This window comes from Streptomyces sp. NPDC050211, from assembly GCF_040656035.1.
GTDB lineage: Bacteria > Actinomycetota > Actinomycetes > Streptomycetales > Streptomycetaceae > Streptomyces.
In genome coordinates this window covers 1-57404 of record NZ_JBFALC010000044.1, presented here as the reverse complement: position 1 = coordinate 57404, position 57404 = coordinate 1, and the positions used below count along the sequence as shown (strand labels likewise).

The window sequence follows — 57404 nt, the reverse complement described above, 5'->3', positions numbered from 1 at the left end:
ACCCGGAAGGCATACCTCCGTGACTGGCACCCCGCTGCCTGAATTCCACTCCACCCTCAAGGACGACCTGCGTTTCCCGCTCGCCTGGGGCACCTCGCCGATCCGGGACTTCGAGGAGTGGCGGCGGGCGGCGCGGGCCAAGGTCGAGGAACTGCTCGTCGTCGGGCGGCAGGACGGGGTTCCGTACGCGCCCGAGGTCACGGACGCCGTACAAGACGACGTCTGCACACGGGAGTTGGTCACCCTCTCCCTCACCCGCTACGAACGCGTCCGCGGTGTCCTGCTCACCCCGCACGGCCCCGGGCCCTTCCCCGCCGTACTGCTGCTGCACGACCACGGAGCCAGGTTCGACATCGGGAAGGAGAAGCTGGTCCGGCCCTGGTACGACGACACTCGGCTCGCTTCAGCGCGGGCCTGGGCGGACCGGCACTTCAGCGGCAGGTTCATCGGCGACGAGCTCGCCCGGCGCGGGTATGTCGTCCTCTGCCTGGACGCGCCCGGCTGGGGCGACCGAGGGCCCCTCGCCTATGACCAGCAGCAGGCCCTGGCCAGCACCTTCTACCACCTCGGCTCCTCGCTCGCCGGACTCATGGCCCGTGAGGACGCCCGCGCGGCCGACTTCCTGGCCGGCCTGCACCGCGTGCGCGGTGTCGCCACTCTCGGCTTCTCCATGGGCGCCTATCGCGCCTGGCAGACCGCCGCGCTGACCGACTCCATCGCGGCCACCGCGGCCGTCTGCTGGATGACCGGCCTGAAGGAAATGATGGTGCCCGGCAACAACACGCTGCGCGGGCAGTCGTCGTACTACATGCTCCACCCCGGGCTTCCCCGGTTCCTCGACTTCCCCGACGTGGCGGGCATCGCCGCACCCAGGCCGATGCTCTTCATCAGCGGCGCCTTGGACCCCCTCTTCCCCGCCGACGGCGTACGGGTGGCCCACGACAAGCTGACCGCCGTCTGGCGCTCGCGCCACGCCGAGGAGCGGTTGCGGCTGAAGACATGGCCCGACCTCAGCCATGTCTTCAACGACCGCATGCAGGACGAGGTGTTCGCCTGGCTCGACACCGTCCTGCGAGTGAGCTAAGCGGGCCCGGCGAAGTCCGCTGCGGTTCGGCAGCGCCCCGAAGGGGCGCGGGGAACTGCGCGACCAGCCACGACGGTGCCGCAGTCGACCGACGGCATAGCGCGGCACTTCCAGCGGAGCGCTTAGCGCCGTACCGGCCTGATCGACTCCAGCGTCGGCACCACCGGCTTGATCGTGCCGTCGGCCGCGAACTCCATGCGGTCGATGGTGGTCTCGCGGTGGGTGCCGTCGCCGCCCGCCGTGCCGGGGCCGTTGAGCGCGAACCGGTGGTAGACCATGTACCAGTCGTCGGTGCCGGGGGTGTTGACCACCGAGTGGTGGCCCGTGCCCTTGATGCCGTACTCCGGGCGCTTGGAGAGGATCGTGCCCTGCTTGGTCCACGGGCCGAGCGGGGACGGTCCCGTCGCGTAGGCGACGTGGTAGTTCTCGCTGCGGGTGTCGTCCTCGGACCACATGAAGTAGTAGGTGCCCTTGCGCTTGACGACGAAGGAGCCCTCACGGAAGTTGTCCGGGGTGATGTCCCGCACCTTCGACGGGTCGTACGAGGTCATGTCGTCGTTGAGCGGAACGACGTAGCCACGCCCGTTGCCCCAGTAGAGATACGACGTCCCGTCGTCGTCCGTGAAGACGGACGGGTCGATCATCTGGCCGCTGAGGGAGCCGCCCTTGGCGACGAGGGGCTTGCCGAGGGCGTCCTTGAAGGGGCCTGCGGGGGAGTCCGCGACGGCCACGCCTATCTGCTGCTCGGCGCAGAAGTAGAAGTAGTACTTGCCGTCCTTCTCGGCGATCGCGGGAGCCCACGCGTTCTTGTCGGCCCAGGAGACATCAGGCCCCAGGTCGAGGATCACGCCGTGGTCCTTCCAGTGGACCAGGTCCTTCGACGAGAACGCCTTGAACTGTGTACCGCTCCAGCCGGGGAAGCCGTCCGTGGTCGGGTAGATCCAGTAACGGCCGTCCATGTAGCGGATGTCGGGGTCGGCGTACAGCCCCGGCAGGACCGGGCTGCGGGTCGGCACCGCCTCGACCGTCCAGGTTCTGGTCGTTCCGTCAGCCGCCGTCACCTTGTACGTCTGCGGTTTGCGGAAGTCGCGGCGCGTGCCGCTGGGCGGGGTCACCTTCGCGCCCGCACCGACGGCGAACCGGGGCGCCAAGTGCCGTAGATCCGCAGCGGGTTGCATCGGCAGCACGACCTTGCTCGTCGCCTCGGTGACGATCGCGTACCCCTTCTGGCCCTTCGCCGTCGCGTCCACGACCGACGTCGGGGTGACCGGGTAGGCCGCCAGCAGCCGGTCGTACTCGGCCTGCGTCACCGGAATCACCGTGCCGTGGCGGGGACTTGCGGGGAGCTGGTAGTTCGTGGACATCGTCCACTTGCCCGAGTCGAGGTCGGTGGTCTCGAAGGGGACGTAGCCCCGGCCGCCGTACTCGTCGATGAACAGGTACCACTTCTCCTCGGTGTTGGACTTGAACACCGTCGGGCCCTCACCGCGGTCGATCGAGCCGCTGCCGATGCAGTCCGAGACGAAGTCGTACGAGGTGTCCGTCAGCGACGTCGACTTCTCGGCGGTGATGAACTTCGAGCAGGGGCTGGAGGAGGTGGGGTCACGCTCGTCCTTGGTGTAGCGGTAGTAGGTGTCCTTGTGCTTCACGACGGTCGAGTCGATGACCGAGTAGCCGGGGTCGTCCCAGACCTTGGGCTCGCTGAAGGTGCGGAAGTCCTTGGTCGTCGCGTACAGCATCTTGTTGTACGTCGAGCCGGTGTGGTCGGGGTCGTCGTCGGCGTACAGCTTGGAAGCCCAGAAGACGACGTACGCGTCCAGCGTGTCGTCCCAGTAGGCCTCCGGCGCCCAGGTGTTGCCCGCGCTGTCCGGGGACACCTTCACCAGGCGCTGGTCGGTCCAGTTGACCAGGTCGGTGGACTCCCAGACCATGATGGACTTGCTGCCGTGCCGCTGGACGTGGTCCCAACTGCCGCTGGAGTTCCGGTACATCTTCAGGTCGGTCGCGATCATGTAGAACTTGTCGCCCTTGGGGGAGCGGATCACGAACGGGTCGCGCAGGCCTTTCTCGCCGATGGTGGAGGTGAGGACCGGCTTGCCCGCGTTCAGCTCGCGCCAGCGCAGCGGGTCGTTGCCGCGGCTGAGGGCGTAGCGGATCTGCTCGCCGTCGGCGGTGCCCTCGCCGGTGAAGTAGGCGAAGAGATAGCCGGCGTACTTGGACTTGCTCACAGGCGGCGCTCCTGATTGCGCGGTGCCGGTTGGGGCGGTGACAAGGGTGAGGAGGAGGGCGAGACAGGCGACGAGCACGGCTCTGGGGCGCATGGGCAGTCCTGTAGGAGTGTGGGCGTTTCTGTTGGATGGTGCGGCGCCTTCGGAGTGTTACCAGTGGGAAACAGCACGTCAATCGGTAGGCGTGAGATGGAGGGCGGCGAAAGTTTCGGTCGCTTTCGCCAGGGACACGGCAACCTCTTCCGGTCGTGGCGGCGACTGCATCGCGTCCCCATTCCCCAGGAAAGGAGCGCCCAGTGCGGCTCAGCACCGGACGCCACCGCAGGACGCGCACGCTCTCGATCGCGGCGGCGGTGGCCGTCTCCGCCGGCGCCGGCGGCGTCTACCTCGGACTGTCGAACGGCGGTGCCCAGGCAGCCGCGACGACCGTCACCGTCTCCACCACCGCCCAGCTGGAGTCGGCCGTCGCCCGCGCCGCCGCGGGCACCGTCATCCAGGTGCGCGCCGGCACGTACTACCCGACGGCCACCCTCAAGTCCACGGCCAACGGCACCGGTTCGAACCGCATCACGCTTCAGGCGTACGGCAGCGAGAAGGTGAAGATCGACGGCTCCAAGCTGCCCGACGGCTCCTGGCTGGCCGGGATCTACGGCGACCACTGGACCGTGCAGAACCTCACCTTCCAGAACTCCCCGGCCCAGGGCTTCGTCGCCACGTCGTCCGTGGGCGGCGTCTTCAAGAACCTGGTCACCGCGAACAACGGCGACTCCGGGTTCACGCTGCGCGGCGACGGCACGAGCAACAACCTCGTGCAGAACCTGGACAGTCACGGCAACTACGACCCGGCCGGGCACGGTCAGAACGCCGACGGGATCGCGGTGAAGTTCGGCTCCGGTACGGGCAACAGGATCACGGGCGCTCGGCTCTACAACAACTCGGATGACGGGCTCGACCTGTGGCAGTTCTCCTCACCGGTCACCATCGACCACGCGTGGGCCTTCGGCAACGGCAAGAACCGGTGGGGCGACTCCGCGTTTGAGGGCAACGGCAACGGGTTCAAGCTGGGCGGCGGGGGCGCCGTGGTCGCGCATGTCGTCAACAACAACGCGGCCTGGGGCAACACGCTGCACGGCTTCACCGAGAACTCCAACACCGGCGCGATGGCGCTGCACCGCAACACCGCGTACGCCAATGCCGAGGCCGGGTTCTACTTCGCCACGAGCAAGGCGCGGCTGGCGCGGAATCTGGCGGTGGGCAACAAGGGCGGGTTGTCGAAGGTGGGTTCCGGCACGGTGTGCGCCGCGAACAACTGGGACAAGGGGGTGCCCACGCCGGGCTTCAAGTCGACGGATGCGGCTACGGCGTACGGGGCGCGTAAGGCGGACGGCTCGCTGCCCGCGACGGCCTTCCTGACGACGGGTTCTACGACCATTGGGTCGACGATGAACTGACCGGGCACACCGAAAGGCCCCGCCGGTCGTCACCGGCGGGGCCTTTCTTTGCCGGCCGAGGGGGGCTCAGGCCGGCGCTGCTGATCGAGGGGGGCTCAGATCAGCAGGTCTATGCAGTCGAACGACGTGCCCGGGCCGAGGTAGGCCGAGCCGGTCGAACCACTGACGATGTTGAGCTTCAGGACGTTGTACTGACTCACGTCCGTCTTCCACGCACTACTAGGGACGTTGAACGTGAACGTGTGGTTGTTCCCCCGGTACGAACCCGTGGTGAGAGAGCGCGTAGATGGCTGAGTGGGAGCGGTGGGGATGGCCGAAACCCAGTCGTTCACGGTCACCCGTGGCCGGCCGTTGATGTAGGCCGTGGTGACGCCGACGCGCAGGGTGTGCGCGGCGGCGGCCTGCTCCTTGGTCAGCTTGAAGTAGACGAGGATGCCGTCGTTGACGTCCTTCCACATGTACGCCGGGAAGGACGCGGCCTCGCTGCCGCTGCCGATCGTGACGTTGCCCGTCCACTTCGCCGCGCGGGCGTCGGACGGATGCGCGTACGTCATCAGCTCGGCGTTCTTGAACTCGCCGGGCGTGCCGTCCCAGTCGCCGAGCCGCCAGACGGTCTGCGCGGCGGACGGGTCGCCGGTGAGGGTGAGGGTGTTCAGCGCCGTGGAGCCGCCCGCCGTCACCTTCACTTCCCGGGTGTGGACGGCGAGTTCGCCCTTGTAGACGGTCATCGTGTACGTCCCCGGCAGCATCCCCTTGCAGGAGAAGGCACCGGTGCCGGCCGCGGCCTTCGTCCAGTACTGGGCGTCCTTGTTGGCGAAGCCCACCGTGTAGGCGTACTTGGCGTCCATGCCCTTCAGGCCGACGCCCGCCACCTTGCCGCGGCCCGCCTTGCCGACCCAGCCGGTGATGCCGAGGCCGTCGGCCCAGGAGGTGTCGAGGTTCGCGGGGAACAGCGAGGACGCGGGGGTGCCGCCGTCCGTGAAGGACAGGACGTAGGGGCCCTGGAGACCGAAGCGCTGGGCCTCCGTCTGCGACTGGTTGTAGTGCAGGATCTCGTAGAGGCCGACGCCGAGGTCGTTCGAGTGGCGCAGCAGTGAGCGGTAGAACGGGCCGCCGGACGCCTTCTCGTGGTTGGAGCGGACCAGCCAGAGGCCGACGGAGCCGGTGGTGAAGCCGACGTAGTCGTAGTCGATGACCCGCTTGCCCGAGTAGTGCTTGGAGTGGGTCGAACCGTCCGCGCGCTTCCAGACGTCTCCCGCCTCGATGACCTTGTCCGAGGCCTCGATCCAGGTGTCCGAGCCCTCGTTCGGGAAGATCCCGGGCTTGAGCCGGACGATGTAGCGGGTCGCCGTGAAGGAGGCGTCCGCCTTGTCGGTCCACAGGTAGACGTTGTTCTGGCCGCTGCGGGCCGCGTACCACTGGGTGATCGCGCCGTGCACGGCCTTCACGAGGATCGTCGACCCGGTCTGCCGGATCGTGACGGTCGACGCGCCGAGGCCGGACTCGACGTGCGAGTGCCTGCCGCCGTACCCCTCGTACTCCTTGCCCTTGTGCACCAGGGACGTGATGTCGCCGGTCGACTTCGAGACCTTGAAGACCAGCGAGGCGCCCGTGTCGATCACGTAGTTCGAGCCGTCGTCCTTGTAGCCGAACGTCGCGGCGGACGCGGACGACAGGAGGCCGGTGCCGCCTGCGACGGCGGCGCCGGTGGCGGCGACACCGATCGCGGAGGCCCCGAGCACGCGTCTGCGTGTGGGGTGCTTCTTGTGCGTGCTCAAGGGGTCGGGCCCTTCGTGCTGGGATCCTTACGTCTCCCGGTCGCCACGCGTGCGGGAAAGGTTGCCGCGGCCTCGGAACTTTTTTACGAGTCGCCCTCGGACGCCGACTCGTCGCCCTCGTGCGGGGCGAAGTCACCCGCCACGGACAGCTGCTGGTCCCCTGCGGTGGCCGTCGCCGCGTAGCCGTCGTCCCCCGCGTCGCGCCCGCCGCGCTCATGGTTGTACTGCCCGGCGAACACCCACTCGCCCTTCGGGACCGTACGGCCCTCCTTGAGGACCCAGGTGTAGAGGAGGAAGCCGTCCTGCTCGCCAACGGTGAGGGTGAAGTCCTGCTCGGGCAGCGCGCGCCAGGCGCCGGTGGAGCTCACCCCGCCGGTCTGCTTGACCTTCAACTGGACGGTCAGCGCGGTGAGTTGCTCGTCCGTCCGGACGGTCACATTGCTCTGCGCCCAGAAGTCGTTGCTGTGCGGGTCGACCGAGCCGTCCGACCAGAGCGGGCCGTCCGTCTCGCCGTTCGCGGGCGCCAGGGTGGTGGCGGGCGCGGACGGGGACGGCGACTCGGGGCTGCTCGGTTCCCCGGACTTCGGCGGCGCGCTCTGCGTCGGGTCCACCGGCGGGACGGGGGCGCGGCTCGTCGCGTCCGGCGACGGGGTGGGCGTCGGCGAGACGGCGACCGTCTGCTGCGGGGAGGGTTCGTCCTTCACGGCGGAGGCGACCGCGTACCCGCCGACGGCCAGCACGCTCGCGACCGCCGCGGTGGCGCTGACGACCCGCACCCAGCCGAAGACCGGCGGGCGGGTGGCCCGGTGGTCGGGCCGGGTCTGCTCGGTCATGCCACGTTCGACGCGGGCCAGGATGCGCGCGCGGTCGGGTTCGTGCTGTCCGGCCGCCTCGTGCAGCCGGGCGCGCAGTTCGTCGTGCACGTCCCGCCGCATGGTCATCGGTTCCTCCCTCCGGCGTCACTGGTGCGTGCCATCGCCGCGTGCATCCTGGGCGGAGCACCCGGCGTGCCGAGCAGCCTTTGCAGCTCGGCCATTCCCTTCGAGGTCTGGCTCTTCACCGTACCCACCGAGATCCCCAGGGCGAGCGCCGTGTCCTTCTCCGAGAGGTCGAAAGCATGCCGCAGCACCACACAGGCCCGTTTGCGGAACGGAAGTCTACGCAACGCCTCCTGGACATCGACCACGCCCGCGACATCCGGGTTCTCGGTCTTCTCCTCGCGCTGCGACCAGAACAGGGCCACCCGCCGCCGCTCGCGGACCGCGCTGCGGATCCGGGTACGGGCGAGATTGGCGACGACTCCGCGGGCGTAGGCCACCGGATGATCGGCGGCGCGCACCCGGTCCCAGCGGTGCCACAGCGCCAGCAGCGCGTCCGCCGCCAGATCGTCGGCGGCGTCCGACTCACCCGTCAACAGGTGGGCGAGACGGGACAGTTCGGCGTAGTGACGCTCGAAGAAGGCATGGAACTCCACGGAGGCTGCGTCGTCGACGACTGTGCCCACGGGCGACCTCTCCTGGCTCTGCGTGGCATGTGGAAGACGTGTGATCGTCCGGAGATCATCCGGTCGAGATGCGGAAGCCTAGCAGTGATCGAACACCTGATTCGTACGAGGCTTCGAACACCGTGTGGCAGGTCGCACGGTGAGCAGCTCCGATTCCGTAACACGGGGAAAACCTGAAACGGGTTCGGCAGGGGAACAATCCAGCCAGCATCCGCACACTGATCAATCAGGCAGCAAGGAGTACGCGTCCATGTCCGATTCGCAGAAGGTGGCCGACCGGCCAAGTCCCGCGCCCTCCGGGGTGAGCAGCCTCGACCGGTTCTTCAAGATCTCCGAACGGGGCTCCACCTTCGGCCGTGAGATACGCGGCGGCTTCGCCACGTTCTTCACGATGGCCTACATCCTTGTCCTGAATCCGATCATCCTCGGCAGCGCGAAGGACAAGTTCGGCGACCAGCTCGACCCCGTCCAACTCACCACCGCCACCGCCCTGGTGGCCGCGGTGATGACGATCATCATGGGCATCGGCGGCAATCTGCCTCTCGCCCTCGCCGCCGGCCTCGGTCTCAACGCGGTCGTCGCCTTCCAGATCGCCCCGCTGATGAGCTGGGACGACGCGATGGGCCTCATCGTCCTCGAAGGCCTGCTGATCTGCGTGTTGGTGCTGACCGGCCTGCGCGAGGCCGTCATGCACGCCATTCCGCAGGCACTGAAGCAGGCGATCAGCGTCGGTATCGGCCTGTTCATCGCGTTCATCGGCTTCGTCGACGCCGGCTTCGTCACGCGTATCCCCGACGCAGCCAACACCACCGTGCCGGTTCAGCTCGGCGGCACCGGCTCGCTCACCGGGTGGCCGATCCTCGTCTTCTGCCTCGGAGTTCTGCTCACCATCGCGCTGCTCGCCCGGAAGGTGAAGGGCGCGATCCTGATCAGCATCGTCGCCATGACGATCGTCGCGCTCATCATCAACTCGATCGCCGACGTCAAGGCGTGGGGGCTGACCACGCCGGAGTGGCCCGACAAGATCGTCGACACCCCGGACTTCGGACTCATCGGCCAGTTCAGCCTGTTCGGCGCGTTCAGTGCGACCGACGTGGGTGTCATCACCGTCATCCTGCTGATCTTCACGCTGATCCTGTCGGACTTCTTCGACACCATGGGCACGGTCGTCGGCATCAGCGCGGAGGCGGGCCTCCTCGACGAGCAGGGCAAGGTCCCGAACCTCGGCCGTGTCCTCCTCATCGACGGTGCGGCCGCGGTCGCCGGCGGTGCGGCGTCCTCGTCCTCCGCGACGTCGTACATCGAGTCGGCGGCGGGCGTCGGGGAGGGGTCGCGCACGGGCTTCTCGAACCTCGTCACCGGTGGGCTCTTCGCGCTCGCCCTGTTCCTCACGCCGCTGCTGACCATCGTTCCGCTCCAGGCGGCGGCGCCCGCGCTGGTCGCCGTGGGGTTCCTGATGATGACCCAGGTCAAGCACATCGACTGGGACAAGTACGAGATCGCGATTCCGGCGTTTCTCACCATCGCCGTGATGCCCTTCACGTACTCGATCACCAATGGCATCGGGGCGGGGTTCCTGGCGTATGTGGTGATCAAGTCGGTGCTCGGGAAGGCGAAGGAGGTTCACTGGTTGCTGTGGGGTGCGGCGGCGTTGTTCCTGGTGTACTTCGCTATTGACCCCATTGAGCAGGTTCTCGGGGTGTAGCCCCTGACGGGGCGTTACTCAACCGCCGCTTGCATCATCGCCTTGGCTACGGGGGCCGCCAGGCCGTTGCCGCTTACTTCGGAGCGGGCCGCGTCCGACTGCTCGACCATCACCGCCACTGCTACCTCCTTGTCCCCGGACTTGGCGTAGGACGTGAACCAGGCGTACGGGGTCTTGCTGTTGTTCTCGCCGTGCTGGGCCGTGCCGGTCTTGCCGCCTACCGTGGCGCCCGATATCTGGGCGTTGGTGCCGGTGCCCTTGGAGACGACCGTTTCCATCGCGGACTGCAATTGTTCTGCGGTGTCGGAGCTGACGATGCGGGTGGTGTTGGTGTTGTCGTCGTAGTTCTCCAGGGCGTCGCCGCCGCTGTCGGTGATCTCGGAGACCATGTGCGGGGTGACCAGCTCGCCGCCGTTGGCTATGGCGGCGGACACCATGGCCATCTGCAACGGCGTGGCCGTGACGTCGAACTGGCCGATGCCCGTCAGTGCGGTCTGCGCCTTGTCCATCCCGGACGGGTAGACGCTGGGATAGGCCCGCACCGGTACGTCCTGGGTCTCGTCGTTGAAGCCGAACTTCTCGGCCATGGACTTCAGCTTGTCCTGGCCGAGGTCGACGGCCATCTTGCCGAAGACGTTGTTGCAGGAGTACTGCAGCGCGGTGCGGATGGTGGCGTTCTCGCAGGGGGCGGACGCGTTCTCGTTGTCCAGGGTCCTTGTCGTGCCCGGCAGGGGGTACGGGTTGGGGCTGTCCGTCTTCTCGTCGACCGACGAGTACAGCCCGTCCTCCAGCGCGGCAGCCGCGACGACCAGCTTGAAGGTAGAGCCCGGCGGCAGCGGCTGGCGCAGGGCGCGGTTCGTGAGCGGCTTGTCGGAGTCCGCGTTGAGCTGCTTCCAGGCCGTCCCGGCGGTGTCCGCGTCGGTCAGCGACGTCGGGTCGTACGAGGGGGTCGACACGACTCCCAGGATCTTGCCGGTCTTCGGGTCGATCGCGACGGCCGCGCCCTTCTTGTCGCCGAGAGCTTCGTACGCCGCCTTCTGCACGTCCGGCTCGATCGTCGTGACCACGTTGCCCGGATCGGCCCGCTTGTCGGTGACCGTGTCCATCAGGGTCTTCAGCCGGGTGTCCGTGCCGTTGAGCAGGTCCTGGTAGATGCCCTCCAACTGCGTGGGCGCGTAGCTCTGCGAGGCGTAGCCCGTCACCGCGGCGTACAGCTCGCCGTCGGTGTACGTGCGTTTGTACGCGAGGTCGCTGCCCTTCGTCCGTGCCGAGCCGGTGATCGCGTCACCGGCCACGATGATGTTCCCGAGCGGCGACGAGTACGTCTCGATCGCATTCCGCCGGTTCTTGCTGTCGTCCGCGAGTGCCTGGCCGTCGTAGAACTGCACCCAGGTCGCCCTGACCAGCAGAGCGAACACCAGCAGCAGCGTGAAGACCGATACGCGCCTGATCGTCTTGTTCATCCCGCCAAGAAGACGACCGGGGCATTGCGGAGGGTTCCGTTCCGCCCACTTTTCTCATCGGGTGTTCATGAAGCCGGCCGGGGTGACTTCAGGAAGCCCGCCTCGTACGCGGCGATCACCGCCTGCGTACGGTCCCGCGTGCCGGTCTTCGCCAGGACCGCCGCCACGTGCGTCTTCACGGTGGCCGGGCCGACCTCCATGTGCCGCGCGATCTCCGCGTTGGTCAGCCCGGCCGCCATGAGCCGCAGCACCTCGCTCTCCCGTCCGGTGAGCTTCGCCACCCAGGCGGGCGGAGCGGTGTGCACGCGCGCGTGCTCGGTCGCCAGGGTCCGTACGGCGGACGGGAACAGCAGGCTGTCGGTGCGCGCGACCAGCCGTACCGCCTGCACGAGCGTGTCGGCGTCCGCCCGCTTGAGCAGGAACCCGGCGGCTCCGGCGCGCAGGGCTTCGTACACATAGGAGTCGTTCTCGAAGGTGGTGACGACGACTATGCGGGGCGGTGCGTCGAGCGTCGCGAGGATCTGTTCGGTGGCCCGAATGCCGTTGGCCTCCGGCATGCGGACGTCCATGAGGACTACGTCGGGTTGGAGGTTCCGTACGACCGATACCGCCTCCGCGCCGGTGGCCGCCTCGCCTATGACCTCCATGTCCGGTTCGGCGGAGAGGATCGCGCGTAGGGCGGTGCGGACCATGCGCTCGTCGTCGGCCAGGACGACGCGGATTGGTGGGGTGGTCATGTGGGGCCTTTTCTTGGCAGGCGTACGTGTAGGCGCCAGGTGTTATCGACGGGGCCTGCTTGGGCGGTGCCGCCGAGTAGGTGGGCGCGGTCGGTGATACCGCGCAGTCCATGACGGCCGTCGGCATGTCGATCGTCTGCGGGTTCGTTGTGGCTGGTCGCGCAGTTCCCCGCGCCCCTATAGGGCGCTGCAGCAGAGCTAGTCAGTCGGTTCTCCAGGGTTATGTCCAGGTCCTCGCCTGCGGGCTTGATGTGGAGGGTCACTTGCTTGTCGACGGCGTGCTTCAGGGCGTTGTTGAGGCCCTCCTGCACGATGCGGTACGCCTCTCGGGAGACGACCGGCGGGAGGGTCTCGGGGGCGACCTCGATGGTGGCCGTGATGCTTAGTCCGGTCGCGCGGGTGCGGTGCAGGAGGTCGTCGAGGTCGGTGGCGAGGGTGGGGGCGGGGGCGGTGGGGGAGTCGCCGTTGCGCAAGACGCCCAGGACGGCGTCCAGTTCGGTCACTGTGCGGCGGGTGGTGTCTTCGATCGCGGCTAGGGCCTCGCGGACGAAGTCCGGGTCGGTGTCGAGGACGCGGCGGGCCGCGCTGGCCTGGAGGGTGACGGCGCTCAGGGCGTGGCCGACGGAGTCGTGGAGTTCGCGGGCGAGCCGGTTGCGTACGGCGAGGTCGGCGGCGCGTGCCTCGGCGGCTGCGAGCCGGTCCTCGGGGGTGGGGCCGAGCAGGGCGGGTGCCCAGTGGGCGAGCAGTGCCCCGGACGCGGCCGCGCAGGCGGCGAGCGCGACGAGTATCGCCGCTCCCGCGGCCGGTGCGAGCGCCAACGCCCAGGTGTGGTCGAGTGCTTCGGGTAGCCCGAGCGGGGAGTCGCGCAGCCCGGCGATGACCGGCAGCACGATCAGTACGACGGCGAACGGCGGCACCGCGAGCGACATCCCGGCGATGATCCCGCCGAACCCGAGGTGCAGCGTGAACCAGGCCGCCGTCCGCCCCTTCGCGGACCGGCTCCGTGCGGGGCCGTCGGCGAGCCGGTCCCCGTCCACACCGCACAGCGACCGCACGGCGGCGACCTCGAGCGGCCGGGTCAGCGGGAACAGGGAGGTGAGGGCAGCCAGGGGCAACCCCAGGGCGAACGAGGCGAGTTGGAGGGTGAAGGAGTCGAACACGCTCGTGGCGCCCGTCGCCGGGCCGACGACCACCGAGCCGACGAGGACGTACGGCATCGCGAGCGCGCCGCCGAGGATCAGATGGATCCAGCGGCGGCGGGCCCGACGGCCGAACAGGAACCGGGCGAACGTGCTCACGCCGGTTGCTTCGCCGCGGCGGAAGAGGCGTCCCTCGTCCCGGCGGACCGCTCCGCGAGGAAGTGGGCGCCGAGGGTCGCCACCAGGATGCCGACGATCATCTGGCCAGCGTAGGCGAGGTGCATCACCGGCGTCGGGCGGTCGGAGATGTCGTCCACCCCCGTCAGGGACGCGAGCGCCAGCCAGCCGCCCCAGCAGGCCGTGGCACCCGAACCGACCCAGGCGAGGGCGAGCGGCGTCTGCACGGGCAGCGCCGGGGCGCTCCGGAAGGCGAGCAGCCAGGCGCCGGCCACGGCGGCGACGAGGAAGAGGGCCGTCATGGCTTCCAGGACGTAGAAGTCGGAGGTTCGGTCACCGGCCCGTCCCGCGCTGAGCCCGGCCGTACCGCCGAAGGCCCACAGCAGGTGCAGGGTGAGCGGCAGCAGGGCGAGTACGGCGGCGGCGCCCGCGGTGACGCGCTGGGCGGCGCCGACCGTACTCAGCGGCAGCTCCCACACGCGTCCGCGCCAAAGATGGCCCCAGCGGTCGCGGGCGTACAGCACGAACAGTCCGCCGAGGGCCAGTCCCTGCACGATGAACCCGGTGTACACGACCCCGAACACCCACTCGTCGAGGAAGGGCTTCCGCCCGGTGTCGGCGGCCGTGGACACGCTCCCGCCAAGCGCCCTCACGAGGAGCTGCAACGGAAACCCGGTCATGATCGGCGCGAGCAGCCCGGTCGCGACCCACACCGGAAACGCCAGCAGCCACGCGGGCACCCGCAGCCCCCACGGCCGGGTCAGCACCAGCGCCAGCACGATGACGGCGCTGTCCAGCACCATGGAGACGCTGTTGGCGACGGCCATCGACGTCCGGTGCTCCAGCAGCGAACTGCCGTCCGGAATCCCCACCCGGCTCCCGGCGACCCAGGCGACCTTGAGGGCGAGATACGGCACGCAGGAGACGACGGCGACGGCGCGGAGGAGCCGGCGGGGCTTGGTGGCGACGAGTGACGTGGTCATACGTCCACGCTCCCGTGCGGAGCCCGACCGGCACGTCCTGCGCCACGACGATCCGCCTCCGCCGCACGGGGGAGGAGCCCCAGCCCCAGCATCAGCCCGAGCTTGGCCCAGCCTCAGCCCTCCAGCGTCAGCACGACCTCGTCGATCTCCTCGCCCCGCGCGTTCGCGAAGCCCCTTTCCCGGCCCGTCAGCCGGAAGCCGCACCGCGCCAGCACGCGCACCGACCCCGCGTTGTCCGCCGCGGCCCGTGCGTACAGCGGACGTTCAGGGGCCTGAGTCAGCAGCACCCGAAGGGCCGCCGTGGCGATACCCCGCCCCCAGTACGCCCGGTCGATCCAGTACGTCACCTCACGCTCGCCCGGTTCCCCGAACACCGCCACGTGCCCCACCACGTCACCGTCCGCCAGGACCGTGCGCTGGACGACGCCGGCCAAGGACCGGATCCGCTTCCAGTGGGCGTCGAAGGCGTCCCGGTCGGCCGGGTCCTTAGCGGTGAAGGCCGCCATCCACACGGCCTCCGGGTCCATCATCTGCCGGTAGAAGACGGGCAGGTCGCTGTCGTGAATCTCGCGGAGTTCCACATCCATGGCGTCAGAGCCTACGGGTGGCCAGTGTCAGCCGGTCCCGCGCGTCGAACAGCGCGTCCTTCACCATCTGCTCATGGGCCGGGGTCAGCCGCGCCACCGGTACCGAGCAGCTGATCGCGTCGCGGGCCGGGGTGCGGTACGGGATCGCGACGCCGAAGCAGCGCAGCCCCAGCGTATTCTCCTCGCGGTCGACGGCGAAGCCCTGCTCCCGGACCTGGTGCAGCTCCTCGATGAGCTTCTCGCGGTCCGTGATCGTGTTCTCGGTGAGGGCGGGCAGCGTCTCCGGGAGCATCTTGCGGACCTGTTCGTCCGAGTACGTGCTCAGCAGCGCCTTGCCGAGGGACGTGGAGTGGGCCGGGAGGCGGCGGCCGACCCTAGTGAAGGGGCGGAGGTAGTGCTGGGACTGGCGGGTGGCCAGGTAGACGACGTTCGTGCCGTCCAGGCGGGCCAAGTGGATGGTTTCCGTCGTGTCGTCCGACAGGCGGTCCAGCGTCGGACGGGCCGCCGCGACCACCTCGTCCCCGTCGATGTACGAGGTGCCGACGAGCAGCGCCCGTACCCCGATCCCGTACCGCGTGCCCGTCGCGTCCGTCTCCACCCAGCCCAGCTCGACCAGTGTGCGCAGCAGCATGTAGAGGCTGGACTTGGGGTACCCGACGGCCTCCTGGACCGCCGCGAGGGAGTGCATTCCGGGGCGTCCGGCGAAATACTCGAGCAGTTCAACAGTCCTCACCGCGGACTTGACCTGCGCTCCGCCCCCCGTCTCGCCAGCCGACATCGCCCTTGACCCCTTCGTTCGACGGGAAATAGTCTCCAACAGCATATTCACCATCAGAGACAGCGTTCAGTATATCGAACGACCCTGGTGAATGACCCAGTACTGCGGCATTACATGTGTGGAGGGACCCGCGGTGGCAGCAGCACCAGTCTGGAGTGTCGACCCCCGAACCGGGAAGCAGCGGGAACAGGTTGCGGTGGAGGCCACAGCCCAGGAGGTGGACGCCGCCGTCCGTGCCGCGCACGACGCGCGCGGGGCCCTGGCCGACCGCACGGTCCGCTCGGCCTTCCTGCGGACCGCCGCCGACCGGCTCGAGGCGGCCAAGGACCAGCTCGTCGAGGCCGCCGACGCGGAGACCGCGCTCGGCCCGGTCCGGCTGACCGGGGAACTCGCTCGCACCTGCTACCAGCTGCGTGCCTTCGCCGACATCGTCGACGAGGGCGCCTTCCTCGACGTCGTCATCAACCACCCCGACGCCACCGCGACCCCGCCGATCCCGGACCTGCGCCGCTACAAGGTGCCCCTCGGCGTCGTCGCCGTCTACTCGGCGTCCAACTTCCCCTTCGCCTTCTCGGTCGCCGGCGGCGACACCGCGAGCGCGCTGGGCGCGGGCTGCCCGGTGGTCGTCAAGGCCCACCCCGACCACCCGGGCCTGTCCGAGCTGGTCGCGGCCGTACTGCGGGCCGCCGCCGCGGCGCACGGCATCCCCGCGGGCGTCGTCGGCCTCGTCCACGGCTTCGAGGCGGGCATCGAGCTGATCAAGCATCCGCAGGTCGCTGCGGCCGGGTTCACCGGTTCGGTACGAGGCGGGCGTGCCCTCTTCGACGCGGCTGCCGCGCGGCCGGTCCCGATCCCCTTCCACGGCGAGCTGGGTTCGCTGAACCCCGTGCTCATCACCGAGGCCGCCGCCGCCGAGCGTGCGGAGGCCATCGGCACGGGGCTGGCCGGTTCGATGACGCTGGGCGTCGGACAGTTCTGTGTGAAGCCCGGGCTCGTGCTGGCGCCGCAGGGCGCTGCGGGCGACCGGCTGCTCAAGTCGCTGACGGAGGCGGTCAGCGACACGGAGGCGGGCGTTCTGCTCGATCACCGGATGCGCGACAACTTCGTGGCCGGGATCGCCGAGCGGACCGAACTGCCCGACGTGGACTCGCCGGTGACGCCGGGCGCGGGCGGGGAGCACACCGTCAGCGCGGGGTTCCTCACGGTGCCTGCCGAGAAGCTGACCAGTGAGGGGGCGTACGACCTGCTGCTGGAGGAGTGCTTCGGGCCGGTCACCGTGGTGGCCCGCTACGAGGACGAGGCCGAGGCGAAGGGCGTGCTGTCCCGGCTGCCGGGGAATCTGACGGCGACGGTTCATGTGTCGTCGGAGGAGGCGGCGGGAGAGGGGCGGGGGCCCGAACTGCTTGCGGAGCTGACGCCGCTGGCTGGGCGTGTGCTGGTCAATGGGTGGCCGACGGGGGTCGCGGTGGCGCCCGCGCAGCATCATGGAGGGCCCTACCCGGCTACGACGTCGACCTCTACTTCGGTGGGCGGTACGGCTATTGAGCGGTGGCTGCGGCCGGTTGCTTATCAGGGGGCGCCTGAGGCGCTGCTTCCTGCGGAGCTTCGGGACGAGAATCCGCTGGGGTTGCCTCGACGGTTCAACGGGCGTCTGGAGCGGTAGCGCCGTTGGGGTGCGGGTTGTTCGCGGGCTGCGGGCTGGCTGTGGCTGGTCGCGCAGTTCCCCGCGCCCCTGAGTAGCTCCACTTGGCCTGAGACACTGGAGCGATGGACGTGGAAATTCCCGAACTGCCTTTCCCTCTCCGTACTTACGGACCCGACGGGCACTGGGCCTACGAGGACGGGATCCTCAGTGGGTGGGCCGGGGCCCGGCAGGATCGGTTTGTGCCGCCCACCGGTGAGGCCCTGGACCCGGCGTCCGATGCGCCGCGGCTGTTGGGGGCGCCTGTGGGGGACTTTCAGCTGATTGCTCGGGTCACCGTCGGGTTTGCCGCGGCCTTTGACGCGGGGGTGTTGTACGTCCATGTCGGGGAGCGGGCCTGGGCGAAGTTGTGTCTGGAGTACTCCCCGGATGTGCCGACCGTGTGCACGGTGGTCACCCGGGGGCATTCCGATGACGCCAACTCCTTCACTGTGGAGGGCAGTTCGGTCTGGCTCCGGGTGAGCCGGACCGGGCGTTCCTTCGCCTTCCATGCCTCCCGTGACGGTGAACGCTGGACCTTCGTGCGGCTGTTCACGCTGGGCGACGCGGAGGAGACGGGCGCTGCTCTGGTCGGCTTCATGTCGCAGTCGCCGATGGGGGAGGGGTGCGTGGTGACGTACGACCACATCGAGTTCAGGCCGGACTGGCCGAAGGATCTGCGGGACGGCAGCTGAGCAGGAGCGTCACCGTCAGCAGGGTCGCGCTGATCCCGAGGCTCAACCGCATGCCGGCCACGAAACCGTCGGAGATCAGCGTCCCGAACGCGGCGATCCCCAGGGCTCCGGCCATCTGCCGTGCCGAGTTGAGCACTCCGGCAGCAAGTCCCGCCCGCTCGGCGGGCACGGCGTCCATCATCGCCGCGGTGAGCGGCGGCACCGTCAGGGCGCAGCCCAGTGCCATGGGGACGAGGAGCAGGGCCACCAGGGCGGGAGGCGTGCCGGCGTCGACGTACAGCAGGACGAGCAGTCCTACGACGGCCAGTGCCTGTCCCACCACCATGGGCAGGCGTGTGCCGTGGCGGCTCGCGAGCTTGCCCGCCAGCACGTTCGTCACGGCGATCAGCCCGGTCATCGGCAGGAACATCAGTCCGGCGGCCAGCGCCGAGCGGCCCTGAACCTGCTGGAAGAAGAGCGAGAAGACGAACACCATGCTGTAGAAGGCCACGCTGACCGCCGCTCCCGTGGCGACCGTCACCGCGACGGTCCGGTTGCGGAACAGGCCGAGGGGGACGACCGGGTGGGGCCGGCGTGCCTCGATCCAGAAGAACGCGACAGCGGCGACCACTGCCACGGCCAGCGCCGCCCATCCCGCCGTGCCGCCCTCGATCACCGCGAACGTCAGTGCCGTGAGCGCCACCACCGCCGTCAGCTGGCCGGGCAGGTCGAGCGGTGCCGGACGGCGCTGTGAGCGCGGGGCCCGGACCAGCAGCACGAGGATCAGGGCACCGACCGGCAGGTTGACGAAGAAGATCCCGCGCCAGTCCCAGGCCGTCGTCAGCGCACCGCCCGCCACCGGACCCAGCGCCACCGCCACCGAACCGCCCGCAGCCCACACGGCCACCGCGCGGGCCCGCCGCGCCGGATCGGCGTACGCCTGCCGCACCAGCGCGAGCGAGGCCGGCAGGACCACGGCCGCCGCCACGCCCTGCACCACACGCGCGCCGATCAGGGTGGCCAGATTCGGCGCCAGGCCACAGGCCGCCGAGGCGAGCGTGAAGACGGCGGCCCCGAGCGCGTACGCCCGGCTCGCCCCCGCTCGGTCCGAGAACGCCCCGGTGGACAGCATCAGCGAGGCGAAGGCCAGCGTGTAGGCGTTGACCACCCACTGGAGGCCGGACATTCCGCCGCCGAGAGAGGAACCGATCGCGGGCAGGGCCACGTTCACGATGGACGCGTCGAGGCAGACCAGCGCGAAGCCGAGGAGGCCGGCGGTGAGGGTCAGGGCGGAGGAGGGCTTCTTGGGTCCCAACTCGTCAGGGGTGACGGCGAGTTCGTCGTCCTGCACAGGGCGGTTCGTTGACATGCCCTCCATGCTGCGGATCCGGGCCGCCGTACAGTAGTGGCCGGAATGCCAAGCACCCGGAGGTTCTGGTCATGCCCCAGCCGCGGACCCCGCGCAGGATCGCCGTCGTCGCGCCCTCGCCCGTGTCGATGTTCAACCTCGCCATTCCGGAGATGCTGTTCGGCAAGGTGGAGGTGGACGGTGAGCCGGGCTACGAAGTGGTCATCTGTGCGGCGGAGCCGGGTCCGGTGCCCACCAGCGGCGGACTCGACCTGTATGTACGGCGTGGACTCGACGCCGTGCGGGAGGCGGACACGGTGCTCGTCGCGGGGACCGGGGAACCCTTCGAGCCGGAGTCGCGGATCGTCACCGCCGTACGCGAGGCCGCCGCCGACGGCAAGCGGATCGCGTCCCTGTGCACCGGCGCCTTCCAGCTCGCCGAGGCCGGTCTGCTGCACGGGCGCAGGGCCACGACGTACTGGGCGCACGCCGAGGAACTGCGCCGCCGGTATCCGCAGGTCGACCTGCGCGGAGACGTGCTGTACGTCCAGGACGGGCCGTATCTGACCTCCTCCGGCTACGCCGCCGGCATCGACCTGTGCCTGCACATCATCCGCACCGACTACGGCGCCGCCGTCGCCAACGAGGTCGCCCGGCGGGCCCTCGTCGCGCCCGTACGGCCGGGTGGCCAGACCCAGTTCACCCAGACCCCGCTGCCGCCGGAGCGCGGCAATGCCTGCGCCGACACCCGCGGCTGGGCCATGCGCAACCTCGACAAGCCGCTCACCCTCACCGAGCTGGCCCGGCACGCGGGCGTGAGCGTGCGCACCCTGACCCGCCGGTTCCACGCCGAGAGCGGGGTCAGCCCCCTGCAGTGGCTGCTGCATCAGCGCATCGAGCGCGCGAAGGAACTCCTGGAGACCACTTCCCTGCCCATGGACCAGGTGGCCCGCTCCTGCGGCCTGGGCACCGCCGACTCCCTCCGCGCCCACGTGGTCCGCCGCACCGGCCTCACCCCGAGCGCTTATCGGGCCCAGTTCAGCCGTCTCGGAACCGGAGCGGGGCCTCTCACGTCCCAGGTGGCATGATCAGGGAGCCGCTGACCGGAAACCGCGTGATCCGTACCGTCCTGCCCGCCGAGGCGGATACCGTCGCAGCGCTGCATGCGCGGGCCCGGGCGACGTACTACCCGGGCGGGGTCCCGGACGACGGCACCGACTGGATCGCCGCCTGGCGGGGCGTGATCCGGCGGCCGGACGCTCATGTGCTGTGTGCCGTCGAGTGCGGCCGTATCGCCGGCGTCGCGTCCTTCCGCACTCCCGAGGGCGCCCCCGCGGAATCGGTCACGCTGTTCCAGTTCCATGTCGACCCCGACCACTGGGGTTCCGGCGTCGGCACGGCCCTGCACACGGCCTGTGTCGAGCAGTGGCGGGTCGATGGCAAGCGCACCGCCGTACTCGATGTGCATGTCGACAACCAGCGGGCCCGGGCCTTCTACGGGCGCCGGGGCTGGGTCGCGGAGCCGTTCGACGGGAGTCGTCATCTGCGGCTGCACCTCATGATCGGCGGGGAATGAAAACGGCCGCTTGAACGTTCACACACTCCGGCGGAGGGAGCCTCCGATCCCGTACGACCTGGAGAGAGAGCCGAGACATGCGCGTCGAGATCTGGAGTGACATCGCCTGCCCCTGGTGCTACGTCGGCAAGGCCCGCTTCGAGAAGGCGCTCGCGGCCTTCCCGCACCGGGACCAGGTCGAGGTGGTGCACCGGTCCTTCGAGCTGGACCCCGGCCGGGCCAAGGGCGACACCCAGCCCGTGATCACGATGCTCACCAAGAAGTACGGCATGAGCGAGGCCCAGGCGCAGGCCGGTGAGGAGAACCTCGGTGCGCAGGCCGCCGCCGAAGGACTCGACTACCGCACCCGCGGCCGGGACCACGGCAACACCTTCGATCTGCACCGGCTGCTCCACTTCGCCAAGGAGCAAGGCCGGCAGGACGAACTGATCCAGGTCTTCTACCGGGCCAACTTCGCCGAGGAGCGCTCCCTCTTCTCCGAGGGCGACGAACGGCTGGTGGAGCTGGCCGTGGAGGCCGGGCTCCTCGCGGCCGATGTCCGTAAGATCCTCGCCGACCCGGAGGCGTACGCCGACGACGTCCGCGCCGACGAGCGCGAGGCCGCCGAACTGGGCGCGAACGGCGTGCCCTTCTTCGTCCTCGACCGCAAGTACGGCGTCTCCGGCGCCCAGCCCTCCGAGGCCTTCGCCCAGGCTCTGACGCAGGCATGGGGCGAGCGGTCCCCGCTCAAGCTCGGCGGCGGGGGAGACGAGGCAGAGGCCTGCGGTCCGGACGGCTGCGCGGTGCCGCAACACTGACATCAGCCCTGAACTCGCAGGTCAGGGGTGATGTATAAGCGTTCCTTCGCGGTACCACGTAAAGATACGCAATGGACTACGACTTCATCGGGGCCCAGAGTGGACCCATGGAGACCTTCGAGAGCCTGGTCCGTTCCGAGTTCGCCCCGAAGAGCATCTACCTCAACACCGCGAGCACCGGGCTGATGCCGGCCCGGACGGTGGCCGCCATGAGCGCCGCCGTGGAGGCCTCGGCGGCCGGGCGGCCGACCGACATGTTCGCCGACGTCGAGGCCGCCCGCGCCTCCTTCGCGCGTCTGACCCGGGTGCCCGACCGCCGGGTGGCGGCGGGCGCCTCGGTCGCCGTCTACACCGGCCTGATCGCCGCCTCCCTGCCCGCGGGCGCCGAAGTCCTCACCGCCGACGCCGACTTCAGCTCCACGGTGACCCCGTTCCACATCCGCGGCGACCTCAAGGTGCGCACGGTGCCGCTGGAGCGGATCGCCGACTCCGTGCGGCCCGGCACCGCGCTGGTCGCGGTGAGCGCCACGCAGTCGGCCGACGGCCGGATCGCCGACCTGCCCGCGATCCGGGCCGCCGCGCACGAGCACGGGGCGCGTACCTACATCGACGCGTCCCAGGCCACCGGCTGGCTGGACCTCGACGCGGACGACTACGACTACGTCTCCTCCGTCGCCTTCAAGTGGCTCGTCTGCCCGCGCGGCGTCGCCTTCCTGGTCGTCCCGGAGGACCTCGGCGGTCTCCCCCCGGTCTTCGCCGGCTGGGTCGCGGGGGAGGAGCCCTGGGACAGCTGCTACGGCCCGGTCGAGGAACTCGCCCACTCCGCACGGCGGTTCGACGAGAGCCCGGCACTCTTCGCCTACGCCGGCGCCCGCCACTCCCTCGCCCTGCTGGAGGAGATCGGTGTGGACGCCGTGCGCGCCCACGACCTTGCCCTCGCCGACCGCTTCCGCACCGGTCTTGCCACCCTCGGCCACGAACCCGTGCCCGCCCCCGGCTCGGCGATCGTCTCCGTGCCCGGTCTCGGCCACCGCCAGCCCGAGCTGAGCAGCGCCGGAATCGAGGTCTCCGACCGCGCCGGCAACCTGCGCGCGGCCTTCCATCTGTACAACACGACGACCGACGTCGACCGGCTGCTGGACGCCCTGTCTGCCTGAACCACTGGCGCGGGCCCGCCGAGGACGCTAGGAAGGGGCATCGGGGGTGGTGGTGCCGTGGAGTCCACGGGCAATACGTCCGTCGAGCTGCCCGCAGACGCGGAGCTGCACCGGCGGCTGGTCTACGGGGACGAGTCCGCGCTGGCCGAGGCGTACACGGCGTACGGCGGCCTGGTGCGGCGCGTAGCCATGCGGGTCACCCGCAGCCCGGCCGCCGCCGAGGACGTGGCGCAGGAGGTCTTCGCCCAGCTGTGGAGCAGGCCGTACGCCTTCGACGCACGCCGCGGCTCGCTGCGCACCTGGCTGTCCATGCTGTCCCACCGGCGGGCCGTGGACTGGGTGCGCAGCGAGGCCCGGCACCGCAAGGACGCCCGCGCCGACGACTCCGCGCTGCACGCCATCCCCGACACCGGACCCGGCCCCGACGAGACGGTCGTCGACCGGGAGCGCTCCCTGCTGCTGCACTCCGCCCTCGCCGAACTACCGCAGCCGCAACGCGAGGTCGTCCACCTCGCCTACTTCGCCGGCCGCACCTACCGGCAGGCCGCGGTGGAACTGGGGATACCGGAGGGCACGGCCAAGACCCGGCTGCGCACCGCACTGCGCACCTTGGCGGAAACTTTGGCCGACCCACCCGACCCGGGTCTCGAAAGGGGCGCATGATGGCGGGAGGGGTACTCGCACCGAAGAGGCACAACGAACAGGCAGGGGAGGAGGCGCGCGATGACCGACGATCATGAGGTGGTACGTGACCTGCTCGTCGCCTGGGGCTTCGGCGTCCTCGACCCGGCCGACGAGCGGACGGTCCGGACGCACCTGGCCGGGTGCGAGAGCTGCGCGGCGGAGGCGGCACGGCTGCGGGAGACCGTACGACTCCTGGACGGGCCGCCGCTGAACGCTCCCGCACAGCCGGCCGAGGGCGCGCTCTCCCTCGCCCTGCGGACCCGCCCGGCCGCCTTCCGGGCCGCCGCGCACGCCGCCCCCTACGCCGCCACCGTCGCCGGGCTCAAGGCTCTGCTGCCCGAACTGGAGGGCCGGTGGGCCACACCGGTCGTGCACGACTGGGACGCGCATGCCACCGTCGCCCACCTCCTCGCCGCCGACGAGCACCTGGCGGGCCTGCTGGGCGTCGAGGCGCGCGTGCCGCGCTCGCGGATCGAGGAGGGCACGCCCTGGGAGGACGCCTGGAACCGCCGTACCGCCGAGGTCATCGCCCACGAGCACGGCCGTACGCCCCAGGAGACCGTGGCCGACTGGGCCGCGCAGGCGGACGCGCTGCTCGGCACGCCCGAGGCCCGCGACGCCGAACTCGCCGCACGCGCCATGACGTTGATGGGGATGCGGCTGCCCGTCGCCGATCACTTCCTGGTGCGCGCCTTCGAGACGTGGATCCACACCGACGACATCGGCCGCGCCCTCGGCCTCGCCGTCCCGCCGCCGCCCCAGGAGCACTTGGGGCAGCTGGTCCGCCTCGCCGTCCGGGTCCTCGGCCTGTCCCTCGGACCCACCGCGCCCCCGGTGCTGTTCTCGGTCATCGGGGGCGAGGAGTGGGTGCTGGGCTCCGATGCCGAGCCCGTACAGGCCGAACTCACCCTCGACCCCGTCGACTTCTGCCTGCTCGTCGGCGGGCGGTACGCCCCGGAGACGGTGCCGAGGGGAGAAACGGGCGACGCGGCCGCCGTACGGAACGTACTGGAGCGGGCCGCGTCGCTGTCGTGGCTGTGAGATCACCTCACGGAGATCACTTCACGGGCGTGAAGTCCCTCGCGCCGATGCTGCATTCTCCGGGGGACAACCCCCGGACCCCCGGCCGGGTTCGGCTCAGCGGACGGGAGAGAAATCCCTTGCTCCGATGAACGTCGGCCGCCGGATCGGCGCCGCGAACGGATCGACCGCCGCGTTCTCCACGCTGTTGAACACGATGAACACGTTGCTGCGCGGGAACGGCGTGATGTTGTCGCCCGACCCGTGCATGCAGTTGCAGTCGAACCAGGTCGCCGAACCCGCCCGGCCGGTGAACAGCTTGATGCCGTACTCACTGGCCATCGAGGTCAGCGCCTCGTCGGACGGGGTGCCCGCGTCCTGCATCTGGAGGGACTGCTTGTAGTTGTCCTTCGGCGTGGCCCCCGCACACCCGAGGAACGTCTTGTGCGACCCCGGCATGATCATGAGGCCGCCGTTGGTGTCGTAGTTCTCGGTCAGCGCGATCGAGACGGACACCGTGCGCATGTTCGGCAGACCGTCCTCGGCGTGCCAGGTCTCGAAGTCGGAGTGCCAGTAGAAGCCGCTGGCCCCGAAGCCGGGCTTGACGTTGATCCGCGACTGATGGACGTACACGTCCGAGCCGAGGATCTGCCGGGCCCGTCCGACGACCCGCTCGTCCCGCACCAGCGCGGCGAACAGCTCGCTGATCCGGTGCACTTCGAAGACCGAGCGGATCTCCTGGGACTTGGGCTCGACGATGGACCGCTCGTCGGCGCGGATCGCCGGGTCGGTGACGAGCCGCTCCAACTCCTGGCGGTAGACGGTGACTTCGTCCTCGGTGATGATCTGCTCGAGAGCGAAGAAGCCGTCCCGCTCGAACGACTGGAGATCGGCCGCCGAGAAGGGTCCCGGCGTGCCGGGAGCCGACCAGACGACCGGGTCCTGGCGGGGTACGGCCACCTCGGCGGCGCCTCGGGTGGGGTACAGGTCCGTGATCGTGGTCATGAGTGGTCAGCCCTCCTCGGTCAGCAGCGGGTACACGCCGTTCTCGTCATGGTCCTCCCGGCCGGTCACGGGCGGGTTGAAGACACAGATGCAGCGGAAGTCCTCCTTGATCCGCATCGTGTGCCGCTCGTGACCGTCGAGGAGGTACATGGTCCCGGGCGTGATCGTGTACTTCCGCCCGGTCTCGTCGTCGGTCAGCTCGGCCTCGCCCTGCACGCATACGACGGCCTCGATGTGGTTCGCGTACCACATCGACGTCTCCGTACCCGCGTACAGGATCGTCTCGTGCAGGGAGAAGCCGACCTTCTCCTTGGCGAGGACGATGCGCTTGCTCTCCCAGGTGCCGGACGCGGATTTCACATGCCGGTCGGTGCCTTCGATGTCCTTGAACGAACGGACGATCACGGTGCTGAACAGCTCCCTATCTCAGAAGTGACTCGGTTGGGTCACACGGTTTCGCGTACGGCACGAGCGAGGACGCGCAGGCCCTCGTCGAGCTCTTCGGGGGTGGTGGTGAGGGCGGGCAGCAGCTTGACGACCTCGCTCTCGGGGCCGGACGTCTCGATGAGCAGCCCGAGTTCGAAGGCGCGCTTGGCGATCCGGTCGGCGCGGTCCTTGTCGTGGAACTCCATGCCCCAGACCAGTCCGCGGCCCCGGTACTCCTTGACGTCGGCCAGGTTCTCCTCGGTGATGGAGATCAGCGCCTGCTCGATCTGCTCACCCTTGGTCTGGGTCTGCTTCTCCATCGCGGAGCCGTCGGCCCAGTACGCCTCCAGGGCCGCGGTGGCCGTGACGAAGGCGGGGTTGTTGCCGCGGAAGGTGCCGTTGTGCTCGCCCGGCTCCCAGATGTCCAGCTCGGGCTTGAACAGGCACAGCGACATCGGCAGCCCGTAACCGCTGATGGACTTGGACACGGTCACGATGTCCGGCGTGATGCCCGCCTCCTCGAAGGAGAAGAACGCGCCCGTACGACCGCAGCCCATCTGGATGTCGTCGACGATGAGCAGCATGTCCTGCCGCTCGCACAGCTCGGACAGCGCCCGCAGCCATTCCGGGCGGGCCACGTTGATGCCGCCCTCGCCCTGCACGGTCTCGACGATCACCGCGGCGGGCTTGTTGAGCCCGGAGCCCTGGTCCTCGAGCAGCCGCTCGAACCACAGGAAGTCCTCGACCGTGCCGTCGAAGTAGTTGTCGAACGGCATCGGCGTGCCGTGCACCAGCGGGACCCCCGCGCCGGCCCGTTTGAAGGCGTTGCCGGTCACGGCGAGCGAGCCCAGCGACATGCCGTGGAAGGCGTTGGTGAACGACACGATGGCCTCGCGGCCCTTCACCTTCCGCGCCAGCTTCAGCGCGGACTCCACGGCGTTGGTGCCGGTCGGGCCCGGGAACATGACCTTGAACGGCAGGTCACGCGGGCGCAGGACGAGGTCCTGGAAGGTCTGCAGGAAGGTGCGCTTGGCGGTGGTCGACATGTCGAGCCCGTGCGTGACGCCGTCCCGCTCCAGGTAGTCGATCAACGCCCGTTTCAGCACGGGGTTGTTGTGCCCGTAGTTCAGGGATCCGGCGCCGGCGAAGAAGTCCAGGTACTCGTGGCCGTCCTCGTCGTACATACGGCTGCCCTGCGCGCGGTCGAAGACGGTGGGCCAGCCGCGGCAGTAGCTGCGTACCTCGGACTCCAGGGTCTCGAAGACGCTGAGGTCGGGCTGGGTGATGGTCACGACGAATCGCTCCTCGAAGCGTAAGAGTGTGGGGGGAGGTCAGAGAGACAGGGGCCCGATGCGGTACAGCACTTCGGGATCGTGCGGGCCGTCGGGGAAGTGCCCCGCCTCGAACAGGACTTCACGCTCGACGCGCGCACCGTGGCGTTCGGCGTACGAGGTGAAGAGCCGCTCGGACGCGGTGTTACCCGGCGTGATGGTGGTCTCGATGTCGGTCAGCGGGCGCTCGGCCGCGACGCGCGCGGTGAGCCCGTCCAGCAGCCGGGCGGCCAGCCCCTGTCCCCGGTGCTCGGAGTCGACGGCCACCTGCCACACCAGCAGGGTCCGCGGGCGCTCGGGCCGCACATACCCGGTGACGAAGCCGACGGGCCTTCCGTCGGCGGCGCGCGCCACGGCCGACGTACCGGCGAAGTCACGGCACCACAGCAGATAGCTGTACGAGGAGTTGAGGTCGAGCTTCCCCGAGTCTCTGGCGATTCGCCAGAGCGCGGCGCCGTCCGACACCGCCGGACGGTCGATGTGCAGGTCTGCGTGCAAGTCTGCTTGTGCGGCAGTCATGCGAATTGAATTTACCGAGGGAAAATCCGAATTGCATGGCCGGACGGGGTTACGTGTCGGCGGTTCATGTGTTATCGCGCGGGCGTGAGCGGATGCACGGGAGTGAGAAGTTTGGGGCGATTTGCCCCGTACATAACGGGCAAAACGAAGGTGATGTGTAACGCGTCACAACCGTGCAACCCTCGCGAGATCTGCCCGAAACGCACCGGATCGCGTACGCGAAATCTCTGTGTTTAGGTCGAGAGAAAGCGGGCAGAAGAATACGGGAAGCTGCTCTCGATTGAATTCCCGAATTGCAGGCCGATATTCCCGGAATTCAACACCGAATTCAGGCTCCGGTCACTCCGTGAGCGCCTCGTCCAGTCCGCGGTCGGAGTCCAGGACATACCCGCTCTTCTCCCCGAACACCGGCGGCACGTCCAGCCCGGCGAACACCCGCTGGAACCAGTTCCGTTCGACCTCGGCGAGATGCTGCACGAGTCCGAGGAGGGTGAGCGAGGACGGCTCGACGGACGCCAGCCGCACCTGAGTGTCGTCCAGCCCCGCGCACTTCAGCTGGAGCGTGGCCCGGTGAAAGGACAACCAGCTCTGGAGCATGGGGAGTTCGTCACCGGTCATGAAAGGGACGGGACGGCCGTCGGGGAGAGTGAGGGGTGTGTTCGAAGCCATGAGGCGAGCATGGCATGGGGCACTGACACCTACACCCAGGCAGCCTCGGCCGCCCGCCGGGCCCCGGCCGGATCCACGTCCAGCCCCTTCTCGGCGAGCGCCGCCCCCAGCGCCGCCAGACTCGCCTGGACCGTTCCCCGTGTCGCGTCGGCGCCGTAGTGGTTCACCCGGATCATCTCCTTGGCCAGCGCGCCCCCGCCCGCGGCCAGCGGCAGCGCGGGATCCGACGCCAGCGCCCGCGCCACCAGCTCGGACGCCACCACCCCGGCCGGTGCCCGCAACGTCGTGGCCACCGGCGCCGCGTCCGCGGCCTCGTACACATAGGGCTCCAGCCCGCCGCCGAGCGCCGACGCGCCCGCCCGCGTCGCCGCGGCGGCAGTCGCGTGCCGGGCCATCACGGTGTCCAGGCCGTCCGCCTCGATCCGCGCCACACACGCCTCCAGCGCCAGCATCTCCAGCTGGGCCGGGGCGTGCGGCAGCGCCAGGCGCCCGGCGTCGATCCACCGCTCCTTCCAGTCGAGCAGCGACAGATACGACCGGCGCGGCGCCCGGGGATTCGCGGCCATCCGCGCCCACGCCCGCTCGCTCACCGACACCGCCGACACTCCCGCGGGCCCGCCCATCGCCTTCTGCGCCCCGATCACGCACAGGTCCACGCCCCACGCGTCCGGCAGCACCGGCTCGGCCCCGACGGAGGCGACGGCGTCCAGGTAGAAGAGCGCGCCGTGCTGCCGTACGACCTCGCCGATCTCCGCGACGGGGTTGGTGTTGCCGGTCGCGGCCTCGGCGTGCACCAGCGAGACGAAGTCGATCTCCGGGTGCTCGGCGAAGGCGTCGCGGATCTGCGCCGGGGTGACTGCCATGTGATATGGCACAGCCAGATCGATCACCGTGGCGCCGCAGTCCCGCAGCCAGTCGCCGAAGGTCTGCCCGTACGGCCCGGTGATCACGTTCAGCGCGGTCGTGCCGGGTCCGGCGGTCCCGCGGATCGCCCCCTCCAGCGGCAGCAGCGCCTCACCCTGCATGATCACCACGTTCTGCCGGGTACCCAGCAGTCGTGCCACACGGTCCTCGACGGACGCGAAGTGCGCGGCGCTCAGCGGGGGCAGATCGAGGAATGCGTGGGGCATCGGGGTTGCTCACTTCCTTCGTGGAGGTCTACTCCGCCGATCTTAGGCAGAACGACTCCACAGCCATCGGTTTGGTTTGAGTGACTCAAACCTTTCCTTATAATCGGAACTCAATAATCGGAACTCACCGTTCCCTGACAGGAGGCCCACCCTTGGAGACGACCCTCGGGCGCCGGACCCGCATTCTGGCGGCCACCACCGCGACGGCCGGGCTGGTGCTCGTGGCCGGCTGCTCCTCCGACGACAACGGCGGCGGTACGAAGACCGCGGCCGGCGGCGTCGAAGTCGTCAAGGCGGGCCAGCTCACCACCTGCACGCACCTGCCGTACCCGCCCTTCCAGTCGGAGATCGACGGCAAGGTGCAGGGCTTCGACGTCTCCCTGATCGACCTGGTCGCCAAGGACCTGGGCGTCAAGCAGGACATCGTCGACCAGCCCTTCGAGAACTTCAAGACCGGCGGCTCCCTCAACGCCGGCCAGTGCGACCTGGCCGCGGCCGGCATGACCATCACCGACGAGCGCAAGAAGAACGTCGACTTCTCGGACCCGTACTTCGAGGCCACCCAGGCCGTGCTGGTCGACAAGAAGAGCGGCATCACGTCCTTCGCACAGCTCAAGGGCAAGAAGGTCGGCGCCCAGGCGCAGACCACCGGCGAGGACTACGCCAAGAGCAAGGGCCTCGACCCGGTCTCCTTCGAGTCCTCCGACGCCGTCCTCAACGGCCTGCGCACCGGCCAGGTCGAGGCCGTCGTCATCGACTACCCGGTCGTCCAGGGCTGGCTGAAGGACAAGGCCAACGCCGCCGCCTTCGACGTCGCCGAGCAGATCAACACCGGTGAGCAGTACGGCTTCTCGGTGAAGAAGGGCAACACCAAGCTCGTCGCCGCCATCAACAAGGCGCTCGCGGACGCCAAGGCCGACGGGACGTACAAGAAGCTGTACGAGCAGTGGATCGGCCCGTACGACGAGGCCGCGGCCTCCCCGTCCGCCTCATGACCGACGTCACCGTACAGCCGAAGAAAAAGGGCCTGACCCGGCGCCAGAAGCGCCGGGTCTCGCGCGGCATCCAGTACACCGTCTTCGTCGCGGCCGTGATCGCCTTCGCGGTCTCGGCCGACTGGGACCGGCTGCAGAACCAGTTCGCGCAGGCGGACATCGCCGAGCAGATGTTCCCGGACGTCATCACGCTGGCGCTGAAGAACACCGTGCTGTACACCCTGTCCGGCTTCGTCTTCGGACTGGTCCTCGGCATGGTGATCGCGCTGATGCGGCTGTCGTCCGTCGGCCCGTACCGCTGGCTGGCGAGCGTCTACATCGAGATCTTCCGCGGCCTGCCCGCCCTGCTGATCTTCATCTTCGTCGGCGTGGCCGTGCCGCTCGCCTTCCCGGGCACGGAGATCCCCGGCGGCACCTACGGCAAGGTCGCGCTCGCGCTCGGCCTGGTGTCCGCGGCCTACATGGCGGAGACCATCCGCGCGGGCATCCAGGCGGTGCCCAAGGGACAGATGGAGGCGGCCCGTTCGCTGGGCTTCTCACCGGCGCGGGCGATGATCTCGATCATCATCCCCCAGGCCTTCCGGATCATCCTCCCGCCGCTGACCAACGAGTTGGTGCTCCTGTTCAAGGACTCCTCCCTCGTGCTGTTCCTCGGCGTCACACTGGAGGAGCGGGAACTGTCCAAGTTCGGCCGCGACCTGGCCAGCCAGACCGCCAACTCCACGCCGATCCTGGTCGCGGGCCTGTGCTACCTGCTCGTCACGATCCCGCTCGGCTTCGTCGTGCGCCGCATGGAGGCCAAGGCCCAGGAGGCCGTCAAGTGACCCGTCCAGAGATCCACGTCCGGGACCTGCACAAGTCCTTCGGCGACAACGAGGTGCTGCGCGGCATCGACCTGGAGATCAACCAGGGCGAGGTCGTGTGCGTGATCGGCCCGTCCGGCTCCGGCAAGTCCACGCTGCTGCGCTGCGTGAACCTGCTCGAAGAACCCACCAAGGGCCAGGTCTTCGTCGGCGGTACGGAGCTCACCGACCCCGATGTCGACATCGACGCGGTACGCCGCCGTATCGGCATGGTCTTCCAGCAGTTCAACCTCTTCCCGCATCTCTCGGTGACCGAGAACCTCACGCTGCCGCAGCGCCGGGTGCTGGGGCGGGGCAAGGCGGAGGCGGCGAGGGTCGCCGCCGAGAACCTGGAGCGGGTGGGTCTGTCCGAGAAGGCGACGGCGTACCCGTCGTCCCTTTCCGGCGGCCAGCAGCAGCGCGTCGCCATCGCCCGCGCCCTCGCCATGGGCCCCGAGGTGATGCTGTTCGACGAGCCGACGTCGGCGCTGGACCCGGAGCTGGTCGGGGACGTCCTGGCCGTCATGCGCATGCTCGCAAACGAGGGCATGACCATGATGGTCGTCACCCACGAGATGACCTTCGCTCGTGAAGTCGCCGACCGCGTCGTCTTCATGGACGGCGGAGTGATCGTCGAGGACGGCACGCCGGACCAGGTCATCACCAACCCGGCCCACGAACGCACCCGCCACTTCCTGTCGCGGCTCCTGGACCCCGCGATGGCCGAAGTCGAGGAGGAGACGTCGGACCAGGTGGGGAAGTCCGACTAGGGGCTTGATTAGGGTGCCGTACATGAGCGATCAGGGTGCGGTGCTGCACGTGAAGGGCCGGGTCCTCGTCGGGCCCGACGACGTCCGCGACGAACTCTGGGTGATCGGCGGGAGGATCTCGTACGACCGTCCCGCCGGCGCCCGCGACATCCGTACCGTCGAGGGCTGGGCCCTGCCCGGCCTGGTCGACGCGCACTGCCATGTCGGCCTCGGCCCGCACGGACCGGTCGATTCGGACGTGGCCGAGAAGCAGGCGCTGACGGACCGCGAGGCCGGGACCCTGCTGATCCGGGACGCCGGCTCGCCCTCGGACACCCGCTGGATCGACGACCGCGAGGACCTGCCGAAGATCATCCGGGCCGGCCGGCACATCGCCCGCACCCGCCGCTACATCCGCAACTTCGCCCACGAGATCGAACCGGACGACCTGGTCGCCTACGTCGCCCGGGAGGCCCGGCGCGGCGACGGCTGGGTCAAGCTGGTCGGCGACTGGATCGACCGCGACCTCGGCGATCTGGCGGCGTGCTGGCCGCGGGAGGCCGTGGCGGCGGCGATCGCGGAGGCCCACCGTCTCGGCGCCCGCGTGACGGCCCACTGCTTCGCCGAGGACTCCCTCCGGGACCTGGTCGAGTCCGGCATCGACTGCATCGAGCACGCGACCGGCCTCACGGACGACCTGATCCCCCTCTTCGCCGAACGCTCCGTCGCCATCGTCCCCACCCTCGTCAACATCGCCACCTTCCCCCAACTCGCCGCCGGCGGCGAGACCCGCTACCCCCGCTGGTCCGCCCACATGCACCGCCTCTACGAACGCCGCTACGACACCGTCCGCAACGCCTACGACGCCGGCATCCCCGTCTACGTCGGCACCGACGCGGGCGGCTCCCTGGCCCACGGGCTGGTCGCGGGCGAGGTGACGGAACTGGTCACGGCCGGAATCCCCCCGGTGGACGCCCTGTCGGCGACGGCGTGGGGGGCACGGCGGTGGCTCGGCCGCCCCGGGCTTGACGAGGGGGCACCGGCCGACCTGGTGGTGTACGAACGGGACCCCCGCACGGACGTACGCGTGCTGGAGGCCCCGTTGCGGGTGGTGCTGAACGGCCAGGTCAGAGCTTGAGCTTCATCGACTCCACGAACAGGTTGGGGCGCCCCGCGTAAAGGTCGCTGATCCTCTGCTCGACGTGCTCGGCGTCCCAGACCGCGCTGCGTTCCAGCCCGACGCACTCCTCGGGTGTCGCCTTGCGCACGCCTCCGAGGGCGTCGGTGATTTCACAGTCCTTGGGGTTCAGAACGTTCTGGCGGAAGAAGTGCGGTATTTCCGGCAGCGCATCGGGGGCGACGCGACGCAGGACTTCACCCCATCTGCCGCGCGAATAGGCCTTGTTGTGCACCGCGACCACGAACAGGGGATCACCTTCTGGAACTCCGGAGTCGTCAACGTGTTTCTCCTGCTCATCGGAGAAGAAGGCCACGTACGGACGTACCCCGAGCATCACCGCACAGGCCGACCGCCCGTCCGCGACGGGAACCTTGAGCACTCCACCCGGCGAGAACCGGACCGCCATCGCCTTCCCCTTCCACCCGCGTTGCTCGACCGCGTCCACTCGTACCACAACCGGGAACGGCCCGCCGGTGCAGCCGGCGGGCCGTCCAGGAGACCGGAGATCAGCCAGGTCTGCCGAACCTGCCTGTCGCCGCATTGAGGAAGGTTTCGAGCAGCGGGTTGTCCGCGGCGATGCCGCGAATATCGTTGCCCGACGTTCCGCCCTGGCGTTGAGCGCCACCGAAGTGGTCGATCAATTGCTGCTCGCGGCCGCGGATGGCCTGGTACGCGGGGTCGCTGTGGCGCTGAGCCACCGGCAGCGCGCCTTCCGCGAACTGGTCCAGAACCGCCGGACCGAAGCCCTTGTCGTTCATGTGGTGGCCTGCGTCCCGGGCGGCCACGATCTGTTCAGGCGTACCCACCCCTCTTGACCGGCCGGTGTACACCTCTCCGGTCATCGGATTGGTCTTGGTGTACGTCACGTACGTGGTGTTGCAGTTGTGGACGAGTACCGGCGTGTCACCGGCCATCACCTGGTACGTGTGCACGCCCGCGACGGACAGGTTGTGAACCGTAGCCTCGGCCGTGTGGGCCTTGACCGCTGTGATGCGGATCCAGCTGCCGCTGCCCGTGCTCAGCCATTGGCCGGGCTGGAGGTCGCCGGCGTCCACCCACTGGCCGACGTCGGGGAGCCAGAAGGGGTGGCCTTCTGTGGCGGTGATGGTGGATGTGGGGCCGCCGTCGCTGCCGTCGGTGTCGACCGTGAGGGTGACGAGGTGCTTGGTGCCGTCGCCGGTGATGGTGCGGGTGACCGTGCGGGTCTGGGCGTCGTCGGTCTCCACGTCGGACGCGGCGACCTTGTCACCGACCCGCACATCCTCGATGGCCTTGGTCGTGCCGTCGGCCATCAGCACCTTCGTGCCCGGCGTGAAGCTGTTGCCGACGCGGCAGGCCGCACCGCTGGCCGGGGGTGCCTCCGGGACCTTCGGCGGAGCCGGGGCGGGAGCCGCGGCCGGTGCCGGGGCCGCGGGGGCCGGAGCCGGTGCCGGATCGGCCGGTGCCGCCGGTGCCGGGTCCTTCGGGGCGGCGGGCGCGTCCGGGGCCGCACCGCCGGGCGGCGCCGCGTTGTCCGCGGTGCGCCGGACGTCGTTCGCGGTGTCCGCCGCGTCCAGGATCTCGTCGCCGTACTTGACCGCCTTGGCCGCGGTCGCCCCGTATCCCGCGAACGGGATCGCCGACGCGCAGGACAGGCCCGCGTCGAGGTAGTTGCCCTCGGCCGCGTACCAGCCGCAGTTGGCCAGGTCCGCGACCTCGCCCACGACGGGGATCAGACCGACGACATCCAGCGCGATGTGCCCGATGTCCGACCACGACATGCCGAACAGGTGGCCGTCGATCTCGATGAACGAGACCGGGTTGCCGCCCGCGAAGGCGTACCGGTTGCCGGTGAACGGGTCCGTGGTCAGGCCCATGTCCGCCAGCGCGCCGCCGTACATGTCGCGCGTCAGGAAGCGGTTCAGACCCGGGTCGTAGGTCCTGAAGCCCATGTCGTACGTGCCCGAACCGGTGTCGTAGCGCTTGCCGTTGAAGCGGTACGAGTTGTACGGGTCCGCCGGCTCCTCCCCGCCCGCACCGGGCTTGTCGGGGCCGCTGAACTGGGCGGCGTCGTTCTTGCCGTACGCGGTGTACCCGTACGTCGTCTTGGTGTTGCCGTCCTTGTCGGTCAGCGCCTCGACGTCACCGTGGGGGTGGTACGTGTACTGGGTCGTCTCGGGGTCTTCGTCCTCCTCGTCCTTGATCTGGGTCAGCTTCTGGCCCCACGAGGCGTACTGGAACGCCGTCACGCCCTCGTCGGTCACCTCCTCCCGCAGTGAGTGGGAGGTGATGCCGAGATAGGTGAAGAGCGTCGTCTTCGCGTCGTCGCCCTCGCCCGCCGTCTCACGCACCGTGCGGTCGAACGCGTCGTACGTCATGCGCGTGGTCTTGGCGGCCTCGCCGCTGCCCGCGGTCATCGAGACGGGGCGGTCGAAGCCGTCGTAGCGGGTCTTCTGGATCGTCTCGCCGCCGAAGGAGACGGTGTCGAGACGGCCCAGCGGGTCGTAGTTGTACGTCGAGGACGCGCCGTCGGCCGTGGAGGTGAGCAGCCGGTTGCGGTCGTAGCGGTGGGTGGTCGTGGTGCCGTCGACGACCTGCCGGATGACGTTTCCGGCCGAGTCGTGCCGGTACTCCTCCGTCGCCTCGTCGTCGCCGGACTTGGCGACCTTGGCGATGCGGTCCTGCGGGTCGTAGCTGTACGCGTAGGTGTTGTCGATGGTGTCGCCATGGTCGTCGGCGTCCATCACCTTCAGGACGTCCTCGGTGCGGTGACCGTTGGCGTTGTACTTCAGCGCGTGCTCGGCGACGACCGTGCCGTCGGCCTTCTTCTCGCTGGTCTGCTTCGTCGCGCCGTCGAGGTAGTAGTCGAAGGTGACGACGTTGCCGTTCGGCTTGGTCTGCCGGGCCGGTTCGCCTCGGGCCGTATAGTCCAGCGTCGTGATCTGCTGGTCGCCGGCCGTGGGTGAGTCGGCGTTGGTGATCCGGTGCACCCGGTCCAGGACGTCGTAGTCCAGCTTGCTCCACGTCAGGTCGTGCTGCGTGGTGAGCGTGTTGCCGTTGGCGTCGTAGGTCAGCTCGGTGGTGTCGCGGACCGTGTCGCCGTTGTGCTCGACGACCTTGGTGAGCTGGTTGAGACCGTCGTACTGCAGGGTGTAGCGGTCGGTCTCGACGCCCGGGCTGCGGTCGACGATCTCGGTCTGGTTGCCGTTGGCGTCGTAGCGGTAGGAGAAGTCCTTCTGCTCGTTGTCGGTGTCGCCGGAGTTGTCGCGCACCAGCCGCACCGCGTCCGCGACGACCGTGCCGGTCGCCTTGTCGGTGAGCGTGACCGCCTGGCCGGTGTTCTCGTCGAAGGCGTACTTGCCCAACGACCGCCACTCACCGGGCAGTTCGGTCTGGTCGAGCGTCTTGGTCTCGGTGCCGTCCTTGTGCTTGATCTCGTACGTGGCGTCCTTCGCCGCGCCGTCGACCTTCGGGTACCGGACGTAGACCGTGTAGTCGCCGTTCTGCGGGATGTTCAGCTGCCACGCGAACCGGGACTCGCCGGTGCCCGCGGCGTGCGTGTGCACGTTGAAGCCGTGGTTGCCGTCCACGGCCTGCTCGGTCCAGGTGCCCTGTGTCGCCGTGTTGTTGACGTCGGAGTTGTCGACCAGCGCGACCTGCAGACCGACCGGGACACCGTCGTCCGAGCGGGACTTCATCGCGCCGCTCGGGTAGAACGCGGTGTCGAGCGTGCGCGAGACCGAACCGCCCGCGCTCGTCAGCGTGTTCTGGATCTGCTGGCCCAGCTCGTTGTACCGGTAGCTGTTCTTGATGTCGAAGGCGTCCGTGGACGTCTTGATCCAGCCGGTGTCGAAGTAGGTGTAGCGCGTCTCGTTGCGGACCGACTGGCCCTCCGACGGCGGCGCGCTGACCTTGGTCAGCCGGCTCACGTTGTCGTACTCGTACGTCGTGCGGTCCGGGGTGTTGTAGCGCTCGTCGTCCGGGTCGAACGGGGTCAGCGTCTCCTTGACCCGGTTCAGCTCGTCGTAGACGGTCTCGGCGGCGAAGTCCTTCGGGTCGTCGGTCTCCGTGCCGCGCGGGGTGATGACCCGGGTCTGGTTGCCGACCTCGTCGTACTCGAAGCGGGTGGTGCGCACGACGTCCTCGTCGTGCGGCGAACGGGCCTCGACGAGTGCGGCGCGGGCGTCCAGCACCATCTCGGTGCGGTTGCCGTCCGCGTCGGTGGTGGCGGTGGTCAGGCCGTCCCAGTCGTAGGTGCTGGTGGTGGAGTTGCCGGCCGCGTCGGTCGTCTCCAGCAGCCGGTGGTCGAGGTCGTAGCGGAACTTGGAGGTGTAGTCGTCCGGGTCCTCGCTCTGGTTCTTGCGGGCGTCGACGACCTTCACCAGGTCACCGACGTCGTTGTAGACGGCGCTGGCCCGGCCGCCGGCCGCGTTGACCGCTTCGACCGGCTGGTAGATCTCGTTGTACTTGGTCGTCGAGGTGAAGTCGCCCGGCTCCTCGGTGAGATTGCCCTTCGGCTCGGTCGAGGTGAGGAGGTTGCCGACCTTGTCGTAGGTGAAGGTCGACACGCGCGGGGCGGCGCCCTCCTCGTCGCCGGGCTGGTTCTGCCGGACGCGCTGGTCGGCCGCGTCGAAGGTGCTGGTGGTCTCCACCCCGTTCGGCGCGGTGAACTTCAGGGTGTTGTCGTTCGGGTCGTACTCAGGCGCCGGCGTGACGATGAACTCGCCGGCCTCCTGGTCCAGCGGTGCCCGGTTCTCCAGCGGACGCCCGAAGACGTCGTACGTCTGGGTGGTGGTCGCCCCGTTGGCCTCCTCCAGCTCGGTGACGTTGCCGCGTACGTCGTACGTGGTCAGCGTGCGGTTGCCGAGGGCGTCCTCGATGACGCGGGGATAGCCGGACGGGTCGTAGTCCGTGAACCGGGTGGTGTGCTCGTTGGCGTCGGTCGCGGAGGTCATCCGGCCGCGCGCGTCGTAGGTGTTGGTGGAGGTGAAGTCGTCGGCGGGCTCGGACTCGACGCCCTTGGGGTCGGTGACCGAGGTCAGGTTGCCCGCGCTGTCGTAGCCGAAGCGCCAGGCGCGGCCCTCCGGGGAGACGCGCTGGACCAGGTCGGCGATATAGCCGTCCTCGCCGGTGGCGTAGGTCAGTTCGGTCGCGGGACGGTCGTTCTTGACGGACTCGGCGTCCCTGAGCTGGAGCGGATAGCCCGTCTTGGGGTCGTACTTCCAGGTGCGGGCGGCGCCGTTGTTCTCCTCCAGGCGCGTGACGTTGTTGTCCGCGTCCCAGGCGAGCTTCGTCGTCTGCTGCTTGGCGTTGGTCAGCTTCACCGGGCGGCCGTAGCTGTCCAGCAGCTGGGTGCCCGCGTTGTTCTCGGCGTCGGTGACGACCGTGCGGATCTGCTTGCCGTCGTGGCCGTCGGCGTCCTCGTACCGGTAGCGGGTGAGACCGCCGAGCCGGTCCTTGACCGCCTTGGTGTACCCGAGGAAGTGCAGCTGGTCCTTGTCGTCGTGCGGGCCGACGTAGTCCAGCTTGGTGGTGTGACCGCGCGGGTCGGTGACCTCGGTCAGCTTCACCGACGGCAGGTCGAGTTCCTTGCCGTAGCCGAAGTTGAAGACCTTGCGCAGCTTGGCGTCGGCGTTCGCGCCGTCCGTCAGGCGGCCGAGGCGGCCGTGCTCGGTGTAGATGAAGTCGACGCGGCGCCCGGAGATGTCCGTCACCGACTGGACCTTGCCGATGATGAACGGGTTCAACAGGTGGTCGCCGGTGCGCAGTTCACCGTCCTCGTCGAGGTACGAGTACGCCTCGCCCTTCTCCCAGTAGTCGAGGGTGAGCGTGCGCCGGCCCTCGGCGTCGGTGACGTACTTCAGCAGCTTCTCGCCGAGCAGCTGCTTCTCGTACGTGAACTCCATCCGGTTGCCGTTGCGGTCCACCATCGCGCTGGGATAGCCGCCGCAGTCGAAGAGGAACCGCGTGCGGTCCGGGCGCAGGAACTCCCACGCCTCGCGCTCGTGCGGATGCAGCAGGCAGTGCTTCTCCAGCTGCTTGACCCGGAAGTGCACCCCGGACGGGGAGTCCCAGCCGCCCTTCTTGTTCTTGCTGAAGACATGGCTGGTGCCGTCGCCGTCGGTCAGCGTGATGCTCACCGGCAGCAGCGGCGACGGATGGAAGGCCAGCGGGGTGCCCAGCCGCACCGGCGAGGACGCCTGCAGCGACCATCCCTGACCGGCCGGAGTGACGGACGCGTCCTGCGAGTTGTAGGCCAGGCGCAGGAAGGTGGAGAAACCGAGGGAGGGGTTGGAGAAGGCGTTGTACGACCAGACCGCGTTGCCGGCGTACAGGTTGTTCATCACGCCCGAGCCGGCGCCGGTGTTCTTCCCGGCGTACGAGTAGAACTTCTCCAGGCCCAGCTGGTCGGAGGTCGGATACTCGGCCGTCACCTGGTGCTTCGACGGTGGCACGCCGTCCGACTGCGACAGCCACTTGTGCGTGGCCTTGTCGTACAGGTCCCACTCCAGGCCGAAGGTCAGCCGCTTGTCGAGCGGGTCGGCGAGGACGGGCGACTTCAGCTCGGCGTCGAAGGTGACGGATTCGCCGGGCGGCACGTCCTTCGGCAGATGGGTGGCGTCCCGGTTGAGGATCCCGGTGACGTCCTTGCCGTCGAGCGTCCAGCGGTACGACAGGACGCGCTCGTCCTTCTTCCACACCGTGCCGGTGGTGTTGGTGAGCGTCGCCTCGACGGTGTTGGTCTCGCCGGGGACGACCCGGGCGGGCGTGAAGGGGAGGTGGTAGGTCTCCGACTCGGGCGCGGCGAGCAGCTTCGTGCCCTGCGCGACCTTGCCGATCCCGGGCAGCTCGACCGTGCGCGCCGGGCTGGTCAGGAGCTTGCCCTGCCGGGTGCGGACGGCGATCAGGTAGTGATGCGTCCGGCCCTTGTCGGGGGAGCCGGTGGCCGAGCGGTCGGTGAAGGTGCGAGTGCCGCGCTCGACGGGGGCGACGAGGGTCTCGGCCGTGGGCTTGAACGACGTGGCCGTGGAGCGGTGGACCTCGTACTCCAGCAGGTCGTCGCCCTCGTACGGCGTCCAGGCGAGGTCGGCGCCGGTGGCGTGGACGGTGCGGGGCGCGGTGAGGCGTACGCCCTCGGCGGTGCCGGTCACCCGCCAGCGGGCGGCGGCGGTGGCGGCGCCGCGGGTGCGGTCGAGGGTGAGGTCGCGGGGGTCTACGGACTTGTCGTCGTTCCAGTCCGCGTCGTTCTTCTCGTCGTCCCCGAACATCTTGTCCCAGAGGCCACGGTCCTTCTTGGCCTCGGCGGCGCGTTCGCTGTTGGGGCGCCAGCCTTCTCTGGGGTCGCTGGTGTCGGGGGAGGCCGCGGGTCTCGCCTCGGCCTGGCGGGCGGGTGTCGCAGGAGTGACGGTGAGGACCATCGCGGAGGCGACGGCGCCGATCACCGCGGCACGCAGTCGGGCGCGGCGTGACCGGCCGCGCGAGGATCGAGGTAAGAGGGCTGCCATGTGAAGTGCTCCTTGTCCCCGTGGGCACAGTCATCGCACAGGAATCGCCGGGCACCGACGTCTTACCAAGCCCCACCCAAGAGATGTCAATGGCATGCCAAAGAGAAGGGTGAGTTCCGGACTTGACGGAGCGTGACGGTCCGGTGCGTTGACTCGTTGTGCACTTTCGCTCGCGCTCCCGAGGTCGAGCGGGCCCCGCGGCCAAACGACGGTGATCGGGTGAAGTCGTGAAACAGCCGTGCCGACTGATTCGAAAGCGTTCACGGAAGACGCACGATGGGGTGAAGTGGCACCGGAATGCCGTCGGTTCACTCTCCGTGCGTAATCCTTGGCGGGTCCCAAGCCTGTCTCTTCTGGGGGTCCCCCACCTTGAACGGCACCAACTTCCGTATGCCCGCACGGCGTTTCGCCACCGTCGCGACGGCCACCGCCCTGGCCGCCGGTCCCGCGGCCCTGGCCGGCGCGGGGCCCGCCCACGCGACCGACGACGGCCGTGCGAACGCCGTCGTCCTGCGCACCGGGCTCGATGTGTCCCTGCTCAACAAGACCGTGAACGTCCCCCTCACGGTCTCCCTCAACGAGGTGCAGGCGCCGCAGAGCGCCGAAAAGACCGCGCTCACCGCCCGGTTGGAGGGCGTCGAGGGCGGACAGCCGATCCAGGTGCTGAGCGCCGACGCGGCGGCGTCGAAGGCGACCGTCGCCGACGGCACGGCGCAGGCCACCACCAACCTCGCCCACGCCAAGGTCCACGTCCCCGGCCTGCCGCTGCTGTCGCTCATCGAGCTCGAGGGCGTGACGTCGAAGGCCACCTGCACGGCCGGCGAGAAGCCGAGCGCCTCCTCCAACCTGCTGGGCGCCGTCACCGTACTGGGCAAGAAGGTCACGGTGTCCACCGGCGGCACGACGGACGTGAAGGTGCCCGGCGTCGGCGAGGTCCGGCTGGATCTGTCGAAGACGGAGACCACGTCCCGTACGGCGGCCGCCACCGCCCTCCAACTCACCGTCTCCGTCAACCCGTTGAAGCTCAACGTGGCCGAGGTGACCGGCACCCTGACGCTCGCCGAGGCGACCTGCGAGTCCCCCTCCGCGCCCGCCGCGTCGGAGGCGCCGAGCCAGGAACCGGCCTCGGAGGTGAAGCCGCAGGGCGCTCCGGCCGAGGAGGGGCTGGCCGAGACGGGCGGCAACTCGGCAACCCCGTACATCGCGGGCGGAGCGATCGCTCTGGTCGTGGCGGGCGGCGGAGCGGTGGCGCTGTCACGTCGTCGCCGGAGTTGACTGGCAAGCGTTTTCATCGTTGGCCCATGCTCTGCGCGCAGCGCTGACATGGGCCAACTCCATTTCTGTGTCAGAACTGTTGACCACAGAATGAAAGCGTTTTACGTTCCTCCTCGCTCCGACGTCCACCAGTACGTCCAGAAGCGAGGGGAACCTTGGCAGCCGCATCGCGAAAACGCTTTCAGGGCAGGGTCACGTTCGTCCCCGTCCTGCTCATGCTGCCGGGCCTCGCCTACTTCCTCCTCTTCCACTACGGCGCGCTCGTCGGTAACGTCATCGCCTTCAAGGAGTACGTCCCCTTCGACGGCCTCTGGGGCAGCCCCTGGGTCGGCGTGGGCAACTTCCAGCGCATGTTCGAGGACAGCGCCTTCTGGGACTCCGTCCTCAACACCGTCTGGATCGCCGTCCTCCAGCTGGTGTTCTACTTCCCGGTGCCGCTCGGCCTGGCCCTGCTGCTGCACACCCTGACCTGGAGCTCGGTCCGCCGCTTCGTGCAGTCGGTGGCGTATCTCCCGCACTTCATCTCGTGGGTGATCGTCGTGGCCCTCTTCCAGCAGCTGCTCGGCGACACCGGTCTGCTCAACTCCGGTCTGAACGGCATGGGTTTGCACACCGTCGACATCATCGGCAACCCCGACGCCTTCAAGCCGCTCACCGTCGCCCAGGTCATCTGGAAGGACGCCGGCTGGGGCACGATCATCTTCCTCGCCGCGCTCGCCCAGGTCGACGAGCAGCAGTACGAGGCCGCCGCGATCGACGGCGCCGGACCCTGGCGGCGCTTCTGGCACGTCACCCTGCCCGCGATCCGCCCGGTGATCGTGCTGCTGCTCATCATGCGGCTCGGCGACATCCTCTCCGTCGGCTTCGAGCAGATGCTGCTGCAGCGCGACGCCGTCGGCCCCGAGGCCGCCGAGATCATCGACACCTTCGTCTACTACCAGGGCATCGTCGGCGGCGACTACGGATTCGCCGCCGCCGCGGGCCTGTTCAAGGGCGTCATCGGCGCGCTGCTCGTCTACGCCGCCAACAAGGTCGCCCACCGCCTCGGCGAACAGGGGGTCTACAAATGAGCAGCCATGTCCGTCCCGGTTGGATGGAGAAGCCGAAGCCGCTCACCCAGGCCGCGAAAGTGGTGGCCCTCGCCACGGTCGTTCTGCTGGTGTGCGTGCCGTTCCTCGTCATCGTCTCGACCTCACTGGCCTCCACCGACGAGGTCGTCGACAACGGCGGCTGGGTGCTCTGGCCCACCGAGCCCTCCCTGGACGCCTACCGTGACATCCTCGACGGCGGCATCGTCACCCACGCTCTCGGCGTCAGCGCCGGCGTCACGCTCGTCGGCACGCTGCTGAGCCTCGCCTGCACCGTCACCCTCGCTTACGCCCTGTCCCGCCCCGGCGTCTTCGGCGGGAAACCGGTGCTGCTGCTCATCCTGTTCACGTTCCTCTTCCCGCCCGGCATGATCCCGAGCTTCCTGCTGGTCAAGGAGCTGGGCCTGCTGGACAGTTACGCCTCGCTGGTCCTGCCCGTCCTGGTGAACGTCTTCAACCTCGTCGTCCTGCGCGGCTTCTTCCAGGGCATCCCCGAGGAGCTGTACGAGGCGGCCCGGCTGGATGGCGCGGGGGACTGGCGGGTGCTGTTCTCGGTCGTACTGCCGCTGTCCAAGGCCGCGCTCGCCGTGGTCGGCCTGTTCTACGCGGTGGCGTACTGGAACTCCTGGTTCTACGCCTCTCTGTACCTGGAGAGCGATCACTGGCCCCTGCAACAGGTGCTGCGCACTTATGTGGTGGCCGGGTCCGGACTCACCGACGCGACCACGGGCGAGGGCACGATCACCGCCCCGCAGACCGTGCAGATGGCCGTGCTCGTCATCGCCACCGTGCCGATCCTGCTCGTCTATCCCTTACTGCAGAAGTACTTCACCAAGGGCGTGCTCACCGGCGCCATCAAGAGCTGACACAAGCCGACACGAGGTGATTCACCATGCCACGCATGTCCCGACGTACCCTGCTCGGTTCCATGGCGGCCGTCTCGATCCCGGGACTGCTGACCGCCTGCTCCACCGGCTCCGGCGACAGCGATGTCTCCAACGCGGGCAAGAAGCTCGCGCCCTGGCCGACGTACAAGCCGGCGACCGGCCCCAAGCCCGACCTCGCCCCCACCGCGGACGGTGTCCAGGCTGGATACACCTCCTACCCCGCCGACCTGGTCAAGTCGGTCTCCCGCGCCCCGGGCGACGGCTCCACCGTCAAGGTCATGTCGGTGTCGTTCGGCACCCCGCCCAAGCCCGCCTCCGCCAACCGGTTCTGGGCGGCGGTGGAGAACGAACTCGGCGTCAAGATCGAGTACACGATCATCTCCCAGGCCGACTACCAGAAGAAGATGGCGACGGTGATGGCGGGTGACACCGACACCCTCCCGGACATCATCAACGTCTTCGCCGGCTTCGTGCTGCCCCGGGAGCCGGAGTTCGTGCAGCGCCGCGCCGAGGACCTCACACCGTTCCTCTCCGGCGACGCGATCGCCGACTACCCCAACCTCGCCAACATCCCCACCCACGCCTGGCAGGACATGGGCCGCATCGGCGGACGTATCTACGGCATCCCGCTGGAGCGCCCGCTGCCGGGCTCCACCCTCTGGATCAACCAGGACATGTTCGCCGACGCGGGCATGGCGGAGGGCTGGACCTCCGACGACTTCGCCGCGGTGGCCGGGCGGGCGACGAGCGGCCGGACGTACGCGCTCGGCGCCGCCACCGGCTCCCTGTTCGGCAACGCGGTGCACTCCGCCGCCCACAACGCCCCCCAGGAGTGGGCCGTCACCAAGGACGGCACCTTCCAGCCGGGCTGGGCCGACGAACGCTACAAGGCGGCGATCGCCTTCCAGGCCGAGCTGCGCAAGAACGGCTCGTACCACCCCGACGCCACGTCCATCTCCCAGATCGACCTGACGACGCTCTACTACAACGGCACCGTCGGCTCGATGCAGGACGGCTTCGGCGCCTATCTGCCCAAGTACCGGGAATCCCAGGGCAAGATGACCCCGGCCGCAGCCCTCCCGTACAGCGTCGGCGGTGAGCCCGGCGGGATCGTCGCGGCCCGCCGCTCCTTCGGCTACACCGTGCTGAAGAAGGCGAAGAAGGAACGCATCGAGCTGCTCCTGCGCATCCTCGACTACCTTGCCGCCCCCTTCGGCAGCAAGGAGTGGGAACTCGTCCACTACGGCATCGAGGGCACCCACTTCACCCGCGGCAAGGACGGATCACCGACGCCCACCAAGCTCGGCGAGGTCGAGAACAACACCAACCTGCCGCTGAAGTACCTCGCCGAAGGCCCCCAGGTGCTGTTCGTGCCGGGTATGCCCGAGGCCGTACGTGCGCTGCACACCTGGCAGCAGAAAGTCGTGCCGCATGCCATCCGCAACGCCTCCTTCGGGCTGCAGTCCCGTACGAAGAACGCCCAGGGCACGACCCTCAAGGCGCTCATCGACGACACCGTCACCGGCATCGTCGCGGGCCGCGTCCCGCTGTCCGAGTGGGACGCGACGCTGAAGAAGTGGCGTGACCGGGGCGGCGACAGAATGGCCGAGGAGTTCACGAAGGACTACGCGGCCAACACGTGAGCCGTATCGGCCGGTTGGCACGAGTCTGCGCCGGGTCTTCACCGGCCGGTGAGAGAAGGAGCGCGGGGGATGGGAAACGACATGGTGTCCAAGGGGCGGGTCACGATCCGCGAGGTCGCCGAGCGGGCGGGCGTGTCGATGGCCACGGCGTCGCGTGCGCTCAGCGGCAACCATCCTGTGCCCGCCGCGACCCGGGCCCGCGTTCTGCGTGCCGCACGTGAGCTCGACTACGTCGCCAACGCGCATGCGCGGGCGCTTGTGGGGGGTGGCCGCAAGATGGCCGCTGTCGTCGTCCGCCAGGTCACCAGCCCTTTCTACGCGCAGGTCGCCGAGGGCGTGGAAGCCGAGGCCGCCGACCGGGGGTGGCTGTGCGTCGTCGGCGCGACGGGCGGGGATCCGCAGCGGGAGATGGAGTTCGTGCAGCTGATGCGGGAGGAGGGGGCGCGGCTGGTGATCCTGGTCGGCGGGGTGGTCGAGGACGATGCGTATCGCTCGCGCGTGGCGCATTATGCGCAGGCCCTCGATGCGTCGGGTGCGCGGCTTGTGCTCTGCGGGCGGCCGGCGCCGGATCCGGACATTCCGGCGCTGGTCGTCGAGTTCGACAATGAGGCCGGGGCTCGGGCGATCACCGGGTATCTGTTGTCGGCCGGGCATCGCCGGATCGTGTTTCTCGGTGGGCTGCCCGGCAATACCGCGTTGGACGCCCGGGTCGCCGGGTATCGGGCTGCGCTCGCCGAGCACGGGCTGCCTGCGGATGCGGCGCGGGTCATCGACTGCGGGCTCGGGAGGGCTGCGGGGGTGCGGGCGATGACGGAGCTTCTCAAGGAGACGCGGGAGTTCACGGCGGTTTTCGCCGGAGACGACATGGTTGCGGCGGGGGCGCTTCGCGCTATTGCCGACGCTGGGCTGGTCGTTCCGGATGACATCTCCGTCGTGGGGTACAACGACATTCCGCTTGCTGAGGATTTCAATCCGCCGCTCACGACTGTGCGGACTCCTGCGGAGGAGCTGGGGCGGGCTGCAGTGCGGGTCGCTCTGCGGGATCCCGAGCATGCGGCGGGGAGTCATCATCTGCTCGGTACGCACATTGTTGTGCGTCGTAGTGTCTGTCCGCCGTCTTGAGGCTGCGGGTTCGTTGTGGCTGGTCGCGCAGTTCCCCGCGCCCCTATCGGGGCGCTTCACCCCCCGACAGATGGAGGATGCACCCTCGCATGACCGCCCCTCACTTGTCGCTTCCCGCATTCTCGCCCATCACCGGCTGGACTCGCGCCCACTGGGAAGCGGTTGCCGATCGGTTGCTTGATGGGATGTTGCCGTATGCCTCGCCCGGATTTGCCCAGTACCGGTTGCCCGGGGTGCCCAGTCACTCCGGGGCCTGGTCGGACGGTCTCGAGGGGTACGCCCGCTCCTTTCTGCTCGCAGCCTTCCGTATCGCGGGAGCACAGGGGCGTGTCGATCCGGGGCTCATCGAGCGGTACGCCGCCGGGCTCGACGCCGGGTGCGATCCGCGCAGTCCGGAACACTGGCCGCCCATCACGGACCGTGCTCAGCCGATGGTCGAGGCAGCGTCGATCGCCGTCGCCCTGCATGAGTCCCGTCCCTGGCTGTGGGACCACCTGGACGACTCCGTGCGTGGCCGAGTGGCCGAGTGGCTCGGCCAGTTCGTCGGTGCGGACGTCAACGACTCCAACTGGCGGCTTTTCCAGGTCATCACCGAGGAGTTCCTCGCCTCCGTCGGCGCCCCGCACAGCCGTGCCGAGATCGATGCCGGGCTCGACCGGCTGGACGACTGGTATCGGGGCGGCGGCTGGTACACCGACGGCGACGGGCGGAAGTTCGACTACTACAACGCGTGGGCGCTGCACCTGTATCCGGTGCTGTGGGAACGGATCGCCGGGCCGCGTGCCGACGAGGATCGGGTGGCCCGGCACCGTGCCCGGCTGCGTGAATTCCTCACCGCCCACCAGCACTTCTTCGGCTCCGACGGGGCGCCTGTCCATCAGGGCCGCTCGCTCATCTACCGGTTCGCGACGGCGGCTCCGCTGTGGGCGGGTGTCCTCGCCGATGCCAACCCGCTGCCGCCCGGCCGCATCCGGCGTCTCGCCTCGGGTGCGTTGAAGCACTTCGCCGAGCACGGTGTGCCCGATGAACGCGGGCTGCTCACCCTCGGCTGGTACCGGCCCTTTCCGGGGGTGACTCAGCGCTACTCGGGGCCTGCCTCCCCGTACTGGGCGAGCAAGGCCTTCCTCGGTCTGCTGCTGCCCGAGACCCACCCCGTGTGGACGGCGGCCGAGGAGCCCGGCCCGGTGGAGACGGCCGACACCTGCCTCGCCCTGCCCGCGCCCGGCTGGCTGCTGCACTCCACGGCGGCCGACGGGATCGTACGACTCGTCAATCACGGCAGCGACCGGCTCCCGCCCCCGCCCGCCACCGCCGACGACAGCCCGCACTACGCCAGGCTCGCCTACTCCAGCGCCACGGCTCCCGAGATACCGGGGCCCGACAACCACATCGCCCTGATCGCAGCGGACGGTACGCCCTCACCTCGCGGCCGTATCCATCCCCTGGGTGTCGAGGGCAGCCGTGCCGCCTCACGTCAGGCCCACGGGATCGAGACGGTCAGTGTCGTGCACGGCCCGTGGGAGGTGAGGGTGCACCGTCTCGACGTACCCCCCGGCTCGACCGTACGGGAGGGTGGCTGGGCGGTCGCCGACGACGCCGCGCCGCCCGCCGTCCGCACCGGACCGGGCTGGGCGCTTGCCCGCCGAGCTGACGGACTGACCAGTGCGCTCGTCGGGCTGTACGGCTGGGGCGAGGCCGAGGGAGCGGTCGCGCAGGCCGTCGGGACCAACGCCTACGGACAGCAATCGGCCACCCCGTACCTCGAACTAGCCCGCACCGCCCCGCTGTTGGTCACCCTGGTGATGCTCAGCGGCGATCCGCTCGCATCGCACACGGGCGCGAGCGCGACGGTGGCCGACGACGGAACCGTGGAGATCCGCTTCCCGGACGGCATCCGGGAGCGGGTGCTCAGGGACCGCCGAGTGCCTGACGTAGGGCGTGGAGGAAGGAGTTGACCGTCGCCCGGTCCCGTACCGCCAGCCGCAGCCACTCCTCGTCCAGCCCCGGGAAGGTGTCTCCGCGCCGCACCGCGAACCCCAGCTCGCGCAGCCGTCGCCGTACGTCGGCCGCGTGCGGCAGTCGTGCGAGGACGAAGGGGCCCTCGGCGGGCGCCACGACCCGCAGCCCGTCGAACTCCCTCAGCCCGGCGACCAGATGGGCCCGGTCGGCGGCGATGCGGTGAGCCGCGTGCGCCGCCTCCGCGAGCGCCTGCGGCTCCACGCAGGCCTGTGCCGCGGCCAGCGCGGGCGTGGACACCGGCCAGAGCGGCTGGGCCCGTTCCAGGTCGGCGATGGTCTCCGGGGCGGCGAGCACGTAGCCGATGCGCAGGCCCGCCAGACCCCAGGTCTTGGTCAGACTGCGCAGGACGACCAGGCCCGGCACGTCCGTCCGCCCGGCCAGCGCCTCCCGCTCACCCGGCACGGCATCCATGAACGCCTCGTCGACCACCAACGTCCGTCCGGGACGGGCCAGTTCGGCGATCGTGTCGGCCGGATGCAGCACCGAGGTGGGGTTGGTCGGGTTACCGATCACGACCAGATCGGCCTCCTCCGGTACGGCGGCCGGGTCCAGCCGGAAGTCGTCCTCCGGCCGGAGCAGCACCCGGTCGACGGTGTGGCCCGCGTCCCGCAGCGCGGCCTCCGGCTCCGTGAACTGCGGGTGCACGACGACCGGTTGACGCACCTTCAGCGCCCGCGCCAGCAGCACGAAGGCTTCGGCGGCCCCCGCGGTCAGCAGCACCCGTTCCGGCGCGACCTCGTGCCGTGCCGCCACCGCCGCCCGCGCGGCACGCCCGTCCGGGTAGGCCGCGAGGGAGGTCAGTGACTCAGCGATCCGGGCGCGCAGCCACGCCGGGGGAGTGTCGGCGCGGACGTTGACGGCCAGGTCGACGAGGGCCGAGCCGTCGTCGCGTACCTCGGCGTCACCGTGGTGCCGCAGGTCGTGCCCGCCGTCAGTGGGCATGGGCGTGTCCGCCGTGATGGTGGTGTCCGTGATGGTGGTGGCCGTCGTCGTCCGGGTGGAAGTGCGGCTGCTGCGGCAGGCCCACCTTGTCCTCGAAGCCGGGCAGTGCGATGCGGTAGACGCAGGAGTCGCAGTTCATGCGCAGATCGCCCTTGACGGCCTCCTCGTACCGCTCCATCACCAGATCGAGCAGCTCCGGCTCCGGGCCGATGACCTCGGCCGACCGCACCTCGATCTCGGGGTGCGCGGCGGCCCAACCCTCGGTCTGCTGCTTGACCCGGTCCGGCAGGATGCCGGTGAACAGGAAGTAGGGCAGGACGACGATCCGGCGCGCGCCCAGCTTCACGCACCGCTCGAGCCCGCTCGGCACGTCGGGCGCGGCCAGCGACACGAACGCCGTCTCCACGCCCGCGTATCCGCGCCCCTCCCACAGCAGCCGGGCCGCCTTGTGTACCTCGGCGTTGGCGTCGGGATCCGTGGACCCCCGCCCGACCAGCAGCACGGTGACGTCCGCCCGGTCCTGGGGGCGGCGCCCGCCCAGGGCCTCGTCCAGCCGCCGCTCCAGCACGTTCAGCAGCGCCGGGTGCGGGCCCAGGGGACGGCCGTAGGTGTACGAGATCCCGGGGTGCCGCTCCTTCTCGCGGGCCAGCGCCGCCGGGATGTCCCCCTTGGCGTGCCCGGCGGACACCAGCATCAGCGGAACGGCGGCGAACCGTTGCACCCCCCGCTCCACCAGCTCGGTCACCGCGTCGCCCAGCGGCGGCGGGGACAGCTCGATGAAGCCGCCCGCGACCGGCAGTTCGGGGTGGCGGAGCCCCAACTCCCGTACGAAGTCGCGGAACGCCTCGGCTCCGGCGTCGTCCCGGGTGCCGTGGCCGGCGATGAGCAGGGCGGGCGGCGCGGTGGTCACTGTTTCTCCTCGGATGGCGAAGTGGGGTGGTACAGCAGGGCGTTGAGCGCGGCGGCGGCGACCGCCGAACCGCCCTTCTCGGACACGTTGCTGACAGCGGGCAGCCCGCTCTCGCGCAACGCGGCCTTGGACTCGGTCGCGCCGACGAAGCCGACGGGCAGACCGATGACGAGCGCGGGGGAGGCGTCCAGCGTCAGCAGCTCCTCCAGCGCGGTGGGCGCGTTGCCGATGACCCAGAGGGCGCCCGGACCGACCTGCTCGTAGGCGAGCCGGATCGCATGGGCCGAACGGGTCAGCCCCGGCCCGGCCTCGGCGTCCCTGAGCCGGCAGACGGTCTCGCGCCGGGTGATCCCGGCCGCGACCATCTCGACGTCCACGACGACCGGCGCCCCGGCGTGCAGCGCGGTATGGGCGCCGGCCAGGTCGGACTCGTCCATGACGAGATCGGCCGCGTAGTCGAGGTCGGCCGCGGAGTGGATGACCCGCTCCACGACCGCCCGGGTCAGCGGCGGGAAGTGCGAGGTGTCCAGGCGGGCGCGCAGCCGCCGGAAGGACTCCTGCTCGATGGGATGGACCACACGGTTCACTCGGCTCACTCGCCGCCCTCCTGCGCTTCCTGCCAGCGGTAGCCGCGCGGCGTCACCATGCGTCCCGCGATCTCGCGGGTCGCGGTGTTGCCCACGGTCACGACGGTCATCATGTCGACCGTCGCCGGATCCAGGGCGGCCAGGGTCGTCAGCCGGCCGGACTCGTCCGGCCGTGAGGCGTTGCGTACGACTCCGACCGGCGTCGTCCCCGCCCGGTGCTCGGCGAGGATCGCGAGCGCCTTCGGCAGCTGCCAGTCGCGGCCCCGGCTGCGGGGGTTGTAGAACGTCACGACGATGTCCGCCTCGGCCGCCGCCCGCACCCGCCGCTCGATGACCTCCCAGGGCGTGTGCAGGTCGGACAGGCTGATCGACACATGGTCGTGGCCGAGCGGTGCCCCGAGGATCGCGGCGGCGGCGAGCGCCGCGGTCACGCCGGGTACGCCGACGACGTCGATGTCGTCGGAGGCCTCCGCGAGCGCGGGGGAGGCCATCGCGTACACGCCCGCGTCCCCGCTGCCGATCAGCGCGACGGCCTGTCCGCGCCGGGCTTCGGCGACCGCGGTCCGCGCCCGCTCCTCCTCCGCGCCGAGCCCCGACTCCAGCACCCGGGTGCCGGGCCGCAGCAGATCGCGGATCTGGTCGACGTACTGGTCCAGGCCGACGAGCACGGCAGCGCGCTGGAGTTCGGCCTTCGCACGCGGGGTGAGCAGATCCCGGGCGCCGGGTCCGAGCCCGACCACCGCGAGACGCCCGCGCGCGGGACGTCGTACGACCGCACACGTGACCATCGCCGACTTCCGCTTCGGCACCAGCAGTTCACCGCCGCCGATGAGCGCCGAAGCCTCCGCCACGGACGGCGTGCCGACGGCGGCGAGCGGGGCGTCGGAGGGGTTGGGCACCTCGACGGTGGCCAGCTCCTCGGCCGAGTACGTCATCAGCGGCACCCCGAGCCGCTCGGCCGCCGCGACGATGCCGGGCTCCTCGGCCTTGGCATCGACGGTGGCGAGTTCGGCGATGCTACGACCGGACAGCCCCGCCCCCCGCAACGCGCCCTCGACGAGCCCGAGCACCTCGTCGACGGGGGCGTTCCTGGAGGCGCCGACGCCGACGACGAGGGACGGCGGGCGCAGCACGACCTCGTGCTCGGCGGGCTCGACCGTGCGATCGGTGACGCGGATCGTGTACGCACCCCGCTCTGCCACGGGGAGCGGAGGCAGCGGCCATGGCATCTCGGTGACGAGGGCGACGGGTTCGCCGTCCAGCAAGGCCCGGGAGACCGCGGGTACGGCCCCCTCCACCGGGAGCCCGAGCGTGTCGAGGCCCGGCAGCCCGACGGCATCGGTGGCCGTGGTCACCACGGGCCGAGCGCCGAGCAACTCACCCACCTCCAGGGCGAGTTCATTCGCCCCGCCCCCATGCCCGCCGACCAGCGACACGGCGAACCGCCCGCCCTCGTCGACGCACACCACACCGGGATCGGCCCGCTTGTCCGACAGCAGCGGAGCGACCAGCCGCACCACCGCCCCCGTGGCCAGAAAACACACCAGGTGCTCGCACTCCGCGAACGCGGCCCGTACGGCGTCCCCGACCGGGCCGTCGTACACCCGAGTCCGCTCCGGCCAGGCCGCGGCCAGCCGGTCCCGCGCAGCCGCGCCCGCCGCGGTGGCGGAAATGAGGCCGATCACTGGGCAACTCCCTTGATGTCGTTGGGTACTTGAGGCGCTTGAGGTACTTGAGGCCTGACGCCCCACAGCAGAAAAACGGGATTGGTCGCCGCGAGCCGGGTCACATCCCCCGGGAGCGGCGCCAGCCGGGACGACTGCAGCAGAACGCCGTCGCAGGAGAACCCGGCCGCGGTGAGCGCCTCGCGGACCGCCGGGACCCGGTCCAGCGCGGCCATCGCGACGACCACCGTCCGCCGCGCCCGCCGGGCACACGCGGTGACGATGTCCGGCAGGTCGCCCCCGCCCCCGCCGACGAACACGGCGTCAGGATCGTCGAGTTCGGACAGCACGCCCGGCGCGCTCCCGTGGAGAACCTGTAGGTCCACCCCATGTGCGGCGGCGTTCGCGCGGATCCGCTCGACGCCGTCGCCGGTCTTCTCGACGGCGACGACGGCGGCGCCGAGCCGCGCACACTCGACGGCAACGGAACCGGAGCCCGCGCCGACGTCCCAGACCAGATCGCCGAGGCGCGGCCCGAGCCGGGCCAGAGCCAGCGCGCGTACCTCAAACTTGGTGATCATCGAGTCGCGATGCGCGAACTCGCCCTCGTCCAGTGCCCATCGATCGGGCCCGACGCCGGGACCGGCGACCGTACGCACGACGCCCGCCGGGAACCGCGCCTTGTCCAGGCACAGCACCACACTCACCGCCGTCCCCCAGTCACGCGAGGCGGCCTCAGGTGGCGTCACCCGCTCCACGCGCTCCCGCTCGGGGTCGCCCAGCGCGGACGCGACGACGAGGACGCGGTCACTGTGCAGCAACGCGGCCCCCAGCTCGGCCGGACCGGCGCCGGGCCCGGTCAGCACCGCGACCTTCGGATATGCCCGGCACACATTGACCGCCGTCCGCGGCTCCCGCCCGTGCGCGCTGACCACCACCGCGTCGTCCCACGTCAGCCCGGCCCGCGCAAAGGCGGCGGCCACGGAGGACACGCCCGGTCGGATGTCGAGCAGACCGGCACCGAAGCGCTCGGCCAGCACCCGCACGATCCCGAAGAACCCGGGGTCGCCGGAGGCCAGCACGACGACCGGCGCCTGCTTGGCGACGTACGCCTCGATCCGGTCCAGCGCGGGCGCCAGCGGACCGAGCACGACCTGCTCGGCCCCCGACGGCAGCCGTACGGCGTCGAGATGCCGCCGCCCGCCGACCACCAGCTCCGCGGCGCCGAGGACGTCTTCGGCAGGCGGCACCCCCGTCCCCGTACCGACGACCGTGATCATGTACTCGCCCCTCGCTCACGCAGCGCCTTGCGGGCCTCGGGGTCGGCCTTGCGGTAGCCGTGGAAATGGCCGGGGTGGTACAGGTGCGAGCGGGTGCCCTGCGCGTCGAGGGCGGGGCCGACCAGGAAGAGGGTGTGCTTCCAGAGCTTGTGCTCCTTGACGGTCTCCTCCAGGGTCGCGATCGTGCACCGCACGACCAGTTCCTCGGGCCAGGTCGCCTGGTAGGCGATGACGACCGGCGTCGACGTCGGATAGCCGCCCTCCAGCAACTCCCGTACGAGCTGTCCACTCCGGGCGGCCGACAGGAAGATCGCCATGGTCGTGCCGTGCTTGGCGAATTCACGCACCTCTTCCCCGGGCGGCATCGGCGTCTTGCCGCCGCCCAGCCGGGTCAGCACGACGGACTGCGCGACCTCGGGGATCGTCAGCTCCCGCTGGGCGAGCGCGGCGACGGCGGAGAAGGCGGAGACGCCGGGCACGACCTCGGTGGCGATGCCGAGCGCGGCACACCGGTCGAGCTGCTCCTGCGTACCGCCCCAGAGAGCGGGATCGCCGGAGTGAATACGGGCGACCCGCAGACCATCGGTGCGGGCCCGCTCGTAGACGGCGACCACGTCCTCCAGGGACATCGTCGCCGAGTCGAGGATCTCCGCGTCCTCGCGCGCATGCTGCAGGACCTCCGCCTGAACCAGGCTGGCCGCCCAGATCACGACGTCGGCCTCGGCGATGGCGCGCGCGGCACGGAACGTCAGCAGATCGGCGGCGCCGGGGCCGGCACCGACGAAGGTCACCTTGCCGGCGGTGGCATCGGCCATGGGGAATCGGTCCTCTCGTACAAGCAAAGCGGTCTTACAAGCTGCAAAAAGGTCTTACGAATTCGGCGGTCTTACGAAGTCGGGCGAAAAGTCAGTGCCTACGGGAGTGCCGGACATGCGCGCACGCAGGGTGATCGGATAGCAAGGCCCTATGGCGGTCTTCGTCGCGCTCGGCGCGTTCCTGATGACGCTGGCCGGCGGCTGGACGGCACAGCGTGTGACCGACCGCCGTCATCTGGTCCTGGGCCTGGCCGGCGGCCTGATGCTGGGCGTGGTCGGCCTGGACCTGCTGCCGGAGGCGCTGGATGCGGCGGACGCGGACGTCTTCGGTGTACCGGCGGCCCTGGTGCTCTTCGTGGCGGGATTCCTCCTCGCCCACTTGGTGCAACGGCTGCTGGCGGCACGCGCGGCGCCGGAGGGGCAGGGCCGGACGCCCGAGGTGGGCTTGTCGGCGGGGGCCGCGATGGTCGGGCACAGTGCCATGGACGGCATCGCGATCGGCGCGGCGTTCCAGGTCGGCGGGGACATGGGCGTGGCGGTCGCGCTCGCCGTCATCGCGCACGACTTCGCGGACGGCTTCAACACGTACACGATCACCCGCCTGTACGGGAACGCCCGCCGCCGGGCGCTCGCCATGCTGGTGGCGGACGCGGCGGCCCCCGTCGTAGGCGCGGCCTCGACGCTCCTGTTCACCATCCCGGAGGAACTGCTCGGCTACTACCTCGGCCTGTTCGGCGGCGCCCTGCTCTACCTCGCCGCGTCCGAGATCCTCCCCGAGGCCCACCATCTGCGCCCCGCCCGCTCGACCCTGCTCTGCACGGTCGCCGGAGCGGCGTTCATCTGGCTGGTGGTAGGCATCTCCGGCTGAACTGTCCGCACCGCGGCCGCTCACAGCTTCCCGCCCCGCCCGCCGTCGCGCCGCGCGGGCGCGATCAGCGTCGACAGATAGGGGAGGGGCTCACCGTCGAGCTCGGCGGCAGGCCGCACGGACTCCTCCGCCAGCCCGAGCGCCGACCCCCATACGGCGTCGTCGAGCCGCCCGGTCTCCCTGAGCGCCTCGGCAACCTCCCCGGCCTGCCGCCCGAACTTGTACGCGACGACGGTCCCCGGCCCGGCGAGCGCGTCCTTGAGCACGGCGGCCCCCGCGGTCACCGGCACGAGCGTGAGCGGCTCGGTCCCCTCGGTCAGCACGGCCCCCGACCGCGAGGCGAGATCCTGCATGGCGGTGATCCCGGGCACGGTCTCCACGACGGTTCCGGGCACCAACTCGCCGATGGTCTGCGCGAGATAGGTGAACGTGGAATAGACGTTGGGATCCCCGATGGTGGCGAAGGCAACGACCCCGTACGTCGTGAGGAGCTGGGCCACCCGCTCCCCGGCCGCATCCCAGGCGGCCTCACGCCGCCCCCGATCACTCCGCTCGTTGAGCGCGAAGACGACCCGCACGACTTTCTCAACGGGCACGTAATGGAGAACTGTAGCCTCGGCGCGCCCCCGCTCCCCGGTATCCATCACCGGCACGACGACGACATCGGCGGCACGCAGAGCATTGACGCCCTTGACGGTCACCAGCTCCGGATCGCCGGGACCCACCCCGACTCCGATCAACCTGCTGCTGCTCATGACGTCCGGCACCTCTCCACGAACCGACGGGCCACACCGGGCTCGGACGCCCAGTGCGTGTGCAGATAACTCGCGTGCACACCCTGTTGTACGAAACCTTCGACCCGCCGCCGAGGAGCACGCACACCCCATGCGGGAGCGGCCCCCGCCCCCGGCTCGACGACCGTCCGATGAAACTCATGCCCCCGCATCCGCACGCCCGCGCCCGCGATCACACTGTCACTCACGGCAACAGCATCCCGATACCCCAGCGTGAGCCGCCCGCTCATCCGCGCCGCCGCATCGAGCACCCCACACATAGGCAACCCATCCAACTCCCGGCACAGATACAGCAGCCCAGCACACTCGGCGGCCACAGGAGCCCCGGACTCCGCGAGGGCGGCGACGGCTTTGCGCAGGGGTTCATTGGCGGACAGCTCAGCGGCATACACCTCGGGGAACCCGCCCCCGATGACCAACCCACGTGTCCCGTCGGGCAGTTGCTCATCACGGAGGGGATCGAAGGGGACGACTTCGGCACCAGCGGCGGTCAGTAGCTCCGTGTGCTCGGCGTAGGAGAACGTGAACGCTGAACCACCGGCAACAGCAACAACCGGTCCGTCCGGCGGCTCAAGGATTTTCAGCCCCTCCGGCGTTTGAGGAGCGGGGTCCAGGGGCGGAGCCCCTGG

At 69.9% G+C, this 57404-nt stretch carries 47 protein-coding genes and 3 pseudogenes (1 of these 50 running past the window's edge); 23 read left to right on the top strand and 27 right to left on the bottom strand.

From position 1 onward, the window contains the following. A protein-coding gene (locus tag AB0I98_RS33645) for a pectinesterase family protein (RefSeq protein ID WP_362948533.1) crosses the window boundary here: on the top strand, positions 1 to 42 show its final stretch. It extends 1068 nt beyond the left edge of the window; the window shows 42 of its 1110 coding nt (coding positions 1069-1110); the start codon falls outside the window, past its left edge; the stop codon is at positions 40 to 42. Next, positions 20 to 1084 (top strand): alpha/beta hydrolase family protein, encoded by a 1065-nt coding sequence (locus AB0I98_RS33640; protein ID WP_362948532.1) that lies wholly within the window; start codon positions 20 to 22, stop codon positions 1082 to 1084. The genes AB0I98_RS33645 and AB0I98_RS33640 overlap by 23 nt, the downstream gene beginning before the upstream one ends. 122 nt (positions 1085 to 1206) lie before the next feature. On the opposite strand, the gene AB0I98_RS33635 is transcribed toward AB0I98_RS33640, so the two are convergent. Beyond that, positions 1207 to 3405 carry a family 43 glycosylhydrolase gene (locus tag AB0I98_RS33635; RefSeq protein WP_362948530.1) on the bottom strand — a complete coding sequence of 733 codons (2199 nt, stop codon included), beginning with the start codon at positions 3403 to 3405 and terminating at the stop codon, positions 1207 to 1209. A 203-nt stretch (positions 3406 to 3608) separates the two neighbouring features. Here AB0I98_RS33635 and AB0I98_RS33630 point away from each other — a divergent pair, with 203 nt between their 5' ends. Then, positions 3609 to 4763, top strand: a complete 1155-nt coding sequence (locus tag AB0I98_RS33630; protein ID WP_362948529.1) for a right-handed parallel beta-helix repeat-containing protein — start codon at positions 3609 to 3611, stop codon at positions 4761 to 4763. 95 nt (positions 4764 to 4858) lie between these two features. Here AB0I98_RS33630 and AB0I98_RS33625 read toward each other — a convergent pair whose 3' ends face one another. The 3 genes from AB0I98_RS33625 to AB0I98_RS33615 form a co-directional block, all read right to left on the bottom strand. After that, complete coding sequence (locus AB0I98_RS33625) at positions 4859 to 6541, bottom strand: rhamnogalacturonan lyase B N-terminal domain-containing protein (protein WP_362948528.1); 1683 nt, start codon at positions 6539 to 6541, stop codon at positions 4859 to 4861. An 83-nt stretch (positions 6542 to 6624) separates the two neighbouring features. Then, a complete protein-coding gene (locus tag AB0I98_RS33620; protein ID WP_362948527.1) occupies positions 6625 to 7482 on the bottom strand; it encodes a hypothetical protein in 858 nt (285 codons plus the stop codon). Continuing rightward, positions 7479 to 8045, bottom strand: coding sequence for a SigE family RNA polymerase sigma factor (locus AB0I98_RS33615; RefSeq protein WP_362948525.1), 567 nt, complete (start codon positions 8043 to 8045; stop codon positions 7479 to 7481). Before AB0I98_RS33615 ends, AB0I98_RS33620 begins: the two co-directional genes overlap by 4 nt. A gap of 250 nt (positions 8046 to 8295) precedes the next feature. Here AB0I98_RS33615 and AB0I98_RS33610 point away from each other — a divergent pair, with 250 nt between their 5' ends. Further along, a complete protein-coding gene (locus AB0I98_RS33610) occupies positions 8296 to 9750 on the top strand; it encodes an NCS2 family permease (protein ID WP_362948524.1) in 1455 nt (484 codons plus the stop codon). 14 nt (positions 9751 to 9764) lie between these two features. Here AB0I98_RS33610 and AB0I98_RS33605 read toward each other — a convergent pair whose 3' ends face one another. The 6 genes from AB0I98_RS33605 to AB0I98_RS33580 all read right to left on the bottom strand — a co-directional run bounded on the left by AB0I98_RS33605 (position 9765) and on the right by AB0I98_RS33580 (position 15614). After that, complete coding sequence (locus tag AB0I98_RS33605; protein WP_362948522.1) at positions 9765 to 11213, bottom strand: penicillin-binding transpeptidase domain-containing protein; 1449 nt, start codon at positions 11211 to 11213, stop codon at positions 9765 to 9767. 65 nt (positions 11214 to 11278) lie between these two features. Next, positions 11279 to 11950 (bottom strand): response regulator transcription factor, encoded by a 672-nt coding sequence (locus AB0I98_RS33600; protein WP_362948520.1) that lies wholly within the window; start codon positions 11948 to 11950, stop codon positions 11279 to 11281. After that, entirely contained in the window at positions 11947 to 13248 is a 1302-nt protein-coding gene (locus AB0I98_RS33595) for a histidine kinase (protein WP_362948519.1), read from the bottom strand. Before AB0I98_RS33595 ends, AB0I98_RS33600 begins: the two co-directional genes overlap by 4 nt. After that, complete coding sequence (locus AB0I98_RS33590) at positions 13245 to 14249, bottom strand: hypothetical protein (RefSeq protein ID WP_362948517.1); 1005 nt, start codon at positions 14247 to 14249, stop codon at positions 13245 to 13247. Before AB0I98_RS33590 ends, AB0I98_RS33595 begins: the two co-directional genes overlap by 4 nt. A gap of 113 nt (positions 14250 to 14362) precedes the next feature. Continuing rightward, positions 14363 to 14836, bottom strand: a complete 474-nt coding sequence (locus AB0I98_RS33585) for a GNAT family N-acetyltransferase (RefSeq protein WP_362948515.1) — start codon at positions 14834 to 14836, stop codon at positions 14363 to 14365. A gap of 4 nt (positions 14837 to 14840) precedes the next feature. Then, the gene (locus AB0I98_RS33580; protein WP_030956770.1) at positions 14841 to 15614 is read right to left on the bottom strand and encodes an IclR family transcriptional regulator; all 774 of its coding nucleotides are present in this window, start codon (positions 15612 to 15614) and stop codon (positions 14841 to 14843) included. Between the two features lie 133 nt (positions 15615 to 15747). Between AB0I98_RS33580 and AB0I98_RS33575 the strand changes: the two genes are divergently transcribed. Continuing rightward, on the top strand, positions 15748 to 17277 hold the full coding sequence (locus tag AB0I98_RS33575; protein WP_362948513.1) for an aldehyde dehydrogenase (NADP(+)): 1530 nt from the start codon (positions 15748 to 15750) through the stop codon (positions 17275 to 17277). Between the two features lie 104 nt (positions 17278 to 17381). After that, on the top strand, positions 17382 to 17990 hold the full coding sequence (locus tag AB0I98_RS33570) for a DUF1349 domain-containing protein (protein ID WP_362948511.1): 609 nt from the start codon (positions 17382 to 17384) through the stop codon (positions 17988 to 17990). On the opposite strand, the pseudogene AB0I98_RS33565 reads toward AB0I98_RS33570, so the two are convergent. Further along, positions 17950 to 19483: pseudogene (locus tag AB0I98_RS33565) on the bottom strand (MFS transporter). The gene AB0I98_RS33570 and the pseudogene AB0I98_RS33565 sit on opposite strands and share 41 nt — an antisense overlap. On the opposite strand from AB0I98_RS33565, the gene AB0I98_RS33560 reads away from it, so the two are divergent. The 6 genes from AB0I98_RS33560 (at position 19410) to AB0I98_RS33535 (ending at position 24572) form a co-directional block, all read left to right on the top strand. Beyond that, a complete protein-coding gene (locus AB0I98_RS33560; protein ID WP_362948509.1) occupies positions 19410 to 20405 on the top strand; it encodes a helix-turn-helix domain-containing protein in 996 nt (331 codons plus the stop codon). The pseudogene AB0I98_RS33565 and the gene AB0I98_RS33560 sit on opposite strands and share 74 nt — an antisense overlap. Then, positions 20402 to 20893 carry a GNAT family N-acetyltransferase gene (locus tag AB0I98_RS33555; RefSeq protein WP_362948508.1) on the top strand — a complete coding sequence of 164 codons (492 nt, stop codon included), beginning with the start codon at positions 20402 to 20404 and terminating at the stop codon, positions 20891 to 20893. The genes AB0I98_RS33560 and AB0I98_RS33555 overlap by 4 nt, the downstream gene beginning before the upstream one ends. Before the next feature lie 77 nt (positions 20894 to 20970). Then, positions 20971 to 21690, top strand: a complete 720-nt coding sequence (locus AB0I98_RS33550; protein WP_362948506.1) for a DsbA family oxidoreductase — start codon at positions 20971 to 20973, stop codon at positions 21688 to 21690. A 107-nt stretch (positions 21691 to 21797) separates the two neighbouring features. Next, the gene (locus AB0I98_RS33545) at positions 21798 to 22847 is read left to right on the top strand and encodes an aminotransferase class V-fold PLP-dependent enzyme (protein ID WP_362948505.1); all 1050 of its coding nucleotides are present in this window, start codon (positions 21798 to 21800) and stop codon (positions 22845 to 22847) included. Positions 22848 to 22904: 57 nt separating this feature from the next. Next, the gene (locus AB0I98_RS33540; protein WP_362948504.1) at positions 22905 to 23510 is read left to right on the top strand and encodes a sigma-70 family RNA polymerase sigma factor; all 606 of its coding nucleotides are present in this window, start codon (positions 22905 to 22907) and stop codon (positions 23508 to 23510) included. A gap of 60 nt (positions 23511 to 23570) precedes the next feature. Further along, positions 23571 to 24572 (top strand): maleylpyruvate isomerase family mycothiol-dependent enzyme, encoded by a 1002-nt coding sequence (locus tag AB0I98_RS33535; protein ID WP_362948503.1) that lies wholly within the window; start codon positions 23571 to 23573, stop codon positions 24570 to 24572. 96 nt (positions 24573 to 24668) lie between these two features. On the opposite strand, the gene thpD is transcribed toward AB0I98_RS33535, so the two are convergent. The 6 genes and pseudogenes from thpD to AB0I98_RS33505 all read right to left on the bottom strand — a co-directional run bounded on the left by thpD (position 24669) and on the right by AB0I98_RS33505 (position 29631). Continuing rightward, entirely contained in the window at positions 24669 to 25556 is an 888-nt protein-coding gene (gene thpD, locus AB0I98_RS33530) for an ectoine hydroxylase (RefSeq protein ID WP_362948502.1), read from the bottom strand. A gap of 6 nt (positions 25557 to 25562) precedes the next feature. After that, complete coding sequence (locus AB0I98_RS33525; protein WP_328367011.1) at positions 25563 to 25961, bottom strand: ectoine synthase; 399 nt, start codon at positions 25959 to 25961, stop codon at positions 25563 to 25565. Between the two features lie 41 nt (positions 25962 to 26002). Continuing rightward, entirely contained in the window at positions 26003 to 27274 is a 1272-nt protein-coding gene (ectB, locus tag AB0I98_RS33520; protein ID WP_362948500.1) for a diaminobutyrate--2-oxoglutarate transaminase, read from the bottom strand. A 39-nt stretch (positions 27275 to 27313) separates the two neighbouring features. After that, complete coding sequence (gene ectA, locus AB0I98_RS33515) at positions 27314 to 27832, bottom strand: diaminobutyrate acetyltransferase (protein WP_362948498.1); 519 nt, start codon at positions 27830 to 27832, stop codon at positions 27314 to 27316. A gap of 348 nt (positions 27833 to 28180) precedes the next feature. Further along, positions 28181 to 28501 (bottom strand): annotated as a pseudogene (locus AB0I98_RS33510) (DUF664 domain-containing protein); the annotation flags it as partial. A 29-nt stretch (positions 28502 to 28530) separates the two neighbouring features. Beyond that, positions 28531 to 29631 (bottom strand): aminotransferase class V-fold PLP-dependent enzyme, encoded by a 1101-nt coding sequence (locus AB0I98_RS33505; protein WP_362948496.1) that lies wholly within the window; start codon positions 29629 to 29631, stop codon positions 28531 to 28533. A 152-nt stretch (positions 29632 to 29783) separates the two neighbouring features. Between AB0I98_RS33505 and AB0I98_RS33500 the strand changes: the two genes are divergently transcribed. From AB0I98_RS33500 to AB0I98_RS33485, 4 genes are read left to right on the top strand one after another with little or no spacing between them, the layout of a single operon-like run. Beyond that, positions 29784 to 30626, top strand: a complete 843-nt coding sequence (locus tag AB0I98_RS33500) for a transporter substrate-binding domain-containing protein (RefSeq protein WP_362948494.1) — start codon at positions 29784 to 29786, stop codon at positions 30624 to 30626. Next, a complete protein-coding gene (locus AB0I98_RS33495; protein WP_362948492.1) occupies positions 30623 to 31450 on the top strand; it encodes an amino acid ABC transporter permease in 828 nt (275 codons plus the stop codon). The genes AB0I98_RS33500 and AB0I98_RS33495 overlap by 4 nt, the downstream gene beginning before the upstream one ends. Then, the gene (locus tag AB0I98_RS33490) at positions 31447 to 32238 is read left to right on the top strand and encodes an amino acid ABC transporter ATP-binding protein (RefSeq protein WP_362948490.1); all 792 of its coding nucleotides are present in this window, start codon (positions 31447 to 31449) and stop codon (positions 32236 to 32238) included. The genes AB0I98_RS33495 and AB0I98_RS33490 overlap by 4 nt, the downstream gene beginning before the upstream one ends. Positions 32239 to 32260: 22 nt before the next feature. Then, positions 32261 to 33355, top strand: coding sequence for an amidohydrolase family protein (locus AB0I98_RS33485; RefSeq protein WP_362948488.1), 1095 nt, complete (start codon positions 32261 to 32263; stop codon positions 33353 to 33355). Here the strand turns inward: AB0I98_RS33485 and AB0I98_RS33480 are convergent. Both AB0I98_RS33480 and AB0I98_RS33475 read right to left on the bottom strand, forming a co-directional pair. After that, on the bottom strand, positions 33345 to 33803 hold the full coding sequence (locus AB0I98_RS33480) for a hypothetical protein (protein ID WP_362948486.1): 459 nt from the start codon (positions 33801 to 33803) through the stop codon (positions 33345 to 33347). The two genes, AB0I98_RS33485 and AB0I98_RS33480, sit on opposite strands and share 11 nt — an antisense overlap. A 100-nt stretch (positions 33804 to 33903) precedes the next feature. Beyond that, a complete protein-coding gene (locus AB0I98_RS33475) occupies positions 33904 to 40881 on the bottom strand; it encodes a polymorphic toxin-type HINT domain-containing protein (protein WP_362948484.1) in 6978 nt (2325 codons plus the stop codon). A 369-nt stretch (positions 40882 to 41250) separates the two neighbouring features. Between AB0I98_RS33475 and AB0I98_RS33470 the strand changes: the two genes are divergently transcribed. The 6 genes from AB0I98_RS33470 (at position 41251) to AB0I98_RS33445 (ending at position 48851) form a co-directional block, all read left to right on the top strand. Next, positions 41251 to 42156, top strand: coding sequence for an SCO1860 family LAETG-anchored protein (locus AB0I98_RS33470; RefSeq protein WP_362948482.1), 906 nt, complete (start codon positions 41251 to 41253; stop codon positions 42154 to 42156). Positions 42157 to 42371: 215 nt separating this feature from the next. After that, positions 42372 to 43226, top strand: coding sequence for an ABC transporter permease subunit (locus AB0I98_RS33465; RefSeq protein ID WP_362948574.1), 855 nt, complete (start codon positions 42372 to 42374; stop codon positions 43224 to 43226). Next, the gene (locus AB0I98_RS33460) at positions 43223 to 44110 is read left to right on the top strand and encodes a carbohydrate ABC transporter permease (protein ID WP_362948481.1); all 888 of its coding nucleotides are present in this window, start codon (positions 43223 to 43225) and stop codon (positions 44108 to 44110) included. The genes AB0I98_RS33465 and AB0I98_RS33460 overlap by 4 nt, the downstream gene beginning before the upstream one ends. 26 nt (positions 44111 to 44136) lie before the next feature. Continuing rightward, the gene (locus AB0I98_RS33455; RefSeq protein WP_362948479.1) at positions 44137 to 45774 is read left to right on the top strand and encodes a sugar ABC transporter substrate-binding protein; all 1638 of its coding nucleotides are present in this window, start codon (positions 44137 to 44139) and stop codon (positions 45772 to 45774) included. An 81-nt stretch (positions 45775 to 45855) separates the two neighbouring features. Continuing rightward, on the top strand, positions 45856 to 46896 hold the full coding sequence (locus tag AB0I98_RS33450; protein WP_362948572.1) for a LacI family DNA-binding transcriptional regulator: 1041 nt from the start codon (positions 45856 to 45858) through the stop codon (positions 46894 to 46896). 89 nt (positions 46897 to 46985) lie between these two features. Next, positions 46986 to 48851 carry a DUF2264 domain-containing protein gene (locus AB0I98_RS33445; protein ID WP_362948477.1) on the top strand — a complete coding sequence of 622 codons (1866 nt, stop codon included), beginning with the start codon at positions 46986 to 46988 and terminating at the stop codon, positions 48849 to 48851. Here AB0I98_RS33445 and cobC read toward each other — a convergent pair. Genes cobC through cobM form a run of 6 tightly spaced genes read right to left on the bottom strand, consistent with a single transcriptional unit; the run spans position 48805 to position 55113 of the window. Continuing rightward, entirely contained in the window at positions 48805 to 49857 is a 1053-nt protein-coding gene (cobC, locus tag AB0I98_RS33440) for an Rv2231c family pyridoxal phosphate-dependent protein CobC (protein ID WP_362948476.1), read from the bottom strand. The two genes, AB0I98_RS33445 and cobC, sit on opposite strands and share 47 nt — an antisense overlap. After that, complete coding sequence (locus tag AB0I98_RS33435) at positions 49847 to 50767, bottom strand: sirohydrochlorin chelatase (RefSeq protein WP_328367041.1); 921 nt, start codon at positions 50765 to 50767, stop codon at positions 49847 to 49849. The genes cobC and AB0I98_RS33435 overlap by 11 nt, the downstream gene beginning before the upstream one ends. Next, entirely contained in the window at positions 50764 to 51354 is a 591-nt protein-coding gene (locus AB0I98_RS33430) for a precorrin-8X methylmutase (RefSeq protein ID WP_362948570.1), read from the bottom strand. Before AB0I98_RS33430 ends, AB0I98_RS33435 begins: the two co-directional genes overlap by 4 nt. A gap of 5 nt (positions 51355 to 51359) precedes the next feature. Further along, positions 51360 to 53039: a precorrin-3B C(17)-methyltransferase gene (cobJ, locus tag AB0I98_RS33425; RefSeq protein ID WP_362948474.1), complete on the bottom strand. Its 1680-nt coding sequence runs from the start codon at positions 53037 to 53039 to the stop codon at positions 51360 to 51362. Further along, the gene (gene cbiE / locus AB0I98_RS33420) at positions 53036 to 54298 is read right to left on the bottom strand and encodes a precorrin-6y C5,15-methyltransferase (decarboxylating) subunit CbiE (RefSeq protein ID WP_362948473.1); all 1263 of its coding nucleotides are present in this window, start codon (positions 54296 to 54298) and stop codon (positions 53036 to 53038) included. Before cbiE ends, cobJ begins: the two co-directional genes overlap by 4 nt. Further along, positions 54295 to 55113, bottom strand: coding sequence for a precorrin-4 C(11)-methyltransferase (cobM, locus tag AB0I98_RS33415; RefSeq protein WP_362948472.1), 819 nt, complete (start codon positions 55111 to 55113; stop codon positions 54295 to 54297). Before cobM ends, cbiE begins: the two co-directional genes overlap by 4 nt. 151 nt (positions 55114 to 55264) lie before the next feature. On the opposite strand from cobM, the gene AB0I98_RS33410 reads away from it, so the two are divergent. After that, positions 55265 to 55981: a ZIP family metal transporter gene (locus AB0I98_RS33410; RefSeq protein ID WP_362948470.1), complete on the top strand. Its 717-nt coding sequence runs from the start codon at positions 55265 to 55267 to the stop codon at positions 55979 to 55981. A gap of 20 nt (positions 55982 to 56001) precedes the next feature. Here the strand turns inward: AB0I98_RS33410 and cobI are convergent, their stop codons facing one another. Together cobI and AB0I98_RS33400 are read right to left on the bottom strand one after the other, a co-directional pair. After that, the gene (gene cobI, locus AB0I98_RS33405) at positions 56002 to 56748 is read right to left on the bottom strand and encodes a precorrin-2 C(20)-methyltransferase (protein WP_362948468.1); all 747 of its coding nucleotides are present in this window, start codon (positions 56746 to 56748) and stop codon (positions 56002 to 56004) included. After that, positions 56733 to 57404: pseudogene (locus AB0I98_RS33400) on the bottom strand (cobyrinic acid a,c-diamide synthase); the annotation flags it as partial. The gene cobI and the pseudogene AB0I98_RS33400, both read right to left, overlap by 16 nt.

Excerpts from the sequence above, each read along its gene's own strand:
- AB0I98_RS33580 (WP_030956770.1), bottom strand. The coding sequence starts at position 15,614 with ATGTCGGCTGGCGAGACGGGGGGCGGAGCGCAGGTCAAGTCCGCGGTG.
- AB0I98_RS33555 (WP_362948508.1), top strand. The coding sequence starts at position 20,402 with ATGATCAGGGAGCCGCTGACCGGAAACCGCGTGATCCGTACCGTCCTG.
- AB0I98_RS33465 (WP_362948574.1), top strand. The coding sequence starts at position 42,372 with ATGCTGCCGGGCCTCGCCTACTTCCTCCTCTTCCACTACGGCGCGCTC.
- AB0I98_RS33585 (WP_362948515.1), bottom strand. The coding sequence starts at position 14,836 with ATGGATGTGGAACTCCGCGAGATTCACGACAGCGACCTGCCCGTCTTC.
- AB0I98_RS33570 (WP_362948511.1), top strand. The coding sequence starts at position 17,382 with ATGGACGTGGAAATTCCCGAACTGCCTTTCCCTCTCCGTACTTACGGA.
- cobM (WP_362948472.1), bottom strand. The coding sequence starts at position 55,113 with ATGGCCGATGCCACCGCCGGCAAGGTGACCTTCGTCGGTGCCGGCCCC.
- AB0I98_RS33505 (WP_362948496.1), bottom strand. The coding sequence starts at position 29,631 with ATGCCCCACGCATTCCTCGATCTGCCCCCGCTGAGCGCCGCGCACTTC.
- cbiE (WP_362948473.1), bottom strand. The coding sequence starts at position 54,298 with ATGATCACGGTCGTCGGTACGGGGACGGGGGTGCCGCCTGCCGAAGAC.
- AB0I98_RS33480 (WP_362948486.1), bottom strand. The coding sequence starts at position 33,803 with ATGGCGGTCCGGTTCTCGCCGGGTGGAGTGCTCAAGGTTCCCGTCGCG.
- AB0I98_RS33485 (WP_362948488.1), top strand. The coding sequence starts at position 32,261 with ATGAGCGATCAGGGTGCGGTGCTGCACGTGAAGGGCCGGGTCCTCGTC.
- AB0I98_RS33455 (WP_362948479.1), top strand. The coding sequence starts at position 44,137 with ATGCCACGCATGTCCCGACGTACCCTGCTCGGTTCCATGGCGGCCGTC.
- AB0I98_RS33605 (WP_362948522.1), bottom strand. The coding sequence starts at position 11,213 with ATGAACAAGACGATCAGGCGCGTATCGGTCTTCACGCTGCTGCTGGTG.
- AB0I98_RS33610 (WP_362948524.1), top strand. The coding sequence starts at position 8,296 with ATGTCCGATTCGCAGAAGGTGGCCGACCGGCCAAGTCCCGCGCCCTCC.
- AB0I98_RS33560 (WP_362948509.1), top strand. The coding sequence starts at position 19,410 with ATGCCCCAGCCGCGGACCCCGCGCAGGATCGCCGTCGTCGCGCCCTCG.
- AB0I98_RS33495 (WP_362948492.1), top strand. The coding sequence starts at position 30,623 with ATGACCGACGTCACCGTACAGCCGAAGAAAAAGGGCCTGACCCGGCGC.
- AB0I98_RS33475 (WP_362948484.1), bottom strand. The coding sequence starts at position 40,881 with ATGGCAGCCCTCTTACCTCGATCCTCGCGCGGCCGGTCACGCCGCGCC.
- AB0I98_RS33590 (WP_362948517.1), bottom strand. The coding sequence starts at position 14,249 with ATGACCACGTCACTCGTCGCCACCAAGCCCCGCCGGCTCCTCCGCGCC.
- thpD (WP_362948502.1), bottom strand. The coding sequence starts at position 25,556 with ATGACCACGATCACGGACCTGTACCCCACCCGAGGCGCCGCCGAGGTG.
- AB0I98_RS33410 (WP_362948470.1), top strand. The coding sequence starts at position 55,265 with ATGGCGGTCTTCGTCGCGCTCGGCGCGTTCCTGATGACGCTGGCCGGC.
- AB0I98_RS33545 (WP_362948505.1), top strand. The coding sequence starts at position 21,798 with ATGGAGACCTTCGAGAGCCTGGTCCGTTCCGAGTTCGCCCCGAAGAGC.
- AB0I98_RS33620 (WP_362948527.1), bottom strand. The coding sequence starts at position 7,482 with ATGACCATGCGGCGGGACGTGCACGACGAACTGCGCGCCCGGCTGCAC.
- AB0I98_RS33450 (WP_362948572.1), top strand. The coding sequence starts at position 45,856 with ATGGTGTCCAAGGGGCGGGTCACGATCCGCGAGGTCGCCGAGCGGGCG.
- AB0I98_RS33550 (WP_362948506.1), top strand. The coding sequence starts at position 20,971 with ATGCGCGTCGAGATCTGGAGTGACATCGCCTGCCCCTGGTGCTACGTC.
- ectA (WP_362948498.1), bottom strand. The coding sequence starts at position 27,832 with ATGACTGCCGCACAAGCAGACTTGCACGCAGACCTGCACATCGACCGT.
- AB0I98_RS33460 (WP_362948481.1), top strand. The coding sequence starts at position 43,223 with ATGAGCAGCCATGTCCGTCCCGGTTGGATGGAGAAGCCGAAGCCGCTC.
- AB0I98_RS33635 (WP_362948530.1), bottom strand. The coding sequence starts at position 3,405 with ATGCGCCCCAGAGCCGTGCTCGTCGCCTGTCTCGCCCTCCTCCTCACC.
- AB0I98_RS33600 (WP_362948520.1), bottom strand. The coding sequence starts at position 11,950 with ATGACCACCCCACCAATCCGCGTCGTCCTGGCCGACGACGAGCGCATG.
- cobC (WP_362948476.1), bottom strand. The coding sequence starts at position 49,857 with ATGCCCACTGACGGCGGGCACGACCTGCGGCACCACGGTGACGCCGAG.
- AB0I98_RS33535 (WP_362948503.1), top strand. The coding sequence starts at position 23,571 with ATGACCGACGATCATGAGGTGGTACGTGACCTGCTCGTCGCCTGGGGC.
- AB0I98_RS33445 (WP_362948477.1), top strand. The coding sequence starts at position 46,986 with ATGACCGCCCCTCACTTGTCGCTTCCCGCATTCTCGCCCATCACCGGC.